Source organism: Nitrospirillum pindoramense (genome assembly GCF_007827955.1).
In the GTDB taxonomy this organism is placed as follows: domain Bacteria; phylum Pseudomonadota; class Alphaproteobacteria; order Azospirillales; family Azospirillaceae; genus Nitrospirillum; species Nitrospirillum amazonense_B.
This window is the reverse complement of the sequence record NZ_VITR01000004.1, coordinates 111939-168260: the sequence shown is the minus strand read 5'-3', so window position 1 is coordinate 168260 and position 56322 is coordinate 111939. Positions and strand designations below refer to the sequence as shown.

Genomic DNA, 56322 nt, shown 5'->3' with positions numbered 1-56322 from the left:
GCGTGCTGGCGGCCGGGGCGACGGGATGGTTCCTGGTCTTCGCCATGCTGTGGCCCCTGGGAGTGAAGGCGCCGTCATCCGCCAAGAAGCCGGGCCTGTGGGGTGAGGCGCCGGACCTTCGCCCCACAGGCCGAAAGGCCGGATCGTTTCCGACCCGGCCTTCCTGAAGCTTCAGAGCTTAGGCCGCCGTCTCCGGCTGCTTGCCCCGCTGCTTCACCAAGGTGTCCAGCCCGCCCTGGGCCATCAGCAGGCTGACCAGCGCATCCACCAGGGTGCCATGCCCCCCCTCGGCGCCGCCCATGGCCACGGTGGGCACCAACGGCACCTTGGCCTGGGTGATGGCCCCGCTCAGCATGGCGGCGACCTCCTTGGACAGGGCCATCTCCGCCCCGCCGAAGGCGTCGACCTGGGCCTTGGCGGCCTGGGCGTTGGCGTCACCGATGGCGGCCACGCGGTCGGCCTCGGCGCGGCCCTCGGTGCGGGTGCGCATCGCGGTCGCCTCGGCCATAACCTTGGTCGCCTCCGCCTCCTGGGTCTTGCGGGCCAGCTCGGCACGACCGTGGTTCTGCGCCACCTCGATCGACACGGCCGACTTGGTCAGGTCGCCCTGGGCCGCCGCCCGCGCCTCGGCGGCGCGCAGTTCCAGCTCCTTGGCCGCCGCCACCTGCTGGCTTTCATACGTTTCCACCTTTTCCCGGGCGACCTGGCGGGCACGCAGCTGCTCGAAGATGGTGTCGATGTGGGTGTCGTTCTTGGCCGCGCGCGGCGTGCCGATCATCACCTCCTTCACGTTCAGGCGGTACTTGGCGAACCGGGCGCTCATGGCCGCCAGGGCTTCCCGCTGCACCTCGGCGCGCTGGTTCACCAGCTCGATCAGGGTGCGGCTTTGGGCGGCGTCCTTGAACCAGGCGCTGACCATGGGATCGAGGGTCTGTTCAACCAGCTTCTTGATGTCCGCGAACTGTTGCACCACCCAGGGGGCGTCGTCGTAGCCGATGTGCACGACGATGGACAGGGGCAGCACCGGCTCGAACGCGTCCTTGGTGATCAGCTTGATCTCCGCCAGGTTATCGTCGAAGCCATGGGCCTCGCTGCGACCTTCGATCCACCGCAGGACGAAGTTGGTGGTCGGCACCGTGCTGACCTTCACGGCATAGGGGTTGATGGCGTACTTGCCGGGATGCAGGGGCGTCTGCCAGACACCGCGCTGGCCCTGGGCCACCAGCTCGCCATGCTTGTGGTCGGAGCCGGAGACGTCAGTGCCCCGCGGGCCGGTGAAGCTAACGACCACGCCGACATTGCCGATTTCCACCAGTGTCTTGGGTCGCACCTCGATGGTCGCGAACAGACGGTTGATGTAGTAGGTGCCCTCCACCAGCACCTGCTCCTGCCGGCCCCGGCGGCCGCCCGCCGCCAGAAAGGTTTCCGGATCCTGGAAGGAGTTGTGGAAGGTGGCCCCATCGGCGGCATGCGTACCCACGGTGGGGGCGATGATTTCGCCATGATCCAGGGCCGGGCCGTCGTGGACGGTGACCACACCCACCGCGTCCTCATGGTCGCGGATGATCAGCGGGCGGAAACCGTTACGCTCCTCGATCAACTGGCGCATCGTCTCCACCGCCCGCACATCGCTGGCGTCGCCCAGGGTGACGGCATGGGTGGCGGATTCCGTGAACACGATGAACTGGGCCGTGTTGATGGCGTAGACACCCTCCCGCAGGATGCGGCGCTGGGGGCCGCGCTGGCCGCCTTGGCTGACGAAGGCGCGGGCGTTTTCCACCCCCACCCCGGTGGGCCAGCGGGCAAGGGCCTGCGCGTTGGGTAGGGGCTGGCCACCACGGGCAAAGAGATAGGCCAGGCTGCCCTGGGGGACGGTCACCAGATTGGCGCGGTGCACGCGGTATTGTAGCGGCATGAAGAAATGAAAGCCGCCGCGCAGGGTCTCGGGCCGAAAGCCGGCCTCTCCACCCAGGGCGAGGAAACCTTCCTCGACCGAGCCGCCCAGGGCCCACAGTTTCTCGACCACGCCCACGGCGTCGTTACGGATGTAGACAACAGCGCCCGTTGTAAACGCCAGGACCAGCACACCAAGGACGGTGCCCACGACATACAGCGTGGGCAGCGCCCAGGAAGGGAACTCCAGCATGGAAGCCTCGTTCGACGGATCATGATGCGGGCGCCCGGTCCGGATCCGTGACGGGGTCCGGGCGCGGCACCGCCGTCAGCGAACACCCAGGGTCAAGGGCATGCGCAGGGCGGAATGGGAATGGGGGGATGCGTCAGGGTGCCGCCGGTGTCAGGGGCGGCGCTGGCTCATGGGAGGATTATGTAGCCTTAGACACGGAAGCCGAGGGCGGCGTTGAGGCGCCGCGGGCTGAGGAAACAGGAACCGGACCGCCGCATTCTTGGGCACCCGAACCGTTTGTCGATGGCAGGGATTTTACCATGACGGCGGTGTGACACAACGCACACTCGCAATGCTGGCATTTTTGCCCAGCACCGCGCGCCACGCATACCGGTTGCCGTGGACAAGGCGGACGATTGGAGTCTGCCAGGCTGATTGACCTTGACCCATATCGAAAACAGAGTATTTCGATATCCACAACATCTGAACCCACCAATATTCAGATTCAGTTATCGACCGATCATGAAATACTATCAGGTTGACGCAATAAAGATATAAATATAGCGCCTAGAATTGACCCTGCATCCCGATCAGGTGCGATCGAATACAGATGAAGGGTTACTCAAAATGTCGAAGCAAACGCGGACGTCCCGGCCCGGGCGAACCGGCGTGTTCCTGCTCACCGCCGCCTGCGGCCTGATGGCCGGCCTGCCAGCTCATGCGGCAGAGACGGCCACGCAAGAGGTGCAACGGCTGCGCGCCCAATTGGAGGCGCAGATGAAGGTCAGCCAGGCCATCCAGGCCCGATTGGACGCACTGGAGGCGCGCGAGGCCGCCGACGCCAAGGCGCAGGCGGAAACCAAGGTCCAGGCGGAACAGGTCGCGGCGCAGGCGGCCACCCAGGCCAAGACCATCGCCAAGCTGGAGGCCAGCAGCGGCGACAACGGCAGCTTCACCATGGCAGGTGGCCGCCCCACCTTCACCGCGTTCGGCGGCAAGGGCACGCTGCAGATCGGCTTGCAGGCGCAGTTCGACGCGGCCGCCTATTTCGAAGACAACGCCAGCGTGAAGCGCTCGGGCGTGGATTTGGGCGATGGCGTCAACGCCCGCCGTATCCGCATTCCCTTCGTCTTCCGCTATGGCGATGTGACGGCGACCGTCACGCCGGACTTCGGCGGATCGCCGGACGGGCGCCAGAACACGCAATACCTGTATGAGGCCAACCTGGCCTATATGCCGTTCAAGGGTTTCACGGCGGCGCTGGGGTATTTGCAACCCAACATCAGCCTGCAGGACGCACCCAGTTCCAACGACTTCATGTTCATGGAACGCCCGGCCATCATGGATGTGGAGCGCAATATCGCCGCCGGCGACGCCCGCGCCGCCGTGGGCGCCCGCTATTACCAGGATCGCTTCTTCGTCTCCGGCTTCCTGACGGGCCAGGCCTATGGCGGCCAGTCCACCACCACCGCGACCTCATCCATCGGCAGCACCGGATCGGTCACCACCGCCATCTCCACCACCCAGCCCTCCAATGGCCAGCAGACGGGTGCCGTGATGCGTGTGGCGGGCCGCCCGGTCTATGGCGAGGATTATGACGTCCACCTGGGCTTCAGCGGGTCCAAGGTGTTCAGCATGAACCAGAACGACAGCAACCGGCTGGCGCAGAACCTGGCCCTGTCGGTGCAGCCGGAATTGCGGGTGGACACCAGCAAGCTGATCAACACCGGGTCCATGCCGGCGACGGGCGTCTACACCTGGAACCCGGAAGTGGGCCTGCGCTACCAGAACTTCCTGGTCCAGGCGGAGTATGTGGAGATCGGAATCAACCGCCAGCATCAGGCCGGGGCTGGCCTGGGCGGCGCCAGCCAGACGCCCGACCTCACCTTCCAAGGCGCCTATGTGGACGCGTCCTGGGTGCTGACGGGCGAGCCGCGCCTGTACCAGTCGGCGCGCGGCGGTTTCGGCGGGCTCAAGGTCGCCCACCCGTTCAATCCCGAGACCAATGACTGGGGTGCGCTGGAATTGGCGGCCCGCTACAGCGACATCAACCTGAACAGCCATGTCCAGCGCTTCCTGGCCCAATCGGTGACCGGCGGCGTGGCGGGCGGCCAGCAGGACGTCATCCAGGTCGGGCTGAACTGGTATCCGAACGACCATCTGAAGTTCATGGCGGACTACCAGATCGTGGATGTCAGCAAGCTCAGCGGCGCCACGCTGCAGAACCAAACCGGCCTGCGTTACCAGGCCGTGGGCTTCCGCGCCCAGGTCGCATACTAAAACGGCGCCTGACGGCGGTCTGGTGCCGGATGGTTCACGCCATCTCCAGCACCAGGCCGTCATAGGCCGGTTCCACCCCGGGTGGCAGGGCCGCCATCAGGGTGCAATAGTCCATCTGGTGGTTCATGTGGGTGAGATAGGCGCGCCGGGGCTTCAACCGCTCGATCCAACTGAGCGCCAGATCCAGGTGGGCATGCACCGGGTGCGGCTCGATGCGGGTGGCGTCGACAATCCAGGTGTCCACGCCCTCGAGCACCCGCCAGGCCCTCTCATCCAGATGCACCACGTCCGTGGAATAGGCGAAATCGCCGATGCGGAAGCCCAGGCTGGGTATCCGCCCATGGTCCTGGTGGAACGGGATGAAGGTGAGATCGCCGATGGTGAAGGGGCCGGTGATGGTATGCGGCACCAGGCAGGGGCGCGGGAACCAGTCCGGCCGGTCCTGCGGCTTGAAGCAATAGTCGAAACGCTCCTGCAACTGCCCCAGGTTCACCGCGTCGGCATAGATGGGCAGTGGCTGGTGGTTCATCCAGTTGACCTGCCGCAAATCGTCGATGCCATGGGCATGATCGGCGTGCGCGTGGGTGTAGACCACGGCGTCGATGCGGGTGACACGGGCGTCCAGCAACTGCTCCCGCATCTCCGGCCCGGTGTCGATCAGCACCGTGGTGTCGTCCGTCTCCACCAGGATGGAGGCGCGGCGGCGGCGGTTGCGCGGCTCATTCGGGTCGCAATCGCCCCAGACGTTGCCGATCATGGGCACGCCGCCGGACCCGCCGCAGCCCAGGATGCGCACCCGCATGCCGTCCCTCACGCCGGGAATCCTGTGGTGAGGGTGCCGCACTCGGCCGGCGGGATGCGGTCGAACAGGGTCAGCATGGTGGTGGTGGTGGCCCGTGCCAACTCGGCCGGGTCCATGCCCTTCACCTCCGCCAGCAAACGGGCGGTGTGGGCCACGAAGGACGGCTCATTGGTCTTGCCGCGCAGCGGGACCGGCGCCAGGAAGGGCGCGTCGGTCTCCACCAGCATGCGGTCCAGCGGGACTTCCCGGGCGAACTCCCGCAGCTCATCCGACTTCTTGAAGGTGACGATGCCGCTGAAGGAGATATGCAGCCCCATCTCCAGCGCCTGGCGCCCCAGCTCGGGAGAGGAGCTGAAGCAATGCAGAAGCCCGCGCAGCTTGCCCTCGGCCCCGCCCTCCTCCCGCAGGATGCGGATCATGTCCTCATCCGCGTCGCGGGTATGGATGACCACCGGCAGGCCGGTTTCGCGCGCCACGATCAGGTGGGCGCGGAAGCTGGCCTCCTGAACCTCCTGCGGGCTCTTGTTGTAGTAATAGTCCAGGCCGGTCTCGCCCAGGCCGACGACCTTGGGGTAGGCCGCCAGCTCGCGCAGCTTTTCAACCGTGCACAGATCCTGCTCCTCCAGCGCCTGGTGGGGGTGGACGCCCACCGTGCACCAGACGTCGGGATAGGCCTGCGCCACCGCGTGCACCTGGGGAAAGCGGCTGAGGTGGGTGCAGATGGTCAGCATGGCGCCGACCCCCGCCGCCCGTGCCCGCTCCACCACCGCATCGCGCTGTTCCACGAAGTCGGGGAAGTCCAGGTGGCAGTGGCTGTCGATCAGGAAAGCCTTTTGGGACACACCGTCGGGCATCAGGCGGCGCCCTCCGTCTCCTCGACATGGCGGGGGAACACTCCCTGCGGCGGCGGCAGCGGCGTGCCGGGCACCAGCGCCTGGTCCAGATGGGCGACATCACGGGCGTCGGCCGGCACGGCCAGCAGATCCAGCACCTTGGCCATGGAACCCGGCATGAAGGGCTGGGTCAGGATGACGACGCGGCGCACCGCCTCCGCCAGCACATACAGCACCGTGGCCATGCGGGCCGGATCCGTCTTCTTCAGGGCCCAGGGCGCCTGCTCATCGATGTAGCGGTTGGCGTCGCCCACCACCACCCACAGGGCATCCAGCGCCTTGTGGAAGGCCTGCACGTCCAGTTCAGTCCGCAGGGTGTCCAGCAGGCCGCGCGCGGCGGCCAGCAGGGCGTTGTCCGCCTCGGTAAAGTCACCGGGCGTGGGCACTACGGCGCCGCAGTTCTTCTGGATGATGGACAGGAAGCGCTGGGCCAGGTTGCCGTAGCCGTTGGCCAGCTCGCTGTTGATGCGGGTGACCATGGCGCGGCGGGAGAAGTCACCGTCGTTGCCGAAGGGGATTTCGCGCATCAGGAAATAGCGGGTCTGGTCCAAGCCGTATTTTTCCAGCAGCTCGGACGGCGCCACCACGTTGCCCAGCGACTTGGACATCTTCTCGCCCTCCACGGTCCACCAGCCATGGGCGAACACGCGGCGCGGCGGCTGCAAGCCGGCAGCCATGAGGAAAGCCGGCCAGTAAACGGTGTGGAAGCGCAGGATGTCCTTGCCCACCATGTGCAGCGCCGGCCAATAGCGGGCATAAGCGCTGCCCTCCCCCGTCTCGGGATAGCCGATGGCGGTGATGTAGTTGGCCAGGGCGTCCAGCCAGACATACATGATGTGCTTCTCGTCGCCGGGGACGGGAACGCCCCAGTCGAAGGTGGTGCGGCTGACCGACAGGTCCTTCAGGCCGCCCTTCACGAAGCTCATGACCTCGTTGCGCTTGCCGGCGGGCAGGATGAAGTCCGGGTTGGCCTCATAGAAAGCCAGCAGACGATCGGTCCAGGCGCTGAGACGGAAGAAGTAGCTGGGCTCCTCCACCCATTCGCACTCCGCCCCCGTGGGCGCGAACTTGCGCCCCTGCTCGTCGGTGCGCAGCTCATCTTCGCCGTAATAGGCCTCATCGCGGACGGAGTACCAACCGGCGTAGGAGCCCAGGTAGATGTCGCCGCTTTCCACCAGCTTATGCCACAGCGCCTGCACGGCCTTGACGTGCCGCGGCTCGGTGGTGCGGATGAAGTCGTCGTTGGAGATGTTCAGCAGGCCGGTCAGGTCGCGGAAGTTCTGCGACACGCGGTCGGTGAAGGTCTGCGGGTCGATGCCGGCCTTCTCCGCCGACTTCTCCACCTTCTGCCCATGCTCATCCGTGCCGGTCAGGAACTTGACGTCATAGCCGTCCAGACGCTTGAAGCGGGCCATCACGTCGCAGGCGATCGTCGTGTAGGCGTGGCCGATGTGCGGCACGTCGTTCACGTAATAGATCGGCGTGGTGATGTAGAAGGGCGGGCGCCCGGACATGGCAACTCTCCGGCTAACGGCTGTCGGTTTATTATTTAGGGCGGCGAGAGACGATAACAGCGCCTCAGGACGCCGCCGCCTCGATCGTGCGCAGCGCGCTCAACATCACCTGCTTGCGATCGAGATTGGCGCCTTCCGCCTTGGCGAACAGGCGGTTGACGTTGTCCCATACCTCCATCCAGCGATCAAGCGCACGATCCCGGCGCGCCGCGAAGGCCAGACGTTCCATCAGGGCGGCCTCGCCCTCCACGATCTCCGGCGCCGCCTGGTCGCGGGCCAACGCGCGGTTGAAGCGGGCCAGCCACCACAGCAGCAGGTCGGTGGTCGTCTCCCACACCGTGTCCTGTCCGGCCCGGGCCACCTGGTCGGCCAGGGCATGGGCGGCGGCCAGATCCAGGCGCGGCAGGGTGTCCAGCACGCCCAGCAGCACACGGTAGAGATCCAGCCCGCCGGCGGCGGCCAGATCCAGCCCCCGGCCGATGCTGCCATCCGACAGGGTGGTCAGGGCGGCGGCATCCCCCATCTCCAGGTCCGGCATGATGCGGTTAACCAGGCTGCGCACCGTTGTGGTGGGCAGCGGCTCCAGCATCAGGGTGCGGGTGCGTGAGCGGATGGTGGGCAGCAAGGCGCCCGGATTGTCCGCCACCAGCAGGATCAGGGCCCGGGGCGGCGGCTCCTCCAGGATTTTCAGGATGGCGTTCTGGCCGCTGGCATTCATCTGGTCGGCGCCGTCGACCACGACGATGCGCCAGCCCCCCTCCGCCGCCGTCAGGCGCAGGAAGGGGGCGATGCGCCGCACCTCCTCCACCGGCAGGTCGCGCTTGAAGCGCTTGCGCTTCTCATCCCAGGTGCGCTGGATGGTCAGCAGGTCGCCGTGGGCGCCGGCGGCCACGCGCCGCGCGATGGGGTTCTCGGGCGAGACATAGAGGCTGGTGGGCGGCGGCGGCGCGCCGAACAGGCCGTCATCCTGCGGTTCCGCCCCGCCCGACAGCAGGAAGCGGGCGAAGCGATAGGCCAGCGTGGCCTTGCCGATGCCGGGCGGCCCGCCGATCAGCCAGGCGTGATGCAGCCGCCCGCCGGTGGCGGCCTTCAGCAGCGTCTGCTCCGCCGCCGCATGCCCCATCAGGTCGTACGTGGCGATGGGGGCCGGCACACTCTCCCGGTCGAACGCCGCAGGCGGCATCAGGCAGCCCTCCCCAGCGGACCCAGGCGCCGTTCCACCACCGCCAGCAGCCGAGCTTGAATGGCAGGAATGTCGCCGGTGGCATCGATCACGGCGCAACGGGCCGGATCATGGGCAGCGATGTCCAGGAAGCCCTGGCGCAGGCGTTCATGGAAGGCCAAGCCCATACGCTCGTATCGGTCCTCGGTCCCCGGCCGGGAGCAGGCGCGGGCCAGGCCGGCCTCTACCGGCAGGTCCAGCACCAGGGTCAGATCGGGCATCAGGCCGCCGGTGGAGAGGCGGTGCAACTCGCCCAGAATGCCCCGGTCCACCCCCATGGCGTAGCCTTGATAGGCGACGGTGCTGTCGACGTAGCGGTCGCACAGCACCCAGGCGCCCCGGGCCAGGGCCGGGCGCACCAGCGCCTCGACATTCTCATGCCGGGCGGCATTGTGCAGCAGCGCCTCGGTCAGGCGCTGCCAGGGCGTGTCGCCGGCCACCAGCAGGCCCCGGATGGCGGCGGCACCATCGGAGCCGCCGCCCGGTTCCCGCGTGGTCACCACCTCCACGCCCCGGTCGGCCAGGGCATGGGCCAGCAGACGGATCTGGGTGGACTTCCCCGCCCCTTCCCCGCCTTCCAGCGTGATGAACCGACCGGTCGGCATCTCTGTCCTCAGCTGCCGAAGATCATGCGGTGCAGACCGGCGCCCATGCGGCCGAACAGGCCCAGGCGCGGCACGTCGTTGGCCGCCTGCAGGGGGATTTCCACCGTCTGCAGGTCCGGGGCCGTCACCTTCAGGGTGGCGACGGTGGCGCCCTTGGCCACCGGGGCGGCCAGCGGCAACTGCGTCACCACCGACACCTTCATGGCGCGGCGCTGCTCATTGGTCAGGGTGATCTTCAGCGCGTCCGGAATGACGACGGGCACGGTGTCGGCGGTGCCCAGCGACACCGGCAGGGTGTCGACCGTGTCCCCCGCCTTGAACAGCGCGTAGTCGTCGAATTCGTGGAAGCCCCATTCCAGCAGGCGGGCGGGCTCGTCCGCGCGGCTCTGCATGCTGGTCAGACCGTTGATCACCAGTACCAGGCGACGATCGCCGCGCTTGGCCGACGCGATCAAGCCGTAGCCGCCGGCCTCGGTATGGCCGGTCTTCAGGCCGTCCACGCCCATGTTGCGGTACAGCAGCGGGTTGCGGTTGCCCTGCTTGATCTTGTTGTAGGTGAACTCCAGCTCCGAGAAATAATGATAATACTCGGGGAAGTCGTGGATGGTGTGGATGGCCAGGATGGCCAGGTCGTGCGCCGTAGAATAATGGTTGGCGTCGGGCAGGCCGGCGGCGTTGGTGAAGTTGCTGTCCTTCATGCCCATGTCATGGGCGCGCTTGGTCATGTTGCGGCAGAAGGCTTCCTCCGTGCCGCCCAGGCCCTCTGCCAGGACGATGGTGGCATCGTTGCCGGACTGCACCAGCACGCCGCGGATCAGATCCTCCACCTTCACGTTGGCGCCCAGCGGCAGGTACATGGTGGAGCCTTCGGTCTTGGCGCCCCCCAGTTCCCAGGCGCGGCGGCTGACCGGCAGGGTATCCTCCAGCGACAGCTTGCCGTTCTTCAGCCGGTCGAAGACCATGTACATGGTCATGACCTTGCTCATGGACGACGTCGGCATGTGCTGGTCGGCGTTCTTGGCGAACAGGACGGTACCGGTGTCGGCATCCATCAGGATGGCCTGGCGGCCCTCGGTATCGATGGTGGCCGCCTGCACCGCCAGGGGGGCCACGCCCCCAAAAAGGCCGCTCAGCAGCACCATCACCAGGGCGGCCCGCTTGGTGCCGCGCATCGCCAAAACCTTCAGTTCCATGTCTCTTCTATCCCGACTGCGTGTCCGATAGCCCTAAAGCAAGCCCTAAAGCATGTAGGGGGGCTTCATGCCCCATGGCCGGCGGCCGTGCCAGTCTCCAGACGGCCTATGGCCAAAATGTCCCAACCCGTGCATCTGCCTGCCCGGACGCGGCGCCCGACAGGGTGCTGCGGCGGGCGGGTGATCCGCAAGCCCTTTGGCGCATCATTGTTAGGGGGCTGTTCGCCCCCGATTATTCGACGATGACGCGGGCCCCATTGTTTCCAGCGGCGACCACCTGGTCCAGCACCTTGTCCGCCTGTTCCGGGGTGTCCAGCGGGCCGACACGCACGCGGAAGAACTGCGTGCCGTTGACCATGGTGGGTGCCAGGAAGGATGGGCCGATGCCGGCCAGCCGGGCACGCAGCTTGTTCGCGTTGTCGAACAGGGTGAAGGACCCCGCCTGGACGTAAATCTTCTTCGGCCCCGGGCCAACGGCGACTTGCTGCACCACCGGCGCCGGCAGGAAGCGTCCGTCGGGCTCCGTGGTGCCGGGAATGGTGGTGGGGGCCTGGATGGGCCGCGACGGTGCCGGACTCGGCCCTGGTGCCGCCCCCCCCTGTGCTGGCGGCAGAGCCTGGCCCTGCACCGTCACGCTGGGGCGGGGTGCCGCCTTGGGCACGGGGCTGCCGTCCGCCATGGTGGTGGGCACCGGGGCGGCGCTGCTGGGCGGCGCGTTCAGAGCCACCTGGGCGCCGCCGGCCTGCATGGCCGCCGCGGCGATGGCGCGGCTTTCATCCGCCAGGATCTGCACCCGCACCTTGGCCGTGCCCTGCTGTTCCATACCCAGCAACTGGGCTGAACGGCGGGACAGGTCGATGATGCGGCCGGCGGCGAAGGGACCACGATCGTTGATGCGGACGACGATGGAGCGGCCGTTGTCCAGGTTCGTCACCCGCACCAGGCTGGGCATAGGCAGGGTCTGGTGCGCGGCCGTCAGTTCGTTCTGGTCGAAGATTTCGCCGTTGGCGGTGCGCTCCTGGTGGAACCCCGGTCCATACCAGCTGGCGATGCCGGTCTGGTCGTAGTCATAGTCGGCGCGCGGGTAATACCAGATGCCACCGATCTGATAGGGGTTGCCCACCTTGTAGGTCGGCTGGCCGGTGGCGGCGGCACTGGGGCTCGGAGTCTTCTGGACGACCGCGGGCCCCTGCTGCTCCGCCTTGTGCGCACAGCCCGTCAGCAGCAGCGCCCCCAGCGACAGCCCGGCCAGGGCGGTCCCCATCCACGGGAACCGCCACGTCGATTCGTTGGCAGCGGCCGTCGCCGTCCGCTTCACCAGATTTGCCCGGCTCATCACTCGCACACCGCTATGGATTGTGGCAGCACCCTACAACATCTCAAGGCGCCGCGCCAAGTTGATCGGCCAGCAAACCAACGGTGGTCGCGAAATAAGTGGACCGGTTCCAGTTCATGATGGCGCGGTAATTGTCATAGACCAGGAAGGCACGCCCCGTCGGCCCATCCGGGATGACCAGCGAGGCCGACAGCGCGCGGGCGGGCAATGGCTTGCCATCCACGGTTTTCACCCCCGCCCGCCCCCATTCCGCCAGCGTGCGCTTCTTGTCCAGGCCGGCGGCGGCGGCCGCATCCAGACCTTTCGCGGGCAACGTCACTTCCCGGCCCCAGGTGGTGGTCGCGTCCCATCCGACGGTGGATAGATAATTGGCGGCGGAGGCCAGGACGTCCGGGGTCTTGGTCCAGATGTCGCGGCGCCCGCAGCCGTCGAAGTCCTGCGCGAACTTGAAGAAGGCGCTGGGCATGAACTGCACCTGGCCCATGGCCCCCGCCCAAGAGCCCTTCATGGTGGCGGGATCGACCTTGTCCTCCTGGACGATGCGCAGGGCCTGGATCAATTCCTTGCGGAAATAAGCCGGGCGGCGGCCGTCGTGGGCCAGGGTGGCCAGGGCGTCGATGATGCGGAAGCCGCCGGTGATGCGACCGTAGTTGGTTTCAAGACCCCACAGCGCCACGATGTATTGCGGTTGAACATGATACCGGGCGCTGACCTGAGCCAGCAGGGCCGCGTTCTGCCGCATCATCTCGCGACCGCGCTGGATGCGGTCCTTGGTCAGGACGCGGTCGGCGTAGGTCGCGAAGGTGACGGTGCCCTCGGGCTGCTTGCGGTCCAGGTCGATGACGCGCGGCAGTTCCTGCACATTGGACAGCGCCAGGTCCAGGGTCGCCTTGGTGATGCCCTGGGCCTCGGCCTCCTGGCGCACCCCCTCCAGCCAGCGGGAGAAGTCAGCCTGTTGTTCCGGGGTGATGACGGTGGCGGGGGGTGTCGCCGGTGCCGCGGGTTGGGCCACCGCGGCCGGCTGAGGGGGGATGGGCGCGCTGGCCGCCGCCGGCGGGCCATTGGCACACCCGGTCAGCAACAAAGCCGACAACAGCCCCATTCCGGCGCTACGGGACAGGGAGTGGCGGCGGACGGCGATGCGGATCACAGGCGGGTCCTCGAATGACGGGTGGGCAGCGGAGGGAAACGGAATTGGGCAGGATTGGAATTAGGAACGGAATCAGGGCGTTTTAGTGGCAGCGCCAGGGCCTGGGCCGCCGGTGGCAGGAAGGTCCGGGCCGGGGAACAGGCTGTCGGTGCGGCCCAGCAGGCGATAGGCCACCAGCCCGACATACTCATGCACCGATTGCGACAGCAGTTCCAGACCGCGCAACAGGTCGAAATCCGGCCGGTACAGCAAGGTGCGGGGCGCCCGGATGTCCACCGGATAGGCGATCACCGGCCAGCCGACATGGCGGAAAATGCCCATGGACCGGGGCATGTGGAAGGCCGATGTGACCAGCAGCCAGGTCTGCCCCGGTTGCGGCCGCATCAGGTCGCGACTGAACAGCGCGTTCTCCCAGGTATTGCGCGACTGCCCCTCGAACGTGACGCGCCCGATGTCCATACCCATTTCTTCCAGCGCGGCGCGGGCCACCGGCGCCTCCTTCTCGTCGGGGTCGCGCAATTCTCCCGACCCCCCGGAAAAAACGATGCGGGCGTCCGGATAGCGCCGCGCCAGTTCCGGAATGACCATCAGGCGCTCGGCGGCGGCATTCACCTCCGGCTGCCCGGTCTCGGCGGTGGCCACCTGGTCCACCGACCCGCCCAGAACGATGATGCCGTCGACATGATCGGGCAGCGCGGCGGGGGCCGGGAAGCGCTGTTCCAGCGCGCGCATGCTCCAGGCGCCCACGGGCAGCACGGCGACGATGAGAAAGCCCAGGGCCGCGGCGCGGGCACAACGCAAGGAACGCCGCGCCCTGAAGCCCCCGGTTGCAAAAAGTCCGACCAACAAAAACAAAAGCAACAGGTTGCCGGGCGCCGTCAGCGTCCAGAAAATCTTGGACAGGGCGAAACTCAAGACTCTTGTCTCCCATCATCATTGCTGGGCAAAGCCAAGGAGGAGAAGGCTTACTCCTACAAACAGCCTACTACTGTAGGTCAGGCTTCAGTGCGCGCGCGCCACAGATACGGTCAGATTCCGTGGGATTTGTCGAATATTGCATGGATGGCGCAGTTTCCTCATGCGGCCGAGACAGAAAATGGTCTAAGGTCAAATTCAACCGAGAACAAGCGGCCTAGCCTTTATCGTGACCGATGCCTGCCTGACCGTCGTCGCCAGACCCGACTCTGCACCTCCCGGTGCCGGTGCCCTGCAGGATATTTCCGCTTTCACCCGCCGTATCGACGATCACCTGGCCGGTCACAGCGGCCCCTGCGCCGTGCTGGTCATCGAAATCTCCCGCATGGCGGAGCTGTACAAGCTGCTGGGCCAGCAGGCGCTGGACGCCTCCATGGCGGTGATGGCGGAGCGGGTGCTGGGGCTGTGCGGCAGTGGTGACGCGGTGTGCCGCATCGCCCGTGCGCAGTTCGCCCTGTTCCTTCCCAACCTCAGCCACGCCAGCAAGGCGCTGTTCACCGCATCCGCCCTGGCCGCCCGTATTGGCGAACCCATCCTGGTCGAGGGACGGTTGCTGTACATGGTGGCCAAGATCGGCGTGGCGGTTTCGCCCGACGATGGCACCACCGGCCATGCCCTGCTGCGCAACGCCGCCATCGCCCAGGGAGAGGTGGCCAAGTCCGGATCCGCCCATTACCTGCACTATACCGAGCAGATGCGGGAACGGCTGCGCCACCAGCTGATCACCGAGACGGAGCTGCGCCAGGCCATCCTCGATGAGGCGTTCGTGCTGCACTACCAGCCCAAGGTGTCCATCACCGACGGCACCCCCATCGGGGGGGAGGCGCTGATCCGCTGGCGGCATCCCACCCGCGGCTTGGTCTATCCCATGGAATTCATTCCCATCGCCGAGGAGACGGGCCTGATGGTGCCCATCGGCGAATGGGCCCTGCGCGCCGCCTGCCGCCAGATACAATCGTGGATCGAGGCGGGACGGCAGCCGCTGCAGATCGCGGTCAATGTCTCGGAGCGTCAATTCCGTTGGGGCCACCTGCCGGCCCTGATTGACGTGCTGCTGCGCGAAACTGGCATCCCGCCGCACTTGCTGCAGTTGGAGATCACCGAGTCCGTATTGCCCGAGGATCTGGAGGGCGCCCTGCGCCAGATGGCCTGGATCGCCGATTGCGGTGTCGCGCTGGCGCTGGACGATTTCGGCACCGGTTACTCCTCCCTCTCCTATCTGCGGGAACTGCCCCTGGACTGCCTGAAGGTGGACCGGAAGTTCGTGCAGGACATGGAGCAGGACATCGGCACCCGCCATATCGTGCAGGCCATCGTCGCCATGGCCAAGGCCATGGGCCTGAAGGTGGTGGCTGAGGGTGTGGAAACGGAAGCGGAGCGTTCTCTGCTCCGGGCCATGGGGGTGGAGGAGGGTCAGGGCTATCTGTTCGCCCGTCCACTGCCCGTCAAGGAGTTCGAGTTGTTCTGCGGCGTATGAGACGCCGCGCAGCGGGTATTGCCGGGATCAGTCAGGCGCCGGGGCGCGCGGTATCGTCTGCCTGTGAATGATGCGTGCCGCTGATGGCGCGCACCCATCCGGCAACAATGGCACCCACACCATCACGCTGAAATTCGATTCCGACGCCATTGTCGGTCCGCCGGACAATGCGCACAGCGGCGGCGACCGGCGCGCCGGGGAGGCGCAGCACCCCTTCGGTACCGATAGGCAGGTCAGGGCCAGGGGTCAGGAACGCGCCACCGGCCGAGACATCCGCAATACGGCAGGAAACGATCACGTCCCCGCAACTCAACTGAACCTGGCTGTCAACGGACAGGCGATCATAGGTGCGCCGATTGCTGGCCCCCATCAGGTTGGACAGGACACGCTTGATTCCGCCCCAGGCCATGAGCCCCCTCCCCTCGCATCGGGCCGACACCGCAAGCTCGCCGCTCAAGCGAGCGGATGAGCCACGCTACACGAGCAGAGTGTGCCGCTAAACCTATCCGGTGGCAAATGCTGGTGGGGAACCCTCCTGGTATGGGCACCGGCGCCCAGCCCCTGCGCGGGGCATTTGGTTTTGAAAGCGGGCAGAATGGGTCCAGTCCTGCGTCACGGCGCCAAGAGCTTAAGCTGCAGCAACCTTGTGGAACGTCCGCCCACCAAATCCAGGACGTAGGATTCCAGCTCCCGCCGCTCTTCGGGCGATGCCTCGGCATAGGCACGGGTACCACGCAGACCCAGCAGCATCTCAGCGGCCCGAGCCAGCGCCAAGTCGGCCGCTGTATAAAGGGTGGAAGCGCCGGGGGCGGCCGAGCGAGCCTGCTGCGTGGCGTGTCCCGTCGTTGCTAGGGGATCACCCCCGCCATCGTCGTGAGGATCGGACATGGTTCCGGATCGTCCCTGACAATTGTGGGCACAGACCTACAACGAAAGTTATTTATACAGACTCCGAAACGGCCATGGAATTGAAGCGGGCGGGCTATCTCCAAAGACGGAGGGGCAAGGGCTAATCGCGGCGGGGCGCTGTCCCAATCTGGGCAGCCTATAAAGACGGGGATGCCTGCTCGCGCCCGGCCTCCAACACCTTGTGCATGGACTGGCCGATCATGCGGATCTCATCGAACTGCGTGACCAACTCAAAACAAAACAGGAATGCAAGCGTATAACACGGCGCGGGGAAGCGCATCATGACCCGCAGGATAGGGGTGGTATAAAGCGGGCGGACGGCGTCCCGCGTCATGACAAGGGTGATCAGCATGCCAATAACGGCGCCGCCGATGACATCCGTGGGAAAGTGCAACCCCAGATATACCCGTACCAGACACACGAAGATTGCCGTGTAGGCCATGGCCAGCGCTCCGACCCAACGCCAGACCAGGAAAATACCCGTCGACACCGCCATCCACAGCATGGCGTGGTCACTGGGGAACGAACTCCAGGTTCTGAGGATGCTTTCGCTGGTGCCGCTCAGGGGGAAGTGGAAGGGCACCGTTGGGTCGTAGATGGGGCGCTCCCGGAATGGCAGGAAGTGGGCCAGCAATCGCCCCACCGCCAAGGCGGACAAGCCGCTGACGAAGGTGGCGATGACCATTTCCTTCTCCCACAGCCCGCGCCTGCCCCCTCGAAACCACACCCACCAGAGGATGGCGACGGGGAAAAGTCCCTTGAACAACGAGAAGTCGGCGATGGTGCGGATGGCGTGGTTCGCCACGTCGGAGGTGAAGGCATGGGTGGTCAGGAATTCCTGGATGGCGCCATCGAAGCTGTTCATCTGTTGTCGTTCCTCCTGGCTCTCCGCACCGGCGCTGCCAGCGGCCAGCCTCAGTGATCGCCGGCCACGACGATGGCCGGGAGCGTTCCCCCCTCCCCCCGGAAAAAGACGGCGCATGCTGGCTACCCGCTGGGTTACCCAACCGGACCCGCGGCCGCCAACAAAGTGTAATAAAAACTTTATATTCAGCCCGACGTGTCGCCAAAGACGCGCTTTCGAAATAGACCTTGCGACACAAGGCGCGCGTCGATGCCGCTATGGCACCAATGGCGTGGAGACAGGCGTGTAACTGCGGTGCGCCCGCCAGGCGTCCAAGGCCAACTCCACGGGCCGGAACAAGGGGCTTGGCAAAGCGTCGAGGCCGTACCATCCCCAGTCCGCGATCTTGTGCGGCTCCAGCACACGGGGCTCGCCGGGATCAACCTCCTCGGCGATGAATTGGATGTCCACATAGTGCCGGTCGTAGGCCAGGATGTTGTGCAGGCAGAGGAAACGCAGGCGACGCACGACGAGGCCGCATTCCTCACGCACCTCGCGCACAGCGCATTCCTCAAAGGTCTCGCCATACTCCAAATGGCCGCCGCACCAGGAATAGCTGCCGTCGCCATGGCTGTTGCGGCGACGGCCCAGCAGGATGCGTCCCTCGCGTTGGATCAGGACACCGATGCCGACCTTGGGCACGCCCGTCGCGGCGGACGCGGAAACAAGGGATTGGGTCATCACATCACTCCAGACACTAACCGTGGCAATTCGCCGTGCCCCAGCGGTATCATGACGGCGCCGCCGCGCCAAGCGCCCGCCCCTGCTCCGGAGTTGTCCCCGCCATGTGCGGTCGTTACGCCGCCGTCACACCGCCCCAGGCCATGGAGGCGCTGTTCCAGACCCTGGGCGCGCTGCCCAACTTCCCCGGCCGTTTCAACATCGCGCCCACACAGTCGGCGCCGGTGGTGCGCTGGAACGCGCAGACGGGGGAACGGCGGCTGGACCTGCTGCGCTGGGGCCTGGTGCCCTCGTGGGCGGCGGATCTCGCGGGCGGGGCCAAGATGATCAACGCGCGGTCGGAAAGCGTGACGGAGAAGCCAACCTTCCGACAAGCCTTCGCCCGGCGCCGCTGCCTGGTGCCGGTCACCGCTTTCTATGAGTGGCGGGCGGAGAATGGCGCCAAGCAAGCCTATGCCATCGCGCCGGCCAACAATGACACGGCGGCCTTCGCCGGGCTGTGGGAAGGCTGGAAGGATCCGTCCAGCGGCGAATGGGTGCGGACCTACACCATCCTGACCACGGCGGCCAACGATGCCATCGGCCACATCCACCACCGCATGCCGGTGATCCTGGCCCCGGATGACTGGCCCGCCTGGCTGGGAGAAACGGACGCCGACGCCTCCGTCCTGCGGGGCCTGCTGCGCCCCTACCCCGCCAATGAGACCCGCTTCTGGGCCGTGGGGCCAAGGGTCGGCAACGTGCGCAACGACGATGCCGACCTCCTGGCCCCACAGGCCGCCACGACCCTATTCTGAGATCAGAGCCGCAGGCCCAACTGCATCCACAGATTCTCGCCCTGGGCGCGGTTGTCGGCCATGAACTCATGCTGCCAGGTGAAAGTCGCCTGCAGCGGACCGATGTCGTGGCTGATGGCCGGCCCGACGGCGAAGGCTTGTCCGCGATGGCCGTCGCCATCGACCGTCAGTCCGTTCTGGGTGTCGTCCTGATACTGGACGTAGTAGTAGCCGGAAACACCCAAGCGCCAGCCCCCGACATTGCGCGCCACGGCGAAGTCCAGGTCGAAGTCGGCGCCGGAATGGTAGTGCGTGGCATCATTGGTGGTGTTGAACGCGAAGCGGGGCGATATCTGGGCCTGCCAGCCCTGGGGATCGATGTAAGCCAACCCAAAGGTCGGCTGGAAGGACCAGACGTTGCGCCCGATGTTGGCCAAGGAGTTGACGTTGTACTGACCCACCGGCGTGAAGATGTCGGTCCCAAAGACCAGGGTCAGATTGGGGCCGAGGTGCCAGCCCAGCAGCACCGGCGAAAAGCCGATGTCGCCGAAGCCCAGCTTGTTGGTCTTTTGCCCCGCCACCTCGGCATGCAGGTCGACGATGGGCAAGATTAATTGGGTCGCCACCTGGGCGCCCAAAAATTGATAGGGCGTGACCAGAAAGCCGCGGAAAGTCTGCGAGACGGATTGGACGCTGAAGTCCAAGGGAATTTTATTACCACTGCCGTCATTCAACTGGCCGGCGGTGTAGTAGTTGGGCTGAAACAGGATATACTCGCCGGGTGGTGGCATCGCGCCCGCCAGATAGATGCTGGCGCCGGGCGGATAACTGTTACCACCACCTTCCGTGGCCTGAGCTGTGTTCATATTTGCAAACGAAGCAGCGCACAATAATGCCGCAGCATACGCCCAGTTCTTCACAGAGCACGTCCTCCTCATTTGACGACCACACGCGGGCGATCGTCTTTTATTTTGGTGAGGAGGAAAATCGACGCAAAGAACGTCCGCCGGAAGGCGCATTATTCAATACGCCATATCGGTTTGGCCGATACATCGTTCAGCTGACATCGCGCAGCGTCAATATGTCGCCGCGCATCCAACGCCGAATTAGGCGGGATTTCCATTTAAGGGATTGATTTAATTGGTGATCCCGGTGGGATTCGAACCCACGACCCCATGATTAAAAGTCACGTGCTCTACCGGCTGAGCTACGGGATCGACCGCAGGGAAAACAGCGTGGTTTTCCGCGAACGAAGACGGGGCTGGTGCGCCCGTCCCGGTGTGGCGCGCACCATAATGACGGGGGTGGGCGCGGTCAATGGAAACAGGCGAGGCCCCGGCCTTTTCCGGACGCATAGGCCCCCTGCCCTGGAAAACGCTGGATAAACGCCGGATTATTCGCCCGCGCCGCCGGTCGCCGGCTCGATTCCGCCCACCCCGTGGCGGGCATCCTGGGCGAAACGCTCGGCCAGGCGATGGGCCACGCGCGGACTGACGAAGTGGGCGATGTCGCCCCCCAGCCGCCCAATTTCCTTCACGAAGCGGGAGGAGATGAACTGATGACGGTCCGACGCCATCAGGAACACGGTCTCAACCTGTGGGTTGAGGCGGGCGTTCATGCCGGCCATCTGGAACTCGTACTCGAAGTCCGAGACGGCGCGCAGGCCGCGGATGATCACCTGGGCCTGACAGCCCACGGCGAAGTTCATCAGCAGGCTGTCGAAGGACCGCACTTCGACGGAGATGCCCTTGGCAGCCAGCGGCCCCAATTCGTCCTGCACCAGGGCCACGCGCTCCGCCGTGGAGAACAATGGCCCCTTGCCCGCATTGCTCGCCACCCCGATGATCAGGTGATCAACCAGCTTGGCCGCCCGCTGGATGATGTCGAAATGCCCATTGGTGATGGGGTCGAAGGTGCCGGGATAAACCCCGATGCGACGCTCGCTCATCCTCGCCCCCGCTGATCCAATCCGCCCATCGTCAGCTCCATCCGCCGGCTTTGCCGAGTGTCGGGGGACCAAATCAACGGTGTGATTCGATCCCCCGCCATACTCAGCCGCCGGTTCCCTCGTTTGAACCATCCGGGGCCGGACCCGCGATGGCTTCAGCCGGCACGGCGTCATCCACGCCGCCGTCCTCTGTACCGTCGTCCGCCAGCCGCGCCACCGACACCACGCCCTCGTCCGCCGACAGGCGGAACAGGGTGACGCCCTTGCTCTTGCGCGCGGTGATGCGCACGTCGTGCACGGGCATGCGGATGACCTGGCCGCCGTTGCTGACCATCATCACCTGGTCGGTCTCGGCGATGGGGAACACGGCGGCGATGGCCTTGTTGCGGGCCCCCATGTCCATGTTCCAGATACCCTGGCCGCCACGACCCGTTAGGCGATATTCATAGGCCGAGGTGCGCTTGCCGAAGCCCTGGACCGAGACGGTCAGCAGGAATTCCTCGCGCGCCTTCATCTCGGCATAAATCTCGGGCGCCAGGGTGCCGACATCGCCCGTGACCTCGGGGTCAACGTCGACGGCCTCCTCAACGTCTTCACCCTGCTGCCGCCGCTCGGCGCCCGCCTGCTTCAGGTAGGCCGCCCGCTCCTCCGGCGTGTACTCGGTGTGATGAAGGATGGACAGGCCGATGACCTCATCCCCCTCGGCCAGGCGGATGCCCCGCACGCCGGTGGAGGTGCGGCCGGCGAAGACGCGGACGTCCACCACCGGGAAACGGATGCAACGGCCCAGGCGCGTGGCCAGCAGCACGTCGTCGGCCTCGCCGCACGTGCGCGCGGCGATCAGCAGTTCACCCTCCTCCTCCAGCTTCATGGCGATCAGGCCATTGGCGCGGATGTTGGTGAAGTCCGACAGCTTGTTGCGGCGGACGTTGCCGTGGCTGGTGACGAACAGCACGTTCAGGTCACCCCAGCTGGCCTCATCCTCGGGCATGGGCATCACGGTGGTGATGACCTCGGCCTCCTCCAGCGGCAGCAGGTTGACCAGCGCCTTGCCGCGGGTCTGCGGCTGCCCCAGCGGCAGGCGCCAGACCTTCAGCTTGTAGACCATGCCGCGGTTGGTGAAGAGCAGCATGGGGGTGTGGGTGTTGGCCACGAACAGGTCGCTGACCGTATCCTCCGCCTTCAGCTGCATGCCACTGCGGCCCTTGCCGCCACGCGCCTGCGCCCGGTAGGTGGAGACGGGCACGCGCTTGATGTAGCCGCCCTGCGTAACGATGACGACCATGTCCTCGCGCTGGATCAGGTCTTCGATGTCCGCCTCGAACTCCAAATCCTCGATCTTGGTGCGGCGGGGCGTGTCGAAGCGCGCCTTCACCTCCGCCAACTCATTGCGCAGAATGGTCAGCAGCAGCGGGCGGGACGACAGCACCTCAAGGAAGTGACGGATCTGATCCACCACCGCCGTCAGGTCGGCGCCGATCTTGTCACGCTCCAGCCCGGTCAGACGGTGCAGGCGCAGTTCCAGGATGGCCTTGGCCTGGGCCTCCGACAGGCGATAGGTGCCGGCCTCGGACAGGCCGCGGCCCGGCTCATCGATCAGGGTGATCAGCGGCGCCACGTCCAGGGCGGGCCACTCGCGGGCCAGCATCTCCTCCCGCGCCGTCTGCGGGTCGGGCGCGCGGCGGATTAGGGCGATCATCTCGTCCAGGTTGGCCACGGCCACGCCCAGGCCCACCAAGGTGTGGGCGCGCTCGCGGGCCTTCCCCAGCTCGAACTCGGTGCGACGGGTGATGACCTGCTCGCGGAACTTCACGAAGGCCGCGATGATGTCCTTAAGGTTCATCAGTTCCGGCCGGCCGCCATTCAGGGCCAGGGTGTTGACGCCGAAGGAGGTCTGCAGCGGCGTGTGGCGGAACAGCTGGTTCATCACCACGTCGGCCACGGCGTCGCGCTTCAGTTCCACCACCACGCGCACACCGTCGCGGTCGGACTCGTCACGAACGTCGGAGATGCCCTCGACCAGCTTCTCCTGCACCACCTCGGCGATGCGCTCGATCAGCTTGGCCTTGTTCACCTGGTAGGGGATCTCGGTGAAGACGATGGCCCAGCGGTCCTTGCGGATCTCCTCGATCTCACTCTTGGCGCGCATGACGACGGAGCCACGCCCCGTCTCGAACGCGGAGCGGATGCCGGAGCGGCCGAGAATCAGGGCGCCGGTGGGGAAGTCCGGGCCGGGGACGATCTCCATCAGTTCGGGGATGGTGATGTCCGGGTTGTCGACATAGGCGCAGCAGGCGTCGATCACCTCGCCCAGATTATGGGGCGGGATGTTGGTGGCCATGCCCACGGCGATGCCGCCGGCGCCATTGACCAGTAGGTTGGGGAAGCGCGACGGCAGGACGGTCGGCTCATCCTTCGACTCGTCGTAGTTCTTCTGCCAGTCGATCGTGTCCTTATCGATGTCGTCCAGCATCGCCTCGGCCGACTTGGCCAGGCGGGCCTCGGTGTATCGCATGGCCGCGGCGCGGTCGCCGTCCATGGAACCGAAGTTGCCCTGGCCGTCGATCAGCGGCAGGCGCATGGAAAAATCCTGCGCCATGCGGACCATGGCCTCATAGATCGAGCTGTCGCCATGGGGGTGGTAGTTACCCATGACGTCGCCGACCGCCTTGGCCGATTTGCGGTACGGCTTGGTGCTGTCGTAGCCGCTTTCCTTCATCGCGTAGAGGATGCGGCGATGGACCGGCTTCAGGCCGTCCCGCACGTCGGGAAGCGCGCGGCTCACGATCACGCTCATGGCGTAATCGAGATAGCTGTTGCGCATCTCCTCTTCGATGGCGATGGGGGTGATGTCGCTGGCGGGAGGGGCCGCGGGGGGCGTCGGAGTCGTGACCAAACCGGAATCCAAAAGCAAGAAAAACCAAGCCTTAGGGTCGGCCGGACGGCCGCCCCGGGGCGATGGGGGTCGGCCGCTTTTCTAGCACCAATCGCGCATGTGAACAATGAAACCGGCACGGCGCGTATCTCTATGGTTCGCGCGCGCGACCACGACTCGCTCCCCAATGCTCCCCAGCGTTGATGGAGAGGGTTTCAGGTGTTGGAAACCGGCGGTAAAGTTCAACCTCTTCCCCTGCCGGCGGCCCGCATGACACCCCCCTTCACCCTTCGCGGCCTGGACCACCTGGCCCTGCCCGTGACCGACATGGCGCGCAGCCTGACCTTCTATCGTGACATCCTGGGATGTCCGGTCACGGCGGAATGGCCGGAGGATGCGCTGCTGCGGCTGCGGGTGGGAACGTCCGACCTGTTCCTGGTCGACGTGACGGTGGCGGAGGGGGCCTGGGCCAAGCCGCCGACGGGACCGGGCCGCAACCTGGACCATCTGTGCATCGCGCTGGAGGCCTGCGACGAGGCCGCGGTGCGGCGGCATCTGGCGGCCCACGGCCTGGATATCATCGAGGAACGGGCGGGCGATAACCGCCACGGCCCCACCCTGTCGCTCTACATCTGCGATCCGGACGGCACCCCGGTGGAACTGCTGCTGCCGTCGCCCTAAGCCCAGGGGGCTCAGCGTCGTGACAGCAGGTGGAAACGGATCATCAGCACCGACACCGCCACGATGCTGGCCGCCAGGATACCCTCGAAGATGCCCAGGATGCCGTGCCCCAGATGGAAGGCGGCATAGGCCGCGGTCGGGATCATGACGCCGTAATAGCTGAAGAAATGCAGGGCGGTGGGAATCCAGCTGTCGCCCTGGCCGCGCAGGGCGCTGGCCATGACCGTCTGCCCGCCGTCCGCCACCACGATCCAGGCCATCAGCGCGATGGTGGGCACCAGAACGCGGATCAGCGCCGGATCGCTGGCATAGAGGCCGGCGATGATCTCGGGCGCTAGGGCCAGCACCACGCCCACCACCGCCAAGGTCAGGGCGGTGATGGCTAGCCCCGTCCACCCGGCCAGCGTGGCCTCGCGCCGGTTGCCGGCGCCGTGCGCCTGCCCCACCTGCACGGCGGTGGCCGACGCCAGCCCCAGGGCCGCCATGAACACCAGGGCCAGCACGTTCAGTCCAACGGCGTAGGCCCCCAGGCCCAGAGCCCCCAGCCAGCCGGCGAAGATGCCCATGGTACCGAAGGCGGACGACTCCGCCCCCTGGCTGAGACCGGCGGCGTAGCCCAGATGACGGTGGCCCCGTCCCTGCCGCCATTCCAGGAAGGACCCGCGCACGCCGTAACGGGCATGGTCGCGCATGGTCCAGACATAGAGGATCAGGCCCAGGGCCGTGATCCAACGGATGCTGGTGGTGGCGATGGCCGACCCCATGGCCCCCAGGGCGGGCAGGCCGAAATGACCGAAGACCAGGGTGTAATCCAGGGCGAAGTTCAGCAGGTTGGCCACGATCATGGAAATCATGGCCGGAAACGGCCGCTTGATGCCCTCCAGGAAGAAGGAGGTGGTGATCTGCATGACCGCGGCCGGCATGCCCAGGCCCAGGATGGCGATGACCGCCGCCGCGCCGTGGGCGATGTCCGCCTCCTGTCCCGTCAGCAGGAAGAAGGCTTCCCCGAACTGGCAGGCGATGGCCACGATGCCGCCGATCAACAGAGCATAGGGTAGAGAGCGGCGCCAGACGGCCCCCGCCTCGTGCGGCCGGCCCGCCCCCACGGCCTGGGCCACCAGGATGATGGTCCCCATCATCAAGCCGACCACGGTGGCGAAGGCAGTGCCCACCGGCGTGTTGCCCAGGCCGAAATAGGCCAGTTCCTCCGCGCTGTAGCGGCCAACCATGGCGGTGTCGACTGTCTGCATGAAGAGCTGCCCGATGCGGGTCAGCATCAGGGGCGCGGCCAGCAGCACCAGGTCGCGCGCATGGACCAACACGCGGGGCAACAGCGCCTCATCCGGCCCGCGTGGCGGCAGGCCAGGGCACGCCGCTTCGACCGCCGCCTCGTCCAGGGGCGGCAGGGGCGTCACCGCCGCCGACACTTCCGGCGGCACGGGGGGCTCGAACTGGGTCATGACGAGCGTGCTCTGGCGGCTTTATCGTTGCCCGGACAATCGTCTGGGCGTTTCCCCTTGCCTACCGCGCCGGCGGGGCAACCGCAACCCTCAGGGGCGCACGGCTGGCTGGCGCGCACCTGATGATGGTCGCCCAGGCCGGTGCCTACCCGGTGAAGCGCGCCGTCAGGGGGAAGCGGCGGTCCTTGGTGGTGGGGGACTTGCGGTGCACCTTGGGACCGGGCGGGGACTGGAAGCGCTTGAACTCCGCCCGGCGGACCCGGCGGCGGATGTCCTGCACGAACGCCAGCGGCTCGCCCAGCTTTTCCGCGATCTCGGCGTCGGTCTGGCGTTCCTTGGCGTCCTCCATCTCCCACAGCACGGCGTCCAGCCGGGGATAAGGCGGCAGGCTGTCGGTGTCGCGCTGGTTGTGCTTCAGCTCGGCGCTGGGTTCGACATCGATGACGGCGCGCAGGGCGGCCTGCGCCTGGGCGTCATAGGGCTCCAACGGCTTGCCGAAGGCCCCTTCCCAGATACGGGCGAACACCGGATCGGGGTTCCGCGCCTGGGACAGGCGCATCTCCAGGATGGGGAAGACGTCAATGGCCTTGTAAAGGTCCTTCAGCGGGTTGAAGGCGCCGCGCATGTCACCGTAGAGCGTGCCGTATCCCATCAGGATCTCGCTCTTGTTGCTGGTGCCCAGGATGGCGCAGCGGCCATGGTCGTTGGAGATGGCGGACAGGGTGTTGCCCCGGATCTGCGCCTGCAGGTTTTCATCCGCCAGGCTGCCCATGTCGCGGCCGAAGGCGTTGCGGAACTTGGCCAGCCCGGCCTCATACTCCACGGTGATGGGCAGGCTGATGGCGCTGAAGCCCGCGCCCACGCCGGCCGCGAACTCCGCCGCCCGGGTGTTGGAGCCGGAACTGGTGTAGGGCGACGGCATCATGACGGCGTTGACCTTGGCCGGGCCGAACACGTCGGCCGCCAGGGCCGCCACCAGGGTGGAATCGGCGCCGCCGGACAGGCCGAAGACCACGTCCTGGAAACCGTTCTTCTCGATGTAATCGCGCAAGCCCAGGCCCACGACCAGATAGCGCTCCTGCGGGTCGGTCAGCTGGACGGGCGCCTTGCGCTCCACCAGGCGGAAGCCCTCCCCCCGGTCGATCAGGGCGACGACCTCCCCGCCCTCGCGGCCGATCTCCATTTCATGCAGGGTTCCGGCCGGGTCCATGATGGCGGAACAGCCTTCCCACACCAGCTCGTCATTGCCGCCCACCTGGTTGACATAAACCAGGGGCAGGCCGGTTTCAGCGATGCGCTGGGCGAACAGGCGACGGCGGAAATTGCCCTTGGCGATGGCATAGGGGCTGGCGTTGAGCGAGACGATGACCTCCGCCCCCAGGGCCTTCAGGTCGCGGGTGACATCGTCGAACCAAATGTCCTCGCAAATGCAGAAGCCCAGGGTGACGGGGCCGCCGGCGGCCTCGAAGCGCAGTACGCCGATTTCGGCATCCGGGCCCGCCTGTTCATCCCGTGCCTCGAACCAGCGCACGTCGTCGAAGACGTCGTAATTGGGCAGATGGGTCTTAAACTGGCTCAGCACTTCCCGGCCCTGGTCGAACACCACCAGGCCATTGCCCATCTTGCGCCCCTGCACCTTGCCGCGCAGCGGCGTACCCACGGCGATGGCGGTGCCGACCTCCCCGGACAGCAGGCGGTATTGCTCCGTCCAATGGACGATGGCCTGCTGATAGTCGGCCTCCAGCAGGTAGTCGCCGGCGGCATAATTGGCCACGGCGCATTCCGGCAGGACATGCAGGTCGGCCCCGGCCGCCGCCAGGATGCTGGCCCTGGTCCGCTCGAAATTCCCCCGGAAATCGCCCGTGGTGTAGTTCATCTGGTGCAGGGCGACCGTCAGCGTGCGCATGCTTCCATCTCTCGATACCGACGCGGAACGCCCAGGATCACCAAGGCGCGGCCGTCACCCTAGCATCAGTCGGGTTGTCGCCTGCAATCCTCCGAATTAGGAGATGGCCATGCCGAAAGACAGACCTCACGGGACCGGCACGTTGAACCTGCTCAGCATGTATGCGCTGTCCCCAGCATTTCCTCGACGCACATCTTCACTGAAAGAGGGATTTTCGACCTTTGAATCCCGATAGACCATGAGGTGACGCTTTCGATAAGCATCATCCCCTCTCCGGTCTGCTTCATAATGTCGGGTAGGGCGTAGGAAAATGCGGTTTTCTTGTGAAAGATAGCGGGCCTGCTTCGCCGTGATATGACGACGCTGAAACTCACTGTGCGTGGGATTGAAGAAGCCCGCTGCTTTTTCCTTGATTCCCTCAAACCAATTCTTGACGTCGTCCCGGGGACAAGAGAATTCGGCGTCCTGTGGACTTCTAAGTAAGAAAATCTCCCCACAATTAAGCCAGAAAAAATCCTTCTCTTTTATTTTTATCCAACGATCCAGCTTATTTTCACCATCTCGGCCGTCACAGGCGTTCATAAAATCAATTCGCCCCTGTCGGTCCCTTGGAGAAACAAAAAACTGCCGCCCATGGCAAATGTAATCTCCACCTTGATTGCTATACAACTCGACAAATTTCGGCTTTTCTTCAGTTTTGGACCGTTCTCCGACCTCCCAGACCACACGCGCCTTCTTTTTGGAAAGACCGGCGATTTTGTCTTTCACACCTTCGAACTGAGCACAAGATAATGTCCATCCGGAGAAGGCAATTAAGTCGGCACAATCCCCAAATTTCTCCAATATTTCTAAAAAATATTCACTGGCATTACCGGCCCAGCCAAGCCCAGGACTTACCATAATAATATCCAGTCCAGTCACTTCCAAACCGCCCTCCATTCCATACAAAAACCAAATTATTTTGCCCTCTTACTGCGCCGTCCGGGAACCATTGCCCCTTTCGGACATTCGAAGAGGAGAGGAGCCACCCTGAAAGATAGAGGAAAAGATGTCACAACACCACCATACCCATACCAGGCAAGCAGCGCCCCAGCCAGATCACCGCAGCCCGGCGGAGAGGAAGCGCGCCGTCGGGGAGGCCAGCGACACCCGGCGCCTCAAGGACGAATGGGCCATGACCGGACACGCCGCGACCAAGAAGCCGGGCGCGCCGGGGCCGGAGCACGCTTCGCCGCCCCAGGAGGGGGGCACCCGCACCGCCCTGGGCGGCAAAGGCGACTGGGATGCCGGCGGCAGTGGCCAGCGCGGCCCGCAGGGCGACCGGTCGGAAAGCACGGCGGGCACCGCAACGCGGGCCAACAGCAGCCGGGGACGGGGCAGCACCTCGTGACGCCGTGAGCGTGAGGCACCCATCAAACCGCTGACAGCGAAAGGGCCGCGTTACCGCGGCCCTTGGCTTATTCCTAAGTCTGCTGAAACGGATGCGTCAGAACGGAATCTCATCATCCAGATCGTCGGCCGGCTTGCCGCCGCCACCGAAGCCGCCGCGCGAACCGCCGCCGGAGGATGAGGACCCGCCCCCACCATAGCTGCCGCCGCCACCGCCGCCATACCCGCCGCCCGATGAACCACCGCCGTAGCTGGAGCCGCCGCCGCCGAAGTCGCCGCCCGACTCGTAGCCGCCGCCGCCCTCGCGGCCGTCCAGCATGGTCAATTCACCGCGGAAGGGGCGCAGCACCACCTCGGTCGTGTACTTTTCCTGGCCGGACTGGTCCGTCCACTTGCGGGTTTCCAGTTGGCCCTCGATATAGACCTTGGAGCCCTTCTTCAGGAAGCGCTCGGCCACGCCGATCAACGCCTCATTGAAGATCACCACCTGGTGCCACTGGGTGCGTTCCTGACGCTCCCCGCTGTTGCGGTCCTTCCAGGTTTCAGAGGTGGCGATGCGCAGGTTGCACACCTTGCCCCCGTTCTGCATCGACCGCACCTCCGGCTCCTTGCCGAGGTTGCCGATGAGAATGACCTTGTTGACGCTGCCAGCCATGTCCGATCCGTCCTGAATCCATGAAGGGGCCCTCGAGACCCCGCCGTTGATGGGGAGAGCCTACACTGTCCCGCCGGCGCATTGCCACAGCGATGGTGGTGCAGGCCCCCGGCATACCCAAAATATCGACCCCACAGCCCCAAAGGGACAGCCGCGACCGCATCCCCCCCTGCCACAAAAGAGGATGCATCCTGCTGTCGCCTTTTGACACAGCCACCCCCATATTAGGGCGCTGTCGCCCGCTGGCGGGGCGGAGCGCGCCTACCGGCGTATTCCCCCTTGCCAGCGCCCGCCCCGATCGACTATTCAGAACATACCATGAACAAATATATCAGCGTCCGCGGCGCGCGGGAACATAATCTGAAGAACGTCGACGTGGATTTGCCGCGCGACCAGCTGGTGGTGATCACCGGGCTGTCGGGGTCGGGCAAGTCCTCGCTGGCCTTCGACACCATCTACGCCGAGGGGCAGCGGCGCTATGTCGAAAGCCTGTCGGCCTATGCGCGCCAGTTCCTGGAGCTGATGCAGAAGCCGGACATGGACAGCATCGAGGGGCTGTCCCCCGCCATCTCCATCGAGCAGAAGACGACCAGCCGCAATCCCCGCTCCACCGTCGGCACGGTGACGGAGATTTACGACTATATGCGCCTGCTCTATGCCCGGGTCGGCGTCCCCTACTCGCCCGCCACCGGCCTGCCCATCGAAAGCCAGACGGTCAGCCAGATGGTGGACCGCATCATGGCCATGCCCGAGGGCACGCGCCTGTACCTGCTGGCCCCCGTCGTGCGCGGCCGCAAGGGTGAGTACAAGAAGGAGCTTCAGGAGCTGCGCAAGCGCGGCTTCCAGCGCGTCAAGATCAACGGCGAGATGATGGAGATCGACGAGGCGCCGGCGCTGGACAAGAAGCTGAAGCACGATATCGAGGTGGTGGTCGACCGTATCGTCGTGCGCGACGGCCTGGGCAACCGCCTCGCGGACTCCCTCGAGACGGCGCTGGAGCTGGCCGACGGCCTGGTGTTCGCGGAGAACGCGGATTCGGGGGAGCGCACCGTCTTCTCCGCCAAGTTCGCCTGCCCGGTCAGCGGCTTCACCATCGAGGAGATCGAGCCGCGGCTGTTCTCCTTCAACAACCCCTTCGGCGCCTGCCCCGCCTGCGACGGCCTGGGCCAGAAGCTGTATTTCGACCCCGAGTTGGTGGTGCCGGACACGCGCCTGTCCCTGAAGGACGGCGCCATCGCCCCCTGGGCGGGCTCAACCTCCCAATACTACGCCCAGACGCTGGAAAGCCTGGCGCGCCACCACAACGCCCGCATGGACACGCCGTGGAGCGACCTGCCGGAGGACTTGAAGAACCTCATCCTGTTCGGCTCCGGCGGCAAGCCGGTGACCCTGCGCTATGACGATGGCCTGCGGTCCTACGAGACCAACAAGCCGTTCGAGGGCGTGGTGCGCAATTTGGAGCGCCGGTGGAAAGAGACGGAAAGCAACTTCATGCGGGAGGAGCTTTCCAAGTACCAGTCGGCCCAGCCCTGCGAGGCCTGCGGCGGCGCCCGTTTGAAGCCAGAGGCCCTGGCCGTCAAGATCAACGGCCTGAACGTGGCCGAGGTCAGCCGCATGTCCATCCAGGAGGCAGGCGCCTGGTTTCTGGGCCTGGACGGGCACCTGACGCAGAAGCAGAAGGACATCGCCAACCGCATCCTGAAGGAAATCAACGAGCGGCTGGGTTTCCTCAACAATGTCGGCCTGGAATATCTGGCCATGGACCGCGCCTCCGGCACCCTGTCGGGCGGGGAGAGCCAGCGCATCCGCCTGGCCTCGCAGATCGGCAGCGGCCTGACCGGCGTGCTCTATGTGCTGGACGAGCCCTCCATCGGCCTGCACCAGCGCGACAACGACCGGCTGCTGGCCACGCTGAAACGCCTGCGCGATCTGGGTAACACCGTGCTGGTGGTGGAGCATGACGAGGACGCCATCCGCACCGCCGACTATCTGGTCGACATGGGACCGGGCGCCGGCGTCCATGGCGGCACGGTGGTGGCGGCCGGCACCCCGGCGGAGGTGATGGCCAACCCGGCCAGCGTCACCGGCGACTATTTGACCGGCCGGCGGCGCATCGCCCTGCCGGAACGCCGCCGCGCCGGCCACAAGGGCCAGTTCCTGGAGGTCATCGGCGCGCGCTCCAACAACCTGAAGGACGTGAACGCCCGCATCCCCCTGGGCACCTTCACCTGCGTCACCGGCGTGTCCGGCGGCGGCAAGTCCACCCTGATCATCGAAACGCTGTATAAGGCCCTGGCCAAGCGCCTGAACGGCGCGCGGGAACATCCGGGCGCCCACGACGACATTCTGGGCCTGCAGCACCTGGACAAGATCGTCGACATCGACCAGTCGCCCATCGGCCGCACGCCCCGCTCCAACCCCGCGACCTACACCGGCGCCTTCACCCCCATCCGCGACTGGTTCGCCGGCCTGCCGGAAGCCAAGGCCCGCGGCTATGGCGCCGGCCGCTTCAGCTTCAACGTCAAGGGCGGCCGGTGCGAGGCCTGCCAGGGTGACGGCGTTATCAAGATCGAGATGCACTTCCTGCCCGACGTCTATGTCACCTGCGACGTCTGCCACGGCAAGCGCTACAACCGCGAGACGCTGGAGGTCCTGTACAAAGACAAGAGCATCGCCGAGGTGCTGGACATGACGGTGGAGGAGGCGGCCGTGTTCTTCCAAGCCGTGCCCGCCATCCGCGACCGCATGCAGACGCTGAACGAGGTCGGGCTAGGCTATATCCACGTCGGCCAGCCGGCCACCACCCTGTCGGGCGGCGAGGCGCAGCGGGTGAAGCTGGCCAAGGAACTGTCCCGCCGCGCCACCGGCCGCACCCTCTACATCCTGGATGAGCCCACCACCGGCCTGCACTTCGAGGATGTGCGCAAGCTGCTGGAGGTGCTGCACGCCCTGGTGGACCAGGGCAACACTGTACTGGTGATCGAGCACAATCTGGAGGTCATCAAAACCGCCGATTGGATCATCGACATGGGGCCGGAGGGTGGCGCCGGCGGCGGCCGCATCGTGGCCGAGGGCACGCCGGAGCATGTGGCCACGGTGCCGGAGAGCCATACCGGCCATTACCTGAAGCCCTACCTGTCAGAGGTCCCCCCTGCGGTGGAGGCCGTGGCGCCCAAGAAGCGCAAGGCCAAAGGCTGAGAGGCGGCCCGTCTCGCGCGCGGTGGAGGGGGCGCTCCTGTCTACGTCCCCTCCCCGCTCATCGGGCTATTGGTTGGCGCGAATGACCCGGACGGAGAATGTGATGGCGCCGGCGTTGTCCAAAGAATTGACGTCCCAATAGAACAGGAAAAGGTTGGGAATGGCGGGGGGATTGGTCGCCGGCAGGAGGCCATTGCCCAAGACCTTCATCTCGAAGCGCGTGCCGGCGGCGAAAAATGACCGGCCACCGTCCAGGGACCCCACCAAGGTGCCGACGCCGAAGCTGTAGTTCGCGGCGGCCGGGAAAGGACCGCCACGGTCCGGTGTGCCAGGGTTCAACTGCCCCCACTGGGGCCCATTATCCGTCACTGGAACACCATCGGCATTGGTAGAGCCCGGCCCGCCCCCCGAGTTCCAAAGCACGAAATCCGACGTGATGATCTGGAGCGTGTCGCCGGACGTGAGGGGCTTGTTGAATTGGACCGTGGCGGGAACACCGCCCACCGGTTGGCCTCCCGGGCCCTTTTGCTGAACGATGCTATTCGTTTTCGCGTCAACCTTCACGATGTAATATGACATTTTGCGCTCCTTAAAAGCGTATCATGTAGAAAGCAACTAGTTATGATTGTTTACATAACTGATGCGTTCAAACTTTGAGCGAAGGCCGCATCCGATGCCACTTCTGAAAATCTTCTGAGGTGCAGCGTATTGATCGCACATGCTATTCAGGCCCGAGGAACTCAGGCCGCGTCCACACGGACGAGCGTCCGATAGCCGGGTTTACGGCGTCATCAAAGTCGCAAAGGCCGATATGGCGCCCGGGAAGCGTAAAGGCCGCGAAACATGACCCCCATCGTCCTCATCCCCGGCCTGCTGTGCACGGCGGAGGTCTTCGCCCCGCAGGTGGCGGCGCTGTGGCCCCAGGGCCCGGTCACCGTGGCCAATACCCTGGCGGGGGAAACGATGGCGGACTTGGCGGACGCCATCCTGGCCGACGCCCCTCCCCGCTTCGCCCTGGCAGGCATTTCCATGGGCGGCTATGTCGCCCTGGAAATCTGGCGCCGGGCGCCGGAGCGGGTGGCGAAGCTGGCCTTGCTCAGCACCCAGGCGGTGCCCGACACGCCGGAACAGTCGGCCCAGCGGCGGGCCTTGGTGGCCCTGGCGCGCAAGGCCAAACTCGGGGCCGTCCTACGCCAGGCCACGGCCTCCATGCTCCATCCCCGGCATCGGGACGATCCGCATCTGGCGGCGATCAACCTGCGCATGGGCCTGACGGTGGGTGTCGAGGGGCTGGCGCGGCAGACAGCGGCCATCATCGGCCGCCCCGACAGCCGCCCCACCCTGCCCACCATCACCGTGCCGACGCTGGTGCTGACGGGCGACAGCGACCCGCTGATGCCGTTGGAGCGCTCACAGGAAATGGCCGCCACCATCCCGGGCGCCCGGCTGGTCATCCTACCGCAGTGCGGCCATTCCTCCACGCTGGAACAGCCGGACGCGGTGAACCAGGCGCTGATCGACTGGATTACCGGATAAGCCGACGGACCAAGGAAGAAGAAGCGCCCGAATCAGCGGCCCTGGGGGCGGTCACCGGCTGTGATGGCCCGGCGTGTCCGGCCGCTTCTTGGCGGCCTCCCGCTCCTCCTCCCGCTTGTCGGCGGCAGGCACGCGCTTGGCCGTCGGGGCCTCATGCGGGATGGGCGGAAAGATGTCAGGCGTGGGTGACCGCGCCTCCTCGATGGCCTCCACCACCTCTTCCAGGATGATGTTGCCCAGGATGCTGCCGGTGCCGGCGTCCTTGTTGGTCTTCGTGCTCATCATCGCGTCTCCTCGGGGACCTGTTCCTTCAGATAGGAATGCGCCTGCCAAGGTTCAAACGCGCTGAGCCAGATCAGCAAGACTCCGATTTGTCCGAACGGCTCAGTTGCCGGTATCGGCGGAAGACTTCTTCTTCCCCTGGCCGATGCGGGGCTCCGTCCCCGCCAGCAGGCGGCGGATGTTGGCATGGTGGCGAACCCAGACCAGCACGGCGATGGCCAGGGCGAGGACCGCCTCCGCCCCGCCGGCGCCAAACCCGGCGGCGACCGGGCACACCGCCGGCAGGAAGCAGGCGACCAGGGGCGCCAAGGCCAAGGCCACCAGGGCGGAAAGGGAGGAGATGCGGAACAGGACGGCGACCAGCAGCCAAGTGAGGCAGGCGATGACGCCCACCGGCCAGCTGGTGGCCAGCAGCACGCCCAGCGCCGTGGCCACCCCTTTGCCGCCCTTGAAACCCAGCCACACCGGGAAGGTGTGGCCCAGCATCGCGCCACCACCTGCCACCAGGGCGGCAAGGTGGGGCGCGTCCGGCGACGGCAGGACGCTCATGGCCAGGCAATGGGCGACACCCACGGCGATGGCGCCCTTGCCGCTGTCCAGCACCAGGGTGGCGGCGGCCAAGGGCTTGTTGCCCGTGCGCAGCACGTTGGTGGCGCCGATGTTGCCCGAGCCGATCTTGCGGATGTCGCCATAGCCGCCGAGATAGGCCAGCACCAGGCCGAAGGGGATGGAGCCCAGCAGGTAGCCGCCGGCCAGCGCCAGCAGCAGGGGCATCAGGGGCAGCGCCGCCGTGTCCATAGGCATCAGGCCGCCAGTTGGAAGACGGTGCGCCCGTCCACCAGGGTACGCAGCACCCGGCCCTGCACCGGGTGCTTGTCGAAGCAGCTGTTCTTGGACTTGCTGTGCAGCGCCTCCGCATCCACGCGCCACGGCCGTTCGGCATCGAAGATGACCAGGTCGGCGGCGGCACCGGTGCGCAGACGGCCCAGGTTCAGGCCCAGCACGGCGGCCGGCTTGATCGTGACGGCGGCCAGGGCGTCCAGCAGGCTCATGTGGCCCTTATGCACCAGGTCCAGCGTCAGGGGCAGCAGCGTCTCCAGCCCCACGGAGCCGAAGGCCGCCTGGGCGAAAGGTACGCGCTTGGCGTCCTGGTTCCAGGGCAGATGGTCGCTGGTGATGCAGTCGATGGTGCCATCGGCCAAACCTTCCACGATGGCCTGGCGGTCGTCCTCGGTGCGCAGCGGCGGCGACAGCTTGAAGAAGGTGCGATAGTCGCCGACGTCCCGCTCCGTCAGGGTGAAGTACGGCGGGGCGGTGTCGCAGGTGACCTTCAGACCCTTGCGCTTGGCGGCGCGGATGACGGCGACGGACTCGGCGGTGGAGATGTCGGCGGCGTGGTAGCGGCCACCCGTGGCCTCCACCAGGCGCAGATCCCGCTCCAGCATGATGACCTCGGCCACGGCGGGGATGCCGGACAGGCCCAGGCGCGTGGCGATCTCACCGGAGTTCATGGCGCCGGTGGCCAGGCGCGGCTCCTGCGGGTGTTGCAGGATGGGTCGGCCCCAGATGCTGGCGTAGGCCAGGGCCCGCTGCATGACCAGGGCATCGGCCACGGCCTTGCCGCCGTCGGTGAAGCCCACGGCGCCGGCCTCGGCCAACAGGCCCATCTCGGTCAGTTCCTTGCCGCCCAGGTCGCGGGTGATGCCGGCATAGGCGAAGACCTTCACCAGCTTCACCTCCCGCGCGCGGCGGGCGATGAACTCCAGGCCCGCCACGTCGTCGATGACCGGGTCGGTGTCGGGCAGGCAGGCCAGGGCGGTGACGCCGCCGGCCGCCGCCGCCTGGCTGGCGGTCTTCAGCGTCTCATTATCCTCGTGCCCCGGCTCGCCCACCTGGGCGCGCAGGTCGACCAGGCCGGGGGCGACGCAGGCCCCGTCGGCGTCGATGACCTCGATGCCGTCCGGCACGCCGTCGCGAAACAGGCCGGGCCCATGGTCGGCGATCTTGCCGCCATCAATCAGCAAGGAGCCGCGCTGGTCCAGGCGGCTGTCCGGATCCAGCAGGCGGGCGTTCAGGATGGCGGTGCGGGCGTGTGTGGCCATGGGGATGGTCCCGGAAGAGCGAGAGCGTTAAGGCGGGGCGGAGACGGGCTGGCGCGTCAGGCCGGGTCGTTGCGGCCATGCTGGGTCAGGAGATCAAGGCAGGCCATGCGCACGGCCACGCCCAACTCCACCTGCTGCAGGATGACGCTGCGGTTGATGTCGTCGGCCACCAGGCTGTCGATCTCCACGCCGCGGTTCATGGGGCCGGGGTGCATGATCAAGGCGTCCGGCTTGGCCGCCGCCAGCTTCTCATAATCCAGACCGAAGAAGCGGTAGTATTCCCGTACCGAGGGCACGAACTGGCCCTGCATGCGCTCCAACTGAAGACGCAGCATCATGACGATGTCGGCGTCCTTCAGGCCCGTGGCCATGTCGTGGTGCACCTCCACGCTCAGCTCACCAATGGCGCGGGGCAGCAGGGTGGGCGGCGCCACCACGCGCACGCGGGCGCCCATGATGTTCAACAGCTGGATATTGGACCGCGCGACGCGGCTGTGCAGGATGTCGCCGCAGATGGTGACGGTCAGCCCGTCCAGGCGCCCCTTGTTGCGGCGGATGGTCAGAGCGTCCAGCAGGGCCTGGGTCGGATGCTCGTGCGCGCCGTCGCCGCCGGAGATGACGGCGCAGTTGACCTTGTCGGCCAACAGCTTCACCGCCCCCGACTCCGGATGGCGCACCACCAGCACGTCCAGGTGCATGGCGTTCAGGGTGGTGGCGGTATCCAGCAGGGTCTCGCCCTTCTTCACGCTGGAGCCGTCGACCGACATGTTGATGGCATCGCCGCCCAGCCGCTTGGCCGCCAGCTCGAAGCTGGTGCGGGTGCGGGTGGAGTTCTCGAAGAAAAGGTTCACCACCGTCTTGCCGCGCAGCACGTCCGACTTCTTGTTGGGGCTGCGGTTCTGTTCGACGTAGGTGTCGGCCAGATCAAGGATGGTGTTGATCTGGGCCTGGCTCAGGCCTTCGATGCCAAGCAGGTGCCGGTGCGGAAAGCGCATGGGATCCCTAGGGCGGTCAGAGGGGACGGATCGCCTCCCGCACGGGGGACGCCGCCGTATCGGGGCCGGACTATGGCCCCGCCGCCGCCAGCAGGCAAGGACCGGATGGCTGCCCGGCGATGCGCGCAGACCCCTCTCCGGCGATCCTTGGACATCCCGGTGTCGCCGATGATTCCATCAATTAATTTTCACGCCATCATAAAAAATGACAAATTCTGACATCATTAATGTTGGATTTTATCTAAATTCGATCGCACATGCCTAATATACTGGAAACTATAACCACTTCCCGGCGGGAGCATCAGTTAAGCCTTTACTCCTATCCAAAGGAAATTATACTTTTCGGTAGTTAGGCCAGGCAGCGCCCAACGCCATCACCACGACTTCCGCAGAACACAGGCGGAGAGGTTTGTGGTTTTCTAGGACGACTCCATGCCGCCTGCAGTCCAGGATGCGCCCCAGAGGGCTAAGCATGCGGGCAGGACTTCGTCCTCCACCTCGACGCCCATGCGCCCCGTCCTTCTGGCACCACCGCGTGCGGATGGCATGTCACACGCCGCCGCCGACGGGCATATCCACGACACCAGCGCCTGGTCGGACGAAACCGACGCCCTGCACCTGTTGCCCTTGCATCTTCTTCCCCTGTCCGTCAGCGGCCTGAAGCGGGCCCGCCTGGTGAAGACGGCGCGCCTGGAAACGATGGTCGAGCTGTTCCGGGATGCCCGCGCCGGCACCGGCCTGATCCAGATTGAAGGGCTGGGCCGCGAATTCACCGCAGACAAGACCGCGCTGGAACGCGACATGGCGCTGCTGCTGAAGCTGGGGGCCATCGCGTCCTTCGACGTCTATTCCCTGCGTATCGAGTTGCGCGCGCTGGGCATCGCCGTGGATGAGCATCAGCATCTGGTGCTGTCGCCGGAAAAGCAGGAAGAGCTGACCCATTACATGCAGGGCTTCACCCGCCCCCTCCTCCGCCGTGTCTATGGTGAGCAGGCGGCTCGGGTGGAAAACATGGGCGACCTGACGGCCTTGCTGTCCAGCCCCGACCGGGAAGAGACGCTGGCCAACCTGCGCCACATCGCCGGCCGGCTGGGCCTGAAACTGACCGAGATCCCGGAGTTCCTGGCGCAGTATGGCGACATCTTCCTGTCCATCGCCTATTTCCGCAGTTGCCGTGACGGCGCCCACGCCCTGCTGCAGGAGTTGGGGCGCTGGCTGGCGGACCTCAGGCGCACCCCGTTGGTGCAGACCGACAGCGCCGCCGTGCGGCTGATCACCACAGTGGACACCAGCCTGGACGCCATCATGGCCCAGTTGGAGGGATGCTTCCGCAGTTTCGACCGCATGACGCAGCAGTTGTGGGATGACCTTTCCGCCGAGGGCTTCCAGGCCATGCGCCAGGAGATCGAGGCGCACCATACCGGGGTTGGCGCCCTATGCTGCGGCCTGGCGGTGAAGCTGGGCGGCTGGAAACGCGCCTTCCCCACCGCCGGCCGGGGCGCCCCGGGGCAGAAAATGGACTGGCTGCGCCAGGAAATGATGCCTGGCCTGGCGGATCTGGTCGAGATCGGGCTGAAGGCGAATCGACGCACCCCGGCGGCCTGACGAACGACCGCCGGTGGACTGGCTTATGGATCGCGGCGCGTCACATCACGCCGGATCCGGCACCTTCGTCCGCAGGGTCACGAACTCCTCCGCCGCCGTGGGGTGCAGGCCGATGGTGCTGTCGAACACCGCCTTGGTGGCGCCGGCGTTCATGGCCACGGCCACGCCCTGGATCATTTCCGGCGTGTCGTCACCCACCAGATGGCAGCCCACCACCCGGTCGCTGGCCCGGTCCACCACCAGCTTCATCAGCATGCGCTGATCGCGGCCGGAGAGGGTGTGCCGCATGGGCTTGAAGTTGGTGCGGTAGATGTCGACCGCCGGATAAACCGCGCGCGCCTGCGCCTCCGTCATGCCGCAGGTGGCGACGGGGGGGATGGAGAACACGGCGGTGGGGATGTTGAGATAGTTCACGCTGCGCGGCTTGTTGCCGAACAGGGTGTCGGCCAGCACGTGCCCCTCGGCCGTCGCCACCGGGGTCAGGTTCACACGGTCGGTCACGTCGCCCAGGGCATAGATGTTGGGCACGGTGGTGCGGTACTGTTCGTCCACCTTGATGGCGCCGCGCTCGTCGAGATCCACGCCCACGCGCTCCAGCCCCAGGCCGCGCACGTTGGGCCGGCGGCCGGTGGCGTAGAGCACGGCGTCCAGGTCCAGCGTCGTGCCGTCCGACAGGGTGGCCCGCAGGCAGCCGCCGGCCTTTTCCAGGCGCTCGATGGTGGTGCGGGGCCGCAACTCGACGCCGGCCTTGGCCGTCTCGGCATCCAGGAAGTCGCGCACGTCCTCATCGAAACCGCGCAGCAGCTTGTCGCCCCGGTAGATCTGCACGGTGCGGGAGCCCAGGCCGTTGAACACGCCGGCGAACTCCGTAGCGATGTAGCCGGCGCCGACGATGGCGATGTGTTCTGGCCGCTTTTCCAGGTGGAACACCTCGTTGGAGGTGATGGCATAGTCGCGCACGCCGGGCTTCTCCGGCAGCTCCGGCCAGCCGCCGGTGGCGATCAGGATGCGCTCCGCCGTGACGCGCTTGCCGCCCACATCCACCGTGTGCTCATCCACGATGGTGGCGCGCGCCTCGAAGATGGTCGCGCCGGCGTTCTCCAACAAACGGCGGTAGATGCCGTTGAGGCGCGTGATCTCCGCGTCCTTGTTTGTGATCAGGCGCTTCCAGTCATGGTCCTTGGCCTCCACGTCCCAGCCATAGCCGGCCGCGTCCTGGAAGCCGGCCGAATACTGGGCGGCGTAGACCAGGAACTTCTTGGGCACGCAACCGACGTTGACGCAGGTGCCCCCCAGGTACCGTTCCTCCGCGACGCCCACGCGCGCGCCATGGCCAGCCGCGATTCGGCTGGCGCGCACCCCGCCGGAGCCGGCGCCGATGGTGAAAAGGTCGTAATCATAGGCGGCCATGGCCGAATTTCCTGTGGTGGCTTGTGGGGATAGGACGAACGGGTGTGCCCAGATGTCGTATCTTTTCCCCTTCGGCGCAAGGGACGGCGTCTCGCTGGAATTGTCGTGCCGGACGCATGTTACCTTGTTGGTGAACAGGAGGGCGGGTGACCGCCGGCGGCGACTATGGGGGTTCGGATATGATCCGTATGACGGGCGGCATCGCGGTCATGGTGGCGGCGGGGTTGGCGGCGGGTGCCGCGCACGCCGAGATCAAGCTGGGCCTGGGCGCCCCCTTGACCGGCCCCAACGCCGTGGTGGGGGAGCAGCTGCGCCGGGGCAGCGAGCAGGCGATCAAGGACATCAATGCCAAGGGCGGCGTGCTGGGCGAGCAGATCGTGCTGATCCAGGCCGATGACGCCAGCAACCCCAGCCAGGGCGTGGCCGCGGCCAACAAGCTGATCACCCAGGGGGTGGCGGCCGTCATCGGCCATTACAACTCCGCCGTCTCCATCGCCGCCGCCAAGGTCTATTCCGAGGAGGGCGTGGTTCAGATCTCCCCCGGCTCGACCAATCCGCAACTGACGGAGATGGGCAGCCACACCACCTTCCGCACCTGCGGGCGCGACGACCAGCAGGGCGACGTGGCGGCCCAGTACATCGCCAAGAATTTCCCCAAGGCCCGCATCGGCATCCTGCAGGATCAGACCACCTATGGCCGGGGCCTGGCCGACGCCACCCGCGCCTCCCTGGCCAAGCTGGGCCTGAAAGAGGTGGTGTATGAAGCGGTGACGGTGGGCGACCGCGACATGTCCTCCGTCATCACCCGCATGAAGGACGCGCAGGTCGATTTCGTCTATTTCGGCGGCCTGCACACCGAGGCCGGCCTCCTGGTGCGCCAGATGGCGGAAAAGGGCATGAAGGCCAAGTTCATGGCCGGCGACGGCATCGTCTCCAACGAGTTCTGGAACATCACCGGCGCCACCGGCAACGGCGTGTTGAACACCTTCGGCGCCGACTATCGCCAGCAGCCCGTGGCGGCCGAGGTTGTGAAAAGCTTCCGCGCCCAGAACTATGAGCCCGAGGCCTATACCCTCTATTCCTACGCCGCCGTGCAGGCCTGGGCCCAGGCGGCGACGCAGGCCAAGAGCACGGACCCGGCCAAGGTGGCGGACGCCCTGCACAAGGGGAGCTTCCAGACGGTGATCGGGCCCCTCTCCTTCAATGCAAAAGGAGATCGCACCACTGCCGATTACACAGTTTACCAATGGCGCGACGGATCCTATACCGAGATCAAATAGTGTGAATTAGCCTCCCCTCGGTTCAGGAATCACAGTTCGATGCGTGTCCCCTTCTTCGCGCGTGCCGCCGTCCTCGCCCTGCCCTTGCTGTCGATCAGCCTGCCCGCCTTCGCGGACATCAAGATCGGCGTGGGTGTCCCCCTCAGCGGTCGCCTGGCGGCGGTGGGCACCCAGCTGCGCCGGGGCGCGGACCAGGCCGTGGCCGACATCAACGCCAAGGGTGGCGTGCTGGGGCAGAAGCTGGTGGTGGACGCGGTGGATGATGGCGGTGAGCCCACGCAGTCCGTCGCCGCCGCCAACCGCCTGGTGACGGACCGCGTCGCCATGGTCATGGGCCACATGACCACCGGCACCACGATGCCGGCGGCCCAGGTCTATGCCGATGAGGGCGTCATCGTCATCACCCCCAGTTCCACCAGTCCAGAACTGACCGCCCAGGGCTGGGACACGCTGTTCCGCACCTGCGGCCGCGACGACCAGCAGGGCCAAGTCATCGGCGCCTACCTAGCCGACCACTACAAGGGCGGCAAGATCGCCATCGTCGACGACCAGACCACCTACGGCAAGGGCCTGGCCGACGCCGTGCGCGCCACGCTGAAGGCCCGCGGCGTGCCTGTGGCCCTGAACGGCACGCTGACCGCCGGCGAGAAGGACTTCAGCAGCATGGTCACCCGCCTGAAGTCGGCAGACGTGGACGCCGTGTTCTACGGCGGCTTGTACCCGGAGGCGGGCCTGCTGGTGCGCCAGTCGCGCACCGCCGGCCTGAAGGCCGCTTTCCTGGCCGGCGACACCCTGGCCAGCGATGAGTTCTGGACCACCGCCGGCGCCATGGGCGAAGGGGTGATGATGGCCTACAACGCCGACGTGCGGCAGAGCCCCGCCGCCAAGGAAGCGCTGGACAGCTTCCGCAAGAACGGTGGGGAGCCCAACATCTTCTCGCTCTACTCCTACGCCGCCGTCCAGGTCTGGGCCCAGGCCGCCGCCAAGGCCGGCAGCACCGACCCCAAGAAGGTGGCCGCCGTGCTGCACAGCGGCCAGGAGTTCATGACCGCCGTCGGGCCCGTGTCCTACGACGCCAAGGGCGACCGCAAGCAGAACGACTACGTCATCTACGCCTGGCACAACGGCGCCTACGCCCCGCTGGCGAAGTAGTTAGGAACGACCGGTGGAAATGACCCTGGAGTCGGTGGCGCTTATTGACGAAGACGGAACCGTCACGGTTAATGGCGTTGTCGATCCGGTCCCGTGGTGGAGCGTCACCAAAACAGTCCTGGCGATCGCGGCCATGCGCCTTGTCGAGGATGGGGCGCTTTCCCTCGATGGGCCAATCACTGGCGAGTCCTTCACCTTGGCGCAGCTTTTGCGGCACGAGGCCGGGCTTCCCGACTATGGCGGCGTGGCCCGCTATCATGAGGATGTCCGCGCGGGAAAATCACCATGGCCGGTCGGGCGTCTTCTCCAGGCCTTGGACACGCGACGGTTACGCTATGAACCCGGAAAAGGCTGGGCGTATTCCAATATCGGCTATCTCAAGGTGCGGGAGCTGATCGAAACCGCGACCGGCCTGTCTCTGGCGGGCGCGCTGGATCGGCTGGTGTTCACCCCGGCGGGACTGACAACGGCGGGGGTCGCCACCCAGCCCGAGGACCTGCGCGGCGTTCAGATGGGCCCGGACGGGGAGGGATATCATCCGGGCTGGGTCTATCACGGCCTGGTGACCGGAACCGCCGCCGACGCCGCCCGACTGTTCCAACGCTTGGTGACGGGCAAGGTGCTGCAACCCGCCACGTTCACCTCCATGCTTGACCGTCGCGCCTTGCCGGAACACCGGAATGAGACCTTTCCGGACCCCGCTTACGGGTTGGGCCTCATGCTGAACGCCGTTTCGCCGCTGGATCATCCCATCGGCCATCGGGGTGCGGGTCCCGGCAGCACCATCGCCGTCTACGCGCACGGCCAACGGGTATGCGCGATCTGGCACGCATCCGCCGAAAATCCCGACAGGGTGGTCGAGAGGGTGTTCCAGCGATTGGCTTGAGGGGAAAATCTCCATCCCCGCCAGCAGCCAATTGCCAAGAACTTTTTCCTGTCAGTTCACCGCCACCGGCAGCCCCAGCGCATGGCGCACCTTGCCCTCCGCCGTGGCGGGCGGCTCGAAGGGGTTGATGGTGCTTTTCAGATGTCCGTCCGGCCCCATCAGGAAAATGGCGGCGTTGTGGTCCATGCCGTAGTCGGCGGGATGGGCGTCGGCGGCCAGGGGCGTGCCATCCGCCGCGACCTTGCGGTATAGCACCTTGTAGCTCGCGGCGGCCTGCGCCACCTGCGCCGGCGTGCCGGTCAGGGCCACGATATGCGGGTTGAAGTTGGCCATGTAGTCCTTCAACACCGCCACCGTGTCCCGCGCCGGATCCACGGTGATGAACAGGCCCTGCACGCGGTCGGCGTCCGGCCCCAGCGCGTCCAGGATGACGCTCATCGACGCGAGGCCGGTGGGGCAGACGTCCGGGCAATTGGTGTAGCCGAACATGACCATCAGCGTCTTGCCGGCATAGGTCTTGTCCGTTACCGCCCGGCCATCCTGGTCGGTCAGGGCGAAGGGACCGCCGATACTGGCCAGCGTGGGAACCGCCGGGTCCGGGGAGGCTGTCAGCGACCGCCCCACAATACCCCAGACCCCCAGCACGACGGCCGCCAGCACTAGGCCGGGACCGATCCAACGCGTCCAATTCGGCCACCGTGACAAGGACCGATGGCGGGGCGGCGCGGCTTTCGGGGGCTTCACGGGCCGGGGCATGGGCGGGCTCTTGGATGTTTCCTTCAGTGAACCATAGGGAACCCCGCCGTGTCCTGGGTCAAGAGCCTGACCGTCGCGGACGGGCGGAACCACAGGCGACGGGGCCGCAGCCTTTACAATATCCCGTGGCCGGACTATGCCACCGGCGAGACGGATGGTGCGGCCGACCGCACCCCAAAAAAAATACGCCCCCACGACAAGGATGCGCAGGATGGCCAAGGATTACATGCCCCCGTCGGATTTCCTGCGGGACCTGATCGATGAGGATGTCGAGATCGAGGCGGACGACACGGCCACGGTCAAGCGCCTGCTGTCCTTCTTCAAGGACGCTGACGCCGCGAACCGCGATTGGGCCGTCTTCCTGCTGGGCCAATCGGAGGTCGACACCAAGGCCTTGCGCGACGCCCTGGTCGGCGCCCTGAACGATGAGGACGACAGCGTGCGCGCCGAAGCCCTGGTGGCCCTGGCCCAGCGCGACGGCGACCTGGCCCGCCCCCATGTGCTGGAGGCGCTGAGCGCCGAGGGCATCTATCCCACCGTGTTCGAGGCGGCGGCGCTGTGCGCCCACCCCGACCTGATCAAGCCCCTGCGCGGCTGGCTGAAGGCCACCGGCGACAAGGAGGTGGACCAGATGGTGGCGGAGGCCGTGGCGGCGTGCGAGGCGAGCGCGAAGTAAAGGCTAGCCCGCGGCGAACAGGGGATCAGGCGGTCTCGACGACGAACATCGTCGCCTGCTGGGCTTCCCGGCGATCCGCCTTGATCGGAGCGTAGGCCTCGGAATCGTAGAACGCCAGCGCCTGGGCCAGCGTCGGAAACTCCAGCACGCCCGCCATCGGCAAGGGCAGGTCATCACCCTCAAGCACCTGCGCGACGCGGCCGAAGTACAGGATCCGTCCGCCAGCCTCCTGCAAGGCGGCCTGGAAACGGGGGGCGAGCGCCGCCTGCTTGGCGGGGTCGATAATCCGCAGATTGATGTGCACGTAGGCCGGCATGACATTTCCTTTAATAATGCATATACACTATATGGCGCACATCATGATGTACAGGGGCCAGCGGAGATGAGCGGATTTGATCCCCACGCCTTTCGCACCATCGCTGCGGAATGTCCAGGCTTCCAGGCTCGGGCAACCGCGCGGGCGATCACGCGCTATCACAACGCCTGCTTCAGGCCGCTGGGGCTGACGGCCGAGCAATTCAGCCTGATGGTGGGAATAGGCGCGACCGAGGGCGCCACATTGGTCGAACTCGCGCTTAGCGCGGGGGTGGACACGACAACGCTCAGCCGCAATATCCAAAACCTGGAAAAGCGCGGGTGGGTCTGCGCCGACGGCGGGCGGGGCCGTGCGGGAAAGCGGCTCAGCCTGACGGTTCTGGGACGTAATTTGCTGGCGGACGCCATCCCGGTATGGAGGCAGGCCCAAGCGGAGTTGGCGCGGCGCCTGGGGGATGGCGACCTTCAATGGGCGAGACGGGCCTTGTCAGCCTTGGCCATAGCGGCAGAGCCCTCGTCGCCCGGCGTCCTTGAGGACGCAGAGTAACCCCCCTGTCCTAATCCTCCGCGCTGTCTTCCACCGCCCGGGGCAGCGCCGCGTCGTCGCCGCGCGAGAACAGGGTGGTGATGGCCGGGCGGGCATCCAGCAAGCCGGCGGCGCGCAGATCGTCCACGCCTGGCAGGTCGCGCAACGATTCCAAACCGAAATGATCCAGGAAGGCTGGCGTGGTCAGCCAAGTCAGCGGCCGGCCCGGCGTCTCGCGCCGGCGGCCCGGCTTGATCCAGCCCGCTTCCATCAGGATGTCCAGGGTGCCCTTGCTGGTGGCGACACCGCGGATGCTCTCGATCTCCGCCCGCGTCACCGGCTGGTGATAGGCGATGATGGACAGCGTCTCCACGGCGGCGCGCGACAGGCGCGAGGTCACCTCGGTTTCCCGCTGCAGCAGGGGGGCCAGATCCGGCGCGGTGCGGAACGCCCAGCGGCCGGCCGCCGCCATCAGGTGCACGCCACGATGGCTGTAGTGGGCCTGCAGCTCATCCAGGATGCCGCGCAGGTCAGCCTCCGGCCCCAGCCGGGCGGCCAGGGCGGCCTCCTCCACCGGCTCGGCGGAGGCGAACAGCACCGCTTCGACCAGGCGCATCTGCTCGGCCCGGCGGTCGAAGCCCTCCTCCTGGTCCGCAGGCGCCTCGGTAACGGTGTCGACGGTCATGGCTCTTTATCCGTGCTCTGGGCCGGCTGGGGTGGCGGATCAGTCCGCCGGACGTACAGGGGACCGAAGGTGCCGTCCTGCCGCACCTCCAACTGGCCGGCCTTGGCCAGTTCCAGCGTGGCGACGAAGGTCGCGGCCAAGGCGGACCGGGCCTTCAGCTTGTCCTCCCGGCTGGTGCCGCCGCGCCAGTCGGGCGGCAGGAAGCGGTCCAGGCGCGTCCAGTCCGGCAGCCGGCCCAACATGGCCTCCACCCGGCGGATGGCGTCCTCGATGGTGAACAGGTCCACCGGCGGCAGATGCAGGGGCCCGGTCTTCTGCTGGCGGCGCTTGATGTCGCCATAGGCGCGCAGCAGATCGTACAGCGTCACCTCGGTCACCCGCCGCTCGAACACCGGCAGGTCCTCCGGCGCCCCTCGGGGGAAGACGTCGCGGCCCAGGCGCGGCCGGGCCATCAGGCGGGCGGCGGCGGTCTGCATGGCCTCCAGCCGCTGGAGCTGGAAGGCCAGGGCCTGGGCCAGTTCCTCGCCCGTCGGCTCTTCCGTTTCCGGCGTGGGCAGCAGCAGGCGGGACTTGAGATAGGCCAGCCAGGCGGCGGTCACCAGGTAGTCGGCCGCCACCTCCAGCCGCAGGCGATGCGCCTCCTCCACGAAGGCCAGGTATTGCTCGGCCAGGGCCAGGATGGAAATGCGGGTGAGGTCGACCTTCTGGTCGCGCGCCAGGGTCAGCAGCAGATCGATGGGGCCTTCGAACTCCCCCAGGTCGACCAGCAGCGCCGGCTCCCCCTCCCCCGCCAAGTCAAGGGCGGGAGCCTCCTTCTGGTCCTGATCGGGCCAATCCGGATCGGGGCCCTGGGGCTCAGCCATCAATTCAGTCCCGTCACCGTGGCGATCACGTTCCACAGGGCCGTGGTCGGCCACCGCACCAGCCACATGTAGGGGTCGTACGCCGACAGCCCCATCTTATTCAGAAGGTAGGGCAGCAGGAAGAACATCGTCAGCAGGATCATGTTGCCCCGCACCTCCTGCGCCGCGAACCATTGCGCCTGGCGGTAGGGCAGCATCTGTTCCAGCACCTTGCCGCCGTCCAGCGACGGGAAGGGCAGCATGTTCAATACGCCCAGCATCAGGTTGATCTGGATGCCGGCCACGAAGTTCTGCCCCACCCAATCGGCGACGGAGGCGGGCAGCAGGAACACGGTGTGCAGCAGCAGGGCGAACAGGATGGCCAGCAGGAAGTTCATGCCCGGCCCCGACAGGGACACCAGGGCCATATCCCGGCGGGGACGGCGCAGCCGGCTTTGCACCACCGGCACGGGCTTGGCCCAGCCGAAGACGAAGCCGGTGAACAGGAACAGCGTGGCCGGGATCAGGATGGTCCCGAACGGGTCGATATGCTTGCTGGGGTTGAAGCTGACCCGGCCCTGGGAATAGGCGGTGTCGTCGCCCAGCTTCCAGGCCACCCAGGCGTGGGCAGCCTCGTGCAGGGTGATGGCCAGGACCATGGGGATGGCCATCACGGAAAGGCGAACGATCAGTTCCTGAATGGAGGTGTCCAAGGGGTCAGTCCCAATTGCCGGCAAGGTCGATAAGGCGGGCGCGCCAGGCGGCGATGGTGGCCGCGTCGGCGTCGGTGTCCTGGTGGGGCCGCAGGGCCTGCGCCCGGGCCCAGCGTTCCTGCGCCTGGGCCGTCAGGGGGGGCACAACGGCGGCGACGGCGGCCATGTCCTCCACCGTGCCGTTGCAGTGCAGGGCCACGTCGCAGCAGCCGTCGGCCACCACGGCGGCAGCGCGTTCCGGGCGGGTGCCGGACAGCGCCTGCATGTCCAGGTCATCGCTGAACAGCAGGCCGTCGAAGCCGATCCTCTCCCGCACGATCTTGGTGATGACCAGGGCCGAGGTGCTGGAGGGATGCCGGGCGTCCACGGCGGTGAACAGGATGTGGGCCACCATGCCCGCCGGCAGATGGGCCAAGGCCTTGAAGGGCGCGAAGTCGACCGCGTCCAGCGTCGCCAGATCCGCCGTCACCGTCGGCAGCTCCTTATGGCTGTCGGCCAGCGCCCGGCCGTGGCCGGGCAAATGCTTCACGATGGGCAGGACACCGCCCGCCAGCAATCCCTCCGCCTGCGCCCCGGCCAGCAGGGCGACGCGCGCCGGGTCGTGCCCAAAGGCGCGGTCCCCAATGACGTCATGCGCGCCCGCCTGGGGCACGTCGGCCACGGGGGCGCAATCCATGTCGATGCCCAGCGGCGCCAGCATGGCGGCCAGAAGCCGGCCGTGCAGCCAAGCCGCCTCCTTGGCCAGCCCGTCATCGGCGATGGCGCCGATCCGCCCCGCCGGCGGCAGGGACGGCCAGTGCGGCGGGCGCAGGCGGGCCACCCTCCCGCCTTCCTGGTCGATCATGATGGGCGCGTCCGGCCGGCCGACGCTGTCGCGCAGCGCGGCGGTCAGGGCGGCCACCTGCTCCGGCGTCTCGCAGTTGCGCCGGAACAGGATGAAGCCCAGGGGATTGGCCGCCGCGAACAGCGCGCGCTCCGCCTCGGTCAGGACGGGACCGGCGCAGCCGAAGATGACGGCCGCCGGGACAGGGGAGTTGGTCATTGCAGGCACCGCCTTAATGAACGGGGATGCAGCCGTCCTTGGCCGCCTTGACCGCCTCGCAGATGCGCTTGGCCTGGGCCTCGTCCACGGGCCCCGACTGAACCCGGTAGTAGATGCCCTTGGCGCCCAGGTCGGCCTTGACCAAGCGCAGGCTGAGGCCGCCCAGCACGGCGGCGTGCTTGCGCTGGATGCGCTGCATCTCCGCCTCCGCCTGCGGTTCGGAGGGGATGGAAGCGAATTGCAGCTTGATCGTTCCGCCGCCTGAAGCGGCCGGGGCCGGCACCGGCGGGGCGACGGGCTTTTCCACCGGCTTGGGCGCCGGGGCCGGCGGGGCCGCGACCACGGGCTTGGGCGTCGGCTGCTGGGGGGCCGGCTGCTGGGGGGCCGGCTGGGGCTGCGGCACCAGGGGGGTAGGCGCGTTGGCAGCGGGCGTAACGGCAGGCGGCGTGGTGGCCGGTGCCTGGGCGGTCTGCTGCGGCGCCGCCGGCCTGGTGCCTGCGGCCGTCGGGGGCAGCACGGTGGGCGGCACCGATGCCGTGGCCGGCGGCGGCGTCACCGCCGGGGCCGGCGTCTGGGCGGGCGCGGCGGCGGCCTGCTGCGGCGCCGGCTGGCTGGGCGGCGGTGCCGTCGGCCGTTCCATGGGCGCTTCCGGCGGGGGCAACAGGCGCTCCACACCCGGGTCGGTCTTGTCGGCGCGGAGACGGTCGTAGATCAGGCGGTCCTGGTTGGGCACGTCCATCCCGCCCGGCGTCTCCGGCTTCACCTTCGTCGGCCCGGGATCGGCGTGGATGATGGGGGCGACCGCCTCCGTCCCCGCCCGCTGGCCCTGGGTGTAGACGAAGTAGATCAGCCCGCCGAAGCTGCCGACGGCCGCCAGGACGACGGCCAGGCTGAGAAACCCGCGCCGCCGGGGGGGCGGCTGGCGCCGCCCCTGCCAGTCATAGCCGGGATCGTAGTCGTAGTCGGGGTCGCCGTGACGGTCGTGCATGTCGCTCATGGGATCAGCGCAACTCCTCGGCCGGCACCACGCCCATGATGGCGAGGCCGGACGCGATGACCAGGGACACCGCCGTCACCAGGGCCAGACGGGCGCGGGTCAGGGCGTCGTCGCCCTCGATGATGAAGCGCAGGGTGGCGTCGTCCTTGCCCTGGTTCCAGAAGCCATGGAAGGCGGCGGCCAGGTCCTGCAGGTAGTAGGCGACGCGGTGCGGCTCATGCGCCTCCGCCGCCGACTCCACCGTACGCGGCCAGTTCAGCATCAGGCGGATGAGGTCGACCTCCGCCGTGGAGGCCAGGCCGTCGAAGGACACGCCGGCCAGGGCGCCGGCCGACAGGTCCCAGTCGGGATGCAGGCTGGCAGCCTGGCGCAGGACGGAGCAGCAGCGGGCGTGGGCGTACTGCACATAGAAGACGGGGTTGTCCTTGGACTGCTCCGTCACCTTGGCGTAGTCGAACTCCAGCGTCTGGTCGTTGCGGCGGGTCAGCATGATGAAGCGCACCACGTCGCGGCCCACGGCGTCCATGACGTCGCGCAGGGTGACGAAGGTGCCGGCCCGCTTGGACATCTTCACCGGCTCGCCATTCTGCAGCAGGTGCACCAGCTGGCACAGCTTCACGTCCAGCGCGGCCTTGCCGTCGGAGATGGCCTTGGTGGCTGCCGCCATGCGCTTCACATAGCCACCGTGGTCGGCCCCCCACACGTCGATCAGGACGGGGCAGCCGCGCCGGTACTTGTCGTAGTGATAGGCGATGTCGTTGGCGAAATAGGTCCACGACCCGTCGGACTTCTTCAGCGGGCGGTCGACGTCGTCACCGAACTGCGTGGCCTTGAACAGGGTCTGGGGCCGCGGCTCCCAGTCATCGGGCTTCTTGCCCTTGGGCGGCTCCAGCACGCCGACATAGATCAGGCCGGCATCCTCCAGCGCCTTGAACGCCTGGTCCACGGCACCGCTGTCCACCAGCGCGCGCTCGCTGCTGAACAAATCATGGTGGATGTTGAGGGAGGCCAAATCCTCCTTGATGCCGGCCATCATCTGGTCGATGGCGAAGGCACGCACCGGGGCCAGCCACTCCTCCTCCGGCAGGTCGCGCCACTTGGCGCCGTCCCGCTGGGCCAGGGCCTGGCCCACATCCTTCAGGTATTCGCCCGGATACATGCCGGCCGGGATCTCGATGCCCGTCTCGCCCAGCGCCTCGCGGTAGCGCAGGTGGGTGGAGCGGGCCAGGACATCCACCTGGGCGCCGGCGTCGTTGATGTAATACTCACGCGTGACGTCATAGCCGGCCTTTTCCAGCAGGGCGGCCAGAGCGTCACCCACCACCGCGCCGCGGGCGTGCGCCGCGTGCAGCGGGCCGGTGGGGTTGGCGGAGACGTACTCCACGTTCACGCGGGTGCCGTTGCCGACGGTGCTGGCGCCGAAGCCCACGCCGGCGGCCAGGATATCGGCCATGCGGGCGCGCCAGTAGCTGGCCGCCACGCGCAGGTTGACGAAGCCGGGGCCGGCGATGGTGACCTCGGTCACGTCCGGCAGGGCGCGCAGGTGGGGGGCCAGCGCCTCCGCGATGGCGCGGGGCGGCTTGCCCGCCGGCTTGGCCAGCACCATGGCGGCGTTGGTGGAGATGTCGCCATGCGCCGCCTCGCGCGGCGGCTCCACCGTCACGCGGGAGAGGTCCAGCCCGGCGGGAATGCCGCCTTCGGCCGCCAGGGCCTCCAGCGCGCGGCGGACCAGGGCTTCGAATTCCTTGTAGACGTTCATGGCGTTAGAACCGGCAAATCCAAATAGGGACACGTTCGCCGGCCATGGTGACCGGCGGCGGCGCACCTTACAAGGTTCCAGTCGCCCAGGTCATCCGTGGAGTTTTCATCCGTGAAGTTTCATGAACGCGCGAAGGCGGGGCTATCCTCGCCCAAAGAGGTTCGCGGTCGGTCCAAAGCGCCGTGGGCGGCAGGTATTGAACCGTCCGTCCACGGCGGCCTCTACGGCGTGCCTCAGCCCTTCAGCGTGAAAACGGCCATCGCCGGCAGGGCGAAGGCGCAGACGACCTTGTAATCGGGCTTACCGCCCGGGCCGGTGATCTCATAGTGGCTGCCCACCTCGACACCCATGGGCGCCAAGGCGAAAACAGTCACATTGTTGGCCACAACCGCCGCAGCGGCACCGGCACCGTTATAAACCGCGCCGTCGATGCCCTTGACCTGAGCGGGCGCAAAGAAATTCATCATGACAGCCTCCGTTGAAGATCGCGGCGCCCCCGAACCGCCAACGGGGACCGCCTGGTTGATTGCAACCTTCAGTTATCATGAGCCCATATATGAGTCTATAAATTGTTTTTGCAGCGCAGCAATACAGTCAAAAAGGGAAGATCGCGACCATCGCGCCCCGCCTTTGGCGTTAACCGTTCAGGCCAGCGGGTCTCCGCCAAAGCGGTTCTCGCCCGACGTTCCCCTGATGAAGCCCAATTCCGCCAGCAGCCACAAATTGCCGACAATCGGGATCAGGCTGATCAGGAGAAACCATCCGCTACGGTTGCGGTCATGGCAGCGCTTGACCTGCACGGCAATTCCGGGCCACAGGCTCAGCAGTGTCACCAGCACCAGCAGCACGCCGGCCACGGGGCTGAGACCGGAGCCGGCCCCATTCCCCACGGCGGCGTTGGTATCGGCCGTCAGGATCCCCAGGTATCCGACGGCGCAATACAGAACCGTCAGTGGCAACTGGTACTTCAGCCAGAATTCCTTGCGGGAGACGCGGCCGTTCAGCGACAGCAGGAACCAGGCCCAGGTGAAGGGCGGTCGCTGTTGCGCGAGAACATAGACGTCGTGCGCGCGCTCACCCGCCTGAACGAAATCGACCTGCATGCCGACCGCCGGCTCTCGCCCGTCGCGCCAATCGGCCCGGGTGAAATCATACCGCAGCCCGTCATGGCCGGTGATGGCGCCGGTGAACGTCACGGCGTCGTAACCCAGTACCCTGCCCCGCATTCAACCCCCTTCGTGCAACCACTGGAGACTATCCCTCCGAGGTAGCATAGATGAGGCGCAGGCACTATCCCGCGATCAATTGCGCCTGGCGGATGGCGAAGCGGTCGGTCATGCCGGCGACGTAGTCCAACAGGCCGCGCACCCAATCGGCCCGCGCATACGGCAGTTGCCGCGACTCCGGCATGGTCTCCAACAGGGAGGCCCAGCGGCGGGGCAGCTTGGCGCCGGGGCCCAGCTTCTCCCGGTCCAGCAGCGCCTCGCCATAGGCGTCCAACAGCGTGGTGATGGTGCGGGCGGCGATGATGTCGGTCTCGCAACGCTGCTGGCCGCGATAGATGCGCTCGTGGCTGACCTGTTCGATGTGGCGCAGGGCCTGGGCCCGTTCCGACAGCGTCAGCAGCGGCTTGCAGAACTCCCCCGCCATCAGGCTGGGCAGGCGCTCCAGGAAAATCTCCGCCGCGTCGCGCACCAGGCGGTCGATGGCCTGGGCGCGCAGGAAGATCAGCTTCCGGTCCTCATCCTCCAGCGTCTTGTAGTCCGCTTCCCAGTCCTTGGTGTTGTCGTCGCGGATGAAGGCCAGCAACAGATCCTCGGCATGCTCGAAACTCAGCATGCGCATCTTGGCCGCGTCCTCGATGTCCACGACGTGGTAGCAGGCGTCGTCCGCCGCCTCCACCAGATAGGCCAGGGGGTGACGGCACCAGGCGCCCGGCCCCGTCTCCACCAGCCCCACCTCGGCCGCGACCTCGGCGAACACCGCCTGCTCGCTTTCGAAATAGCCGTACTTGCGCTTGTGCGGACGCCGCACCGGGCCGCCCGGAACCTCCACGCCCCAGGGGTACTTGGCGCCAGCCGCCAGCGTCGCCGCCGTCAGTTGCAGCCCGCCCACGCCGCGCCAACCCTGCAACCGGGTCAGTACGCGGAAGCCCTGAGCGTTCGCCTCGAACTTGCACAGTTCGGCCTGCTCCACATCGCTCAGCCCCTCGCGGATGCGGCGGCCGATGGCGCTGTCGGCGAACCAATCGGAAATCACATCCTCACCCGTGTGGGCGAAACAAGGCGTGCCGACGTCATGGGCCAGGGAGGCGGCGGCCACGACATGGCCGATGTCGGCCGGGGTGGCCTTCAAGGGATAGGCGATGCTGCCCAGGATGGCCGGCCCCACCCACATGCCCAGCGACCGGCCCACCCGCGCCGCCTCCATGGAGTGGGTCAGGCGGGAGCGCACATAATCCGACCCGCCGATGCCGTGCACCTGCTGCTTGTCCGCCAGGCGGCGGAAGCTGGTGGTGAAGGTGATGCGGTCGATGTCGATCTCATAGGCGCTGCGGTGCGGCAGTTCCGCATCGGCCGTCTTCTTGGCCAAGCGCTTGCGCGACAGCAGGCTGTTCCAGTTCATCATCGCCGCATACCTCATGCCAGACCGGTGCGGGCGCCGAATGATTCCCGTCCTTTGACGGAACCGTTTGGAGCGCCTACATACTATGGGCGTTACAGAGGAACGCGCCCCCTGTCCAGTCGCCTTTTCAACGGGTACGTGGGGTGCGGGCCGCTTGAGCGCAACTGTAAGAGTTCGCAGCCGGAAAGATCCGTCGATGACCGACACCGCGACCGCCGCCCCGTCTTCCGCCAGCGCGGCCCCTACTGGCCCCGCCCCCGCCGGCCCAGCCGACATGACCCCGCCCCGCGTCATGACCCTGAGCGCCAGCGCCGCCCGGCGCGTGCGCAAGCTGGCGGAGATGGAGGGCGGCGCCCATGTCATGATGCGCCTGACCGTGTCGGGCGGCGGCTGCTCCGGCTTCCAGTACGGCTTCAGCTTCGACGCCACCCTCAATGACGACGACCATGTGTTCGAGCGGGACGGCGCCCGGCTGGTGGTGGACGACACCTCGCTGGACCTGTTGGGCGGTGCCGAGGTGGATTTCGTCGAGGAACTGGCCGGCTCCTACTTCAAGGTCAACAACCCCAACGCCAGCTCCTCCTGCGGCTGTGGGCAGAGTTTTTCTTTGTAAGATTCCCTCAGGCGCCGGGCGGCCGCATCCGCGGCCTTGGCTTCCTCCCTTTGCAGTCCGCTACGCTCCCCACAAAGGTCCGGCGGACGCGGTCGCATCCTAAGCTGCATGAGGGGATCTCATGCAGCTGGTCTGGGATTGGCTTCCAAGGTTCTCGCGTTGGCGCGGCCTTCGCTCTAAGGTGCGCGCGAACCGCCGCCTGATGAGAGCCTTCCCATGCGCATCGCCACCTGGAACGTGAACTCGGTCAAAGCCCGCCTAGGCAACGTGACCGAGTGGCTGGACAGCGCCAAGCCGGACGTCGTGCTGTTCCAGGAAATCAAGTGCGAGACGGCCGCCTTCCCGCTGCAGGCCTTCCAGGATCTGGGCTATCACTGCGCCGTCGTGGGGCAGAAGGCCTACAACGGCGTCGCCCTGCTGTCGCGGGAGGAACCCACCGACATCATCACCCGCCTGCCGGGTGAGCCGGAGGATGAACAGGCCCGGTATGTCGAGGCCACCGTCGGCGGCATCCGCATCGCCAGCCTGTACCTGCCCAACGGTAATCCGGTCGGGACGGAGAAATATCCCT

Annotated in this window: 54 protein-coding genes and 1 tRNA gene (2 of these 55 running past the window's edge); 16 read left to right on the top strand and 39 right to left on the bottom strand. The window is 66.7% G+C overall.

Annotated elements, in window-relative coordinates:
• Positions 1 to 167, top strand: partial view of a hypothetical protein gene (locus tag FBZ90_RS07990; protein WP_145730793.1) — the final stretch only. 181 nt of this gene lie to the left of the window's left edge; 167 of the gene's 348 nt are visible here — the last part of the coding sequence; its start codon lies beyond the left edge, outside the window; its stop codon occupies positions 165 to 167.
• An 11-nt stretch (positions 168 to 178) separates the two neighbouring features.
• On the opposite strand, the gene FBZ90_RS07985 is transcribed toward FBZ90_RS07990, so the two are convergent.
• Positions 179 to 2146 (bottom strand): SPFH domain-containing protein, encoded by a 1968-nt coding sequence (locus FBZ90_RS07985; protein WP_145730791.1) that lies wholly within the window; start codon positions 2144 to 2146, stop codon positions 179 to 181.
• 606 nt (positions 2147 to 2752) lie between these two features.
• Here FBZ90_RS07985 and FBZ90_RS07980 point away from each other — a divergent pair.
• Complete coding sequence (locus FBZ90_RS07980) at positions 2753 to 4405, top strand: OprO/OprP family phosphate-selective porin (RefSeq protein WP_145730789.1); 1653 nt, start codon at positions 2753 to 2755, stop codon at positions 4403 to 4405.
• 34 nt (positions 4406 to 4439) lie between these two features.
• On the opposite strand, the gene FBZ90_RS07975 is transcribed toward FBZ90_RS07980, so the two are convergent.
• The 9 genes from FBZ90_RS07975 to FBZ90_RS07935 form a co-directional block, all read right to left on the bottom strand.
• Complete coding sequence (locus tag FBZ90_RS07975) at positions 4440 to 5219, bottom strand: MBL fold metallo-hydrolase (RefSeq protein WP_338121710.1); 780 nt, start codon at positions 5217 to 5219, stop codon at positions 4440 to 4442.
• Positions 5216 to 6061: a TatD family hydrolase gene (locus tag FBZ90_RS07970; RefSeq protein ID WP_145730786.1), complete on the bottom strand. Its 846-nt coding sequence runs from the start codon at positions 6059 to 6061 to the stop codon at positions 5216 to 5218. The genes FBZ90_RS07975 and FBZ90_RS07970 overlap by 4 nt, the downstream gene beginning before the upstream one ends.
• Positions 6061 to 7614 carry a methionine--tRNA ligase gene (gene metG / locus FBZ90_RS07965; protein WP_145730784.1) on the bottom strand — a complete coding sequence of 518 codons (1554 nt, stop codon included), beginning with the start codon at positions 7612 to 7614 and terminating at the stop codon, positions 6061 to 6063. The genes FBZ90_RS07970 and metG overlap by 1 nt, the downstream gene beginning before the upstream one ends.
• A gap of 64 nt (positions 7615 to 7678) precedes the next feature.
• Positions 7679 to 8797 (bottom strand): DNA polymerase III subunit delta', encoded by a 1119-nt coding sequence (locus FBZ90_RS07960; protein ID WP_145730782.1) that lies wholly within the window; start codon positions 8795 to 8797, stop codon positions 7679 to 7681.
• On the bottom strand, positions 8797 to 9441 hold the full coding sequence (tmk, locus tag FBZ90_RS07955; RefSeq protein ID WP_145730780.1) for a dTMP kinase: 645 nt from the start codon (positions 9439 to 9441) through the stop codon (positions 8797 to 8799). The genes FBZ90_RS07960 and tmk overlap by 1 nt, the downstream gene beginning before the upstream one ends.
• A gap of 8 nt (positions 9442 to 9449) precedes the next feature.
• Positions 9450 to 10634: a D-alanyl-D-alanine carboxypeptidase family protein gene (locus tag FBZ90_RS07950; RefSeq protein ID WP_145730778.1), complete on the bottom strand. Its 1185-nt coding sequence runs from the start codon at positions 10632 to 10634 to the stop codon at positions 9450 to 9452.
• 232 nt (positions 10635 to 10866) lie between these two features.
• Complete coding sequence (locus tag FBZ90_RS07945; RefSeq protein WP_246130217.1) at positions 10867 to 11970, bottom strand: septal ring lytic transglycosylase RlpA family protein; 1104 nt, start codon at positions 11968 to 11970, stop codon at positions 10867 to 10869.
• Positions 11971 to 12013: 43 nt separating this feature from the next.
• The gene (locus tag FBZ90_RS07940; RefSeq protein WP_246130216.1) at positions 12014 to 13120 is read right to left on the bottom strand and encodes a lytic murein transglycosylase; all 1107 of its coding nucleotides are present in this window, start codon (positions 13118 to 13120) and stop codon (positions 12014 to 12016) included.
• 72 nt (positions 13121 to 13192) lie between these two features.
• Complete coding sequence (locus FBZ90_RS07935; RefSeq protein ID WP_246130215.1) at positions 13193 to 13921, bottom strand: YdcF family protein; 729 nt, start codon at positions 13919 to 13921, stop codon at positions 13193 to 13195.
• Positions 13922 to 14264: 343 nt separating this feature from the next.
• On the opposite strand from FBZ90_RS07935, the gene FBZ90_RS07930 reads away from it, so the two are divergent.
• A complete protein-coding gene (locus tag FBZ90_RS07930; RefSeq protein WP_145730773.1) occupies positions 14265 to 15572 on the top strand; it encodes a putative bifunctional diguanylate cyclase/phosphodiesterase in 1308 nt (435 codons plus the stop codon).
• Between the two features lie 31 nt (positions 15573 to 15603).
• Here the strand turns inward: FBZ90_RS07930 and FBZ90_RS07925 are convergent, their stop codons facing one another.
• From FBZ90_RS07925 to FBZ90_RS07910, 4 genes are all read right to left on the bottom strand, one after another.
• A complete protein-coding gene (locus FBZ90_RS07925; protein WP_145730771.1) occupies positions 15604 to 15981 on the bottom strand; it encodes a PilZ domain-containing protein in 378 nt (125 codons plus the stop codon).
• A gap of 203 nt (positions 15982 to 16184) precedes the next feature.
• Positions 16185 to 16460 carry a hypothetical protein gene (locus FBZ90_RS07920; RefSeq protein WP_145730769.1) on the bottom strand — a complete coding sequence of 92 codons (276 nt, stop codon included), beginning with the start codon at positions 16458 to 16460 and terminating at the stop codon, positions 16185 to 16187.
• A 157-nt stretch (positions 16461 to 16617) separates the two neighbouring features.
• Positions 16618 to 17346, bottom strand: coding sequence for a phosphatase PAP2 family protein (locus tag FBZ90_RS07915; protein ID WP_145730767.1), 729 nt, complete (start codon positions 17344 to 17346; stop codon positions 16618 to 16620).
• Positions 17347 to 17601: 255 nt separating this feature from the next.
• Positions 17602 to 18066, bottom strand: coding sequence for a nucleotide triphosphate diphosphatase NUDT15 (locus FBZ90_RS07910; RefSeq protein ID WP_145730765.1), 465 nt, complete (start codon positions 18064 to 18066; stop codon positions 17602 to 17604).
• Between the two features lie 104 nt (positions 18067 to 18170).
• On the opposite strand from FBZ90_RS07910, the gene FBZ90_RS07905 reads away from it, so the two are divergent.
• On the top strand, positions 18171 to 18863 hold the full coding sequence (locus FBZ90_RS07905) for an SOS response-associated peptidase (RefSeq protein ID WP_145730762.1): 693 nt from the start codon (positions 18171 to 18173) through the stop codon (positions 18861 to 18863).
• 2 nt (positions 18864 to 18865) lie between these two features.
• Here FBZ90_RS07905 and FBZ90_RS07900 read toward each other — a convergent pair whose 3' ends face one another.
• The 4 genes from FBZ90_RS07900 to gyrA all read right to left on the bottom strand — a co-directional run bounded on the left by FBZ90_RS07900 (position 18866) and on the right by gyrA (position 23686).
• On the bottom strand, positions 18866 to 19708 hold the full coding sequence (locus tag FBZ90_RS07900) for a SphA family protein (RefSeq protein ID WP_186455661.1): 843 nt from the start codon (positions 19706 to 19708) through the stop codon (positions 18866 to 18868).
• Positions 19709 to 19983: 275 nt separating this feature from the next.
• Positions 19984 to 20059, bottom strand: a tRNA-Lys gene (locus FBZ90_RS07895).
• A 176-nt stretch (positions 20060 to 20235) separates the two neighbouring features.
• Positions 20236 to 20790: a pantetheine-phosphate adenylyltransferase gene (gene coaD / locus FBZ90_RS07890; protein WP_145730758.1), complete on the bottom strand. Its 555-nt coding sequence runs from the start codon at positions 20788 to 20790 to the stop codon at positions 20236 to 20238.
• Between the two features lie 103 nt (positions 20791 to 20893).
• Positions 20894 to 23686, bottom strand: coding sequence for a DNA gyrase subunit A (gene gyrA / locus FBZ90_RS07885; RefSeq protein WP_145730756.1), 2793 nt, complete (start codon positions 23684 to 23686; stop codon positions 20894 to 20896).
• A gap of 249 nt (positions 23687 to 23935) precedes the next feature.
• Here gyrA and FBZ90_RS07880 point away from each other — a divergent pair, with 249 nt between their 5' ends.
• Entirely contained in the window at positions 23936 to 24346 is a 411-nt protein-coding gene (locus FBZ90_RS07880; RefSeq protein ID WP_145730754.1) for a VOC family protein, read from the top strand.
• 11 nt (positions 24347 to 24357) lie between these two features.
• Here the strand turns inward: FBZ90_RS07880 and FBZ90_RS07875 are convergent, their stop codons facing one another.
• The 3 genes from FBZ90_RS07875 to FBZ90_RS07865 all read right to left on the bottom strand — a co-directional run bounded on the left by FBZ90_RS07875 (position 24358) and on the right by FBZ90_RS07865 (position 28633).
• The gene (locus FBZ90_RS07875) at positions 24358 to 25806 is read right to left on the bottom strand and encodes an MATE family efflux transporter (protein WP_145730752.1); all 1449 of its coding nucleotides are present in this window, start codon (positions 25804 to 25806) and stop codon (positions 24358 to 24360) included.
• Positions 25807 to 25951: 145 nt separating this feature from the next.
• Entirely contained in the window at positions 25952 to 27712 is a 1761-nt protein-coding gene (gene nadE, locus FBZ90_RS07870) for an NAD(+) synthase (protein WP_145730750.1), read from the bottom strand.
• Between the two features lie 126 nt (positions 27713 to 27838).
• Positions 27839 to 28633 carry a hypothetical protein gene (locus tag FBZ90_RS07865; protein WP_145730748.1) on the bottom strand — a complete coding sequence of 265 codons (795 nt, stop codon included), beginning with the start codon at positions 28631 to 28633 and terminating at the stop codon, positions 27839 to 27841.
• A 253-nt stretch (positions 28634 to 28886) separates the two neighbouring features.
• On the opposite strand from FBZ90_RS07865, the gene FBZ90_RS07860 reads away from it, so the two are divergent.
• Positions 28887 to 29102: a hypothetical protein gene (locus FBZ90_RS07860; RefSeq protein ID WP_145730746.1), complete on the top strand. Its 216-nt coding sequence runs from the start codon at positions 28887 to 28889 to the stop codon at positions 29100 to 29102.
• 96 nt (positions 29103 to 29198) lie between these two features.
• Here FBZ90_RS07860 and ssb read toward each other — a convergent pair whose 3' ends face one another.
• Positions 29199 to 29756 (bottom strand): single-stranded DNA-binding protein, encoded by a 558-nt coding sequence (ssb, locus tag FBZ90_RS07855; protein ID WP_145730744.1) that lies wholly within the window; start codon positions 29754 to 29756, stop codon positions 29199 to 29201.
• Positions 29757 to 30074: 318 nt separating this feature from the next.
• On the opposite strand from ssb, the gene uvrA reads away from it, so the two are divergent.
• Positions 30075 to 32954, top strand: coding sequence for an excinuclease ABC subunit UvrA (gene uvrA / locus FBZ90_RS07850; protein WP_145730742.1), 2880 nt, complete (start codon positions 30075 to 30077; stop codon positions 32952 to 32954).
• Between the two features lie 66 nt (positions 32955 to 33020).
• Here the strand turns inward: uvrA and FBZ90_RS07845 are convergent, their stop codons facing one another.
• Entirely contained in the window at positions 33021 to 33458 is a 438-nt protein-coding gene (locus FBZ90_RS07845; RefSeq protein ID WP_145730739.1) for a hypothetical protein, read from the bottom strand.
• A 339-nt stretch (positions 33459 to 33797) separates the two neighbouring features.
• Here FBZ90_RS07845 and FBZ90_RS07840 point away from each other — a divergent pair, with 339 nt between their 5' ends.
• Positions 33798 to 34490, top strand: a complete 693-nt coding sequence (locus tag FBZ90_RS07840; protein ID WP_145730737.1) for an alpha/beta fold hydrolase — start codon at positions 33798 to 33800, stop codon at positions 34488 to 34490.
• A gap of 51 nt (positions 34491 to 34541) precedes the next feature.
• Here the strand turns inward: FBZ90_RS07840 and FBZ90_RS07835 are convergent, their stop codons facing one another.
• The 4 genes from FBZ90_RS07835 to FBZ90_RS07820 form a co-directional block, all read right to left on the bottom strand.
• The gene (locus FBZ90_RS07835) at positions 34542 to 34775 is read right to left on the bottom strand and encodes a hypothetical protein (protein ID WP_145730735.1); all 234 of its coding nucleotides are present in this window, start codon (positions 34773 to 34775) and stop codon (positions 34542 to 34544) included.
• Between the two features lie 99 nt (positions 34776 to 34874).
• On the bottom strand, positions 34875 to 35576 hold the full coding sequence (gene plsY, locus FBZ90_RS07830) for a glycerol-3-phosphate 1-O-acyltransferase PlsY (protein ID WP_246130214.1): 702 nt from the start codon (positions 35574 to 35576) through the stop codon (positions 34875 to 34877).
• A complete protein-coding gene (pyrC, locus tag FBZ90_RS07825) occupies positions 35576 to 36874 on the bottom strand; it encodes a dihydroorotase (protein WP_145730733.1) in 1299 nt (432 codons plus the stop codon). Before pyrC ends, plsY begins: the two co-directional genes overlap by 1 nt.
• A gap of 56 nt (positions 36875 to 36930) precedes the next feature.
• A complete protein-coding gene (locus tag FBZ90_RS07820; RefSeq protein WP_004272168.1) occupies positions 36931 to 37869 on the bottom strand; it encodes an aspartate carbamoyltransferase catalytic subunit in 939 nt (312 codons plus the stop codon).
• A 546-nt stretch (positions 37870 to 38415) separates the two neighbouring features.
• Here FBZ90_RS07820 and FBZ90_RS07815 point away from each other — a divergent pair.
• Complete coding sequence (locus tag FBZ90_RS07815; protein WP_145730731.1) at positions 38416 to 39474, top strand: hypothetical protein; 1059 nt, start codon at positions 38416 to 38418, stop codon at positions 39472 to 39474.
• Positions 39475 to 39519: 45 nt separating this feature from the next.
• Here the strand turns inward: FBZ90_RS07815 and gor are convergent, their stop codons facing one another.
• Entirely contained in the window at positions 39520 to 40884 is a 1365-nt protein-coding gene (gor, locus tag FBZ90_RS07810; protein ID WP_145730729.1) for a glutathione-disulfide reductase, read from the bottom strand.
• A 179-nt stretch (positions 40885 to 41063) separates the two neighbouring features.
• Here gor and FBZ90_RS07805 point away from each other — a divergent pair, with 179 nt between their 5' ends.
• Genes FBZ90_RS07805 through FBZ90_RS07795 form a run of 3 tightly spaced genes read left to right on the top strand, consistent with a single transcriptional unit; the run spans position 41064 to position 44202 of the window.
• Positions 41064 to 42164 (top strand): branched-chain amino acid ABC transporter substrate-binding protein, encoded by a 1101-nt coding sequence (locus FBZ90_RS07805; RefSeq protein WP_145730727.1) that lies wholly within the window; start codon positions 41064 to 41066, stop codon positions 42162 to 42164.
• 39 nt (positions 42165 to 42203) lie between these two features.
• Positions 42204 to 43316, top strand: a complete 1113-nt coding sequence (locus FBZ90_RS07800; RefSeq protein WP_145730725.1) for a branched-chain amino acid ABC transporter substrate-binding protein — start codon at positions 42204 to 42206, stop codon at positions 43314 to 43316.
• 19 nt (positions 43317 to 43335) lie between these two features.
• On the top strand, positions 43336 to 44202 hold the full coding sequence (locus FBZ90_RS07795) for a serine hydrolase domain-containing protein (protein ID WP_246130238.1): 867 nt from the start codon (positions 43336 to 43338) through the stop codon (positions 44200 to 44202).
• Positions 44203 to 44253: 51 nt separating this feature from the next.
• On the opposite strand, the gene FBZ90_RS07790 is transcribed toward FBZ90_RS07795, so the two are convergent.
• Positions 44254 to 44862: an SCO family protein gene (locus FBZ90_RS07790; RefSeq protein WP_246130213.1), complete on the bottom strand. Its 609-nt coding sequence runs from the start codon at positions 44860 to 44862 to the stop codon at positions 44254 to 44256.
• Positions 44863 to 45169: 307 nt separating this feature from the next.
• On the opposite strand from FBZ90_RS07790, the gene FBZ90_RS07785 reads away from it, so the two are divergent.
• Entirely contained in the window at positions 45170 to 45634 is a 465-nt protein-coding gene (locus tag FBZ90_RS07785) for a HEAT repeat domain-containing protein (protein WP_186455660.1), read from the top strand.
• A gap of 25 nt (positions 45635 to 45659) precedes the next feature.
• On the opposite strand, the gene FBZ90_RS07780 is transcribed toward FBZ90_RS07785, so the two are convergent.
• Complete coding sequence (locus FBZ90_RS07780; RefSeq protein ID WP_145730704.1) at positions 45660 to 45950, bottom strand: DUF1330 domain-containing protein; 291 nt, start codon at positions 45948 to 45950, stop codon at positions 45660 to 45662.
• Positions 45951 to 46016: 66 nt separating this feature from the next.
• Between FBZ90_RS07780 and FBZ90_RS07775 the strand changes: the two genes are divergently transcribed.
• Positions 46017 to 46496 (top strand): MarR family winged helix-turn-helix transcriptional regulator, encoded by a 480-nt coding sequence (locus tag FBZ90_RS07775; RefSeq protein ID WP_145730702.1) that lies wholly within the window; start codon positions 46017 to 46019, stop codon positions 46494 to 46496.
• Between the two features lie 10 nt (positions 46497 to 46506).
• On the opposite strand, the gene scpB is transcribed toward FBZ90_RS07775, so the two are convergent.
• The 9 genes from scpB to dgt all read right to left on the bottom strand — a co-directional run bounded on the left by scpB (position 46507) and on the right by dgt (position 55141).
• Positions 46507 to 47160, bottom strand: a complete 654-nt coding sequence (gene scpB / locus FBZ90_RS07770) for an SMC-Scp complex subunit ScpB (RefSeq protein ID WP_420872588.1) — start codon at positions 47158 to 47160, stop codon at positions 46507 to 46509.
• Entirely contained in the window at positions 47157 to 48023 is an 867-nt protein-coding gene (locus tag FBZ90_RS07765; RefSeq protein WP_145730700.1) for a segregation and condensation protein A, read from the bottom strand. Before FBZ90_RS07765 ends, scpB begins: the two co-directional genes overlap by 4 nt.
• Complete coding sequence (locus FBZ90_RS07760) at positions 48023 to 48715, bottom strand: site-2 protease family protein (RefSeq protein ID WP_145730698.1); 693 nt, start codon at positions 48713 to 48715, stop codon at positions 48023 to 48025. Before FBZ90_RS07760 ends, FBZ90_RS07765 begins: the two co-directional genes overlap by 1 nt.
• Before the next feature lie 4 nt (positions 48716 to 48719).
• Complete coding sequence (gene nagZ / locus FBZ90_RS07755; RefSeq protein ID WP_145730695.1) at positions 48720 to 49757, bottom strand: beta-N-acetylhexosaminidase; 1038 nt, start codon at positions 49755 to 49757, stop codon at positions 48720 to 48722.
• 13 nt (positions 49758 to 49770) lie between these two features.
• Positions 49771 to 50754 carry an SPOR domain-containing protein gene (locus FBZ90_RS07750; RefSeq protein ID WP_145730693.1) on the bottom strand — a complete coding sequence of 328 codons (984 nt, stop codon included), beginning with the start codon at positions 50752 to 50754 and terminating at the stop codon, positions 49771 to 49773.
• A 4-nt stretch (positions 50755 to 50758) separates the two neighbouring features.
• Positions 50759 to 52513 carry an arginine--tRNA ligase gene (argS, locus tag FBZ90_RS07745; protein WP_145730691.1) on the bottom strand — a complete coding sequence of 585 codons (1755 nt, stop codon included), beginning with the start codon at positions 52511 to 52513 and terminating at the stop codon, positions 50759 to 50761.
• 233 nt (positions 52514 to 52746) lie between these two features.
• Positions 52747 to 52980, bottom strand: a complete 234-nt coding sequence (locus FBZ90_RS07740) for a hypothetical protein (protein ID WP_145730689.1) — start codon at positions 52978 to 52980, stop codon at positions 52747 to 52749.
• A 177-nt stretch (positions 52981 to 53157) separates the two neighbouring features.
• Positions 53158 to 53739: a DUF805 domain-containing protein gene (locus tag FBZ90_RS07735; protein WP_145730687.1), complete on the bottom strand. Its 582-nt coding sequence runs from the start codon at positions 53737 to 53739 to the stop codon at positions 53158 to 53160.
• Between the two features lie 64 nt (positions 53740 to 53803).
• A complete protein-coding gene (dgt, locus tag FBZ90_RS07730) occupies positions 53804 to 55141 on the bottom strand; it encodes a dGTP triphosphohydrolase (protein ID WP_246130212.1) in 1338 nt (445 codons plus the stop codon).
• A gap of 271 nt (positions 55142 to 55412) precedes the next feature.
• Here dgt and erpA point away from each other — a divergent pair, with 271 nt between their 5' ends.
• The gene (erpA, locus tag FBZ90_RS07725; protein ID WP_145731225.1) at positions 55413 to 55751 is read left to right on the top strand and encodes an iron-sulfur cluster insertion protein ErpA; all 339 of its coding nucleotides are present in this window, start codon (positions 55413 to 55415) and stop codon (positions 55749 to 55751) included.
• 216 nt (positions 55752 to 55967) lie between these two features.
• Positions 55968 to 56322, top strand: partial view of an exodeoxyribonuclease III gene (gene xth, locus FBZ90_RS07720; RefSeq protein ID WP_145730683.1) — the 5' portion only. It continues 419 nt past the right edge of the window; only the first 355 of its 774 coding nucleotides appear in the window; the start codon lies at positions 55968 to 55970; its stop codon lies beyond the right edge, outside the window.

Coding starts and splice junctions, on each gene's coding strand:
- FBZ90_RS07985 (WP_145730791.1), bottom strand. CDS start 2,146: ATGCTGGAGTTCCCTTCCTGGGCGCTGCCCACGCTGTATGTCGTGGGC.
- FBZ90_RS07980 (WP_145730789.1), top strand. CDS start 2,753: ATGTCGAAGCAAACGCGGACGTCCCGGCCCGGGCGAACCGGCGTGTTC.
- FBZ90_RS07970 (WP_145730786.1), bottom strand. CDS start 6,061: ATGCCCGACGGTGTGTCCCAAAAGGCTTTCCTGATCGACAGCCACTGC.
- metG (WP_145730784.1), bottom strand. CDS start 7,614: ATGTCCGGGCGCCCGCCCTTCTACATCACCACGCCGATCTATTACGTG.
- FBZ90_RS07960 (WP_145730782.1), bottom strand. CDS start 8,797: ATGCCGCCTGCGGCGTTCGACCGGGAGAGTGTGCCGGCCCCCATCGCC.
- tmk (WP_145730780.1), bottom strand. CDS start 9,441: ATGCCGACCGGTCGGTTCATCACGCTGGAAGGCGGGGAAGGGGCGGGG.
- FBZ90_RS07950 (WP_145730778.1), bottom strand. CDS start 10,634: ATGGAACTGAAGGTTTTGGCGATGCGCGGCACCAAGCGGGCCGCCCTG.
- FBZ90_RS07945 (WP_246130217.1), bottom strand. CDS start 11,970: ATGAGCCGGGCAAATCTGGTGAAGCGGACGGCGACGGCCGCTGCCAAC.
- FBZ90_RS07925 (WP_145730771.1), bottom strand. CDS start 15,981: ATGGCCTGGGGCGGAATCAAGCGTGTCCTGTCCAACCTGATGGGGGCC.
- FBZ90_RS07920 (WP_145730769.1), bottom strand. CDS start 16,460: ATGTCCGATCCTCACGACGATGGCGGGGGTGATCCCCTAGCAACGACG.
- FBZ90_RS07915 (WP_145730767.1), bottom strand. CDS start 17,346: ATGAACAGCTTCGATGGCGCCATCCAGGAATTCCTGACCACCCATGCC.
- FBZ90_RS07910 (WP_145730765.1), bottom strand. CDS start 18,066: ATGACCCAATCCCTTGTTTCCGCGTCCGCCGCGACGGGCGTGCCCAAG.
- FBZ90_RS07905 (WP_145730762.1), top strand. CDS start 18,171: ATGTGCGGTCGTTACGCCGCCGTCACACCGCCCCAGGCCATGGAGGCG.
- FBZ90_RS07900 (WP_186455661.1), bottom strand. CDS start 19,708: ATGAACACAGCTCAGGCCACGGAAGGTGGTGGTAACAGTTATCCGCCC.
- coaD (WP_145730758.1), bottom strand. CDS start 20,790: ATGAGCGAGCGTCGCATCGGGGTTTATCCCGGCACCTTCGACCCCATC.
- FBZ90_RS07880 (WP_145730754.1), top strand. CDS start 23,936: ATGACACCCCCCTTCACCCTTCGCGGCCTGGACCACCTGGCCCTGCCC.
- FBZ90_RS07875 (WP_145730752.1), bottom strand. CDS start 25,806: ATGACCCAGTTCGAGCCCCCCGTGCCGCCGGAAGTGTCGGCGGCGGTG.
- nadE (WP_145730750.1), bottom strand. CDS start 27,712: ATGCGCACGCTGACGGTCGCCCTGCACCAGATGAACTACACCACGGGC.
- FBZ90_RS07860 (WP_145730746.1), top strand. CDS start 28,887: ATGACCGGACACGCCGCGACCAAGAAGCCGGGCGCGCCGGGGCCGGAG.
- ssb (WP_145730744.1), bottom strand. CDS start 29,756: ATGGCTGGCAGCGTCAACAAGGTCATTCTCATCGGCAACCTCGGCAAG.
- uvrA (WP_145730742.1), top strand. CDS start 30,075: ATGAACAAATATATCAGCGTCCGCGGCGCGCGGGAACATAATCTGAAG.
- FBZ90_RS07840 (WP_145730737.1), top strand. CDS start 33,798: ATGACCCCCATCGTCCTCATCCCCGGCCTGCTGTGCACGGCGGAGGTC.
- FBZ90_RS07835 (WP_145730735.1), bottom strand. CDS start 34,775: ATGATGAGCACGAAGACCAACAAGGACGCCGGCACCGGCAGCATCCTG.
- plsY (WP_246130214.1), bottom strand. CDS start 35,576: ATGCCTATGGACACGGCGGCGCTGCCCCTGATGCCCCTGCTGCTGGCG.
- pyrC (WP_145730733.1), bottom strand. CDS start 36,874: ATGGCCACACACGCCCGCACCGCCATCCTGAACGCCCGCCTGCTGGAT.
- FBZ90_RS07820 (WP_004272168.1), bottom strand. CDS start 37,869: ATGCGCTTTCCGCACCGGCACCTGCTTGGCATCGAAGGCCTGAGCCAG.
- FBZ90_RS07815 (WP_145730731.1), top strand. CDS start 38,416: ATGTCACACGCCGCCGCCGACGGGCATATCCACGACACCAGCGCCTGG.
- gor (WP_145730729.1), bottom strand. CDS start 40,884: ATGGCCGCCTATGATTACGACCTTTTCACCATCGGCGCCGGCTCCGGC.
- FBZ90_RS07805 (WP_145730727.1), top strand. CDS start 41,064: ATGATCCGTATGACGGGCGGCATCGCGGTCATGGTGGCGGCGGGGTTG.
- FBZ90_RS07800 (WP_145730725.1), top strand. CDS start 42,204: ATGCGTGTCCCCTTCTTCGCGCGTGCCGCCGTCCTCGCCCTGCCCTTG.
- FBZ90_RS07795 (WP_246130238.1), top strand. CDS start 43,336: ATGACCCTGGAGTCGGTGGCGCTTATTGACGAAGACGGAACCGTCACG.
- FBZ90_RS07785 (WP_186455660.1), top strand. CDS start 45,170: ATGGCCAAGGATTACATGCCCCCGTCGGATTTCCTGCGGGACCTGATC.
- FBZ90_RS07780 (WP_145730704.1), bottom strand. CDS start 45,950: ATGCCGGCCTACGTGCACATCAATCTGCGGATTATCGACCCCGCCAAG.
- FBZ90_RS07775 (WP_145730702.1), top strand. CDS start 46,017: ATGAGCGGATTTGATCCCCACGCCTTTCGCACCATCGCTGCGGAATGT.
- scpB (WP_420872588.1), bottom strand. CDS start 47,160: ATGACCGTCGACACCGTTACCGAGGCGCCTGCGGACCAGGAGGAGGGC.
- FBZ90_RS07765 (WP_145730700.1), bottom strand. CDS start 48,023: ATGGCTGAGCCCCAGGGCCCCGATCCGGATTGGCCCGATCAGGACCAG.
- nagZ (WP_145730695.1), bottom strand. CDS start 49,757: ATGACCAACTCCCCTGTCCCGGCGGCCGTCATCTTCGGCTGCGCCGGT.
- FBZ90_RS07750 (WP_145730693.1), bottom strand. CDS start 50,754: ATGAGCGACATGCACGACCGTCACGGCGACCCCGACTACGACTACGAT.
- argS (WP_145730691.1), bottom strand. CDS start 52,513: ATGAACGTCTACAAGGAATTCGAAGCCCTGGTCCGCCGCGCGCTGGAG.
- FBZ90_RS07740 (WP_145730689.1), bottom strand. CDS start 52,980: ATGATGAATTTCTTTGCGCCCGCTCAGGTCAAGGGCATCGACGGCGCG.
- FBZ90_RS07735 (WP_145730687.1), bottom strand. CDS start 53,739: ATGCGGGGCAGGGTACTGGGTTACGACGCCGTGACGTTCACCGGCGCC.
- dgt (WP_246130212.1), bottom strand. CDS start 55,141: ATGATGAACTGGAACAGCCTGCTGTCGCGCAAGCGCTTGGCCAAGAAG.
- erpA (WP_145731225.1), top strand. CDS start 55,413: ATGACCCCGCCCCGCGTCATGACCCTGAGCGCCAGCGCCGCCCGGCGC.